43 protein-coding genes are annotated in these 57602 nt (G+C 34.8%); 21 read left to right on the forward strand and 22 right to left on the reverse strand.

Annotated features, from left to right (window positions below; all coding sequences use genetic code 11):
* Window positions 1-210: 210 nt before the first annotated feature.
* On the reverse strand, window positions 211-2967 hold the full coding sequence (locus RT037_RS02790) for a M4 family metallopeptidase (RefSeq protein WP_313028014.1): 2757 nt from the start codon (window positions 2965-2967) through the stop codon (window positions 211-213).
* Between the two features lie 295 nt (window positions 2968-3262).
* Here RT037_RS02790 and RT037_RS02795 point away from each other — a divergent pair, with 295 nt between their 5' ends.
* Window positions 3263-3694 carry a DUF3060 domain-containing protein gene (locus RT037_RS02795; RefSeq protein WP_313028016.1) on the forward strand — a complete coding sequence of 144 codons (432 nt, stop codon included), beginning with the start codon at window positions 3263-3265 and terminating at the stop codon, window positions 3692-3694.
* Between the two features lie 65 nt (window positions 3695-3759).
* On the opposite strand, the gene RT037_RS02800 is transcribed toward RT037_RS02795, so the two are convergent.
* A complete protein-coding gene (locus RT037_RS02800; RefSeq protein WP_312321524.1) occupies window positions 3760-5202 on the reverse strand; it encodes an aminoacyl-histidine dipeptidase in 1443 nt (480 codons plus the stop codon).
* A 207-nt stretch (window positions 5203-5409) separates the two neighbouring features.
* Here RT037_RS02800 and RT037_RS02805 point away from each other — a divergent pair, with 207 nt between their 5' ends.
* Complete coding sequence (locus tag RT037_RS02805; protein WP_313028017.1) at window positions 5410-5841, forward strand: FUSC family protein; 432 nt, start codon at window positions 5410-5412, stop codon at window positions 5839-5841.
* A 376-nt stretch (window positions 5842-6217) separates the two neighbouring features.
* Here RT037_RS02805 and ahcY read toward each other — a convergent pair whose 3' ends face one another.
* From ahcY to RT037_RS02830, 5 genes are all read right to left on the reverse strand, one after another.
* Window positions 6218-7531 carry an adenosylhomocysteinase gene (gene ahcY, locus RT037_RS02810; RefSeq protein WP_313028019.1) on the reverse strand — a complete coding sequence of 438 codons (1314 nt, stop codon included), beginning with the start codon at window positions 7529-7531 and terminating at the stop codon, window positions 6218-6220.
* 165 nt (window positions 7532-7696) lie between these two features.
* Window positions 7697-9148, reverse strand: a complete 1452-nt coding sequence (locus RT037_RS02815) for an efflux transporter outer membrane subunit (RefSeq protein ID WP_312321521.1) — start codon at window positions 9146-9148, stop codon at window positions 7697-7699.
* Entirely contained in the window at window positions 9126-12329 is a 3204-nt protein-coding gene (locus RT037_RS02820; RefSeq protein WP_313028021.1) for an efflux RND transporter permease subunit, read from the reverse strand. Before RT037_RS02820 ends, RT037_RS02815 begins: the two co-directional genes overlap by 23 nt.
* 97 nt (window positions 12330-12426) lie before the next feature.
* On the reverse strand, window positions 12427-13509 hold the full coding sequence (locus RT037_RS02825) for an efflux RND transporter periplasmic adaptor subunit (protein ID WP_313028023.1): 1083 nt from the start codon (window positions 13507-13509) through the stop codon (window positions 12427-12429).
* A gap of 128 nt (window positions 13510-13637) precedes the next feature.
* Complete coding sequence (locus tag RT037_RS02830; RefSeq protein ID WP_313028026.1) at window positions 13638-14015, reverse strand: hypothetical protein; 378 nt, start codon at window positions 14013-14015, stop codon at window positions 13638-13640.
* Window positions 14016-14159: 144 nt separating this feature from the next.
* On the opposite strand from RT037_RS02830, the gene RT037_RS02835 reads away from it, so the two are divergent.
* The 3 genes from RT037_RS02835 to RT037_RS02845 all read left to right on the forward strand — a co-directional run bounded on the left by RT037_RS02835 (window position 14160) and on the right by RT037_RS02845 (window position 15591).
* Entirely contained in the window at window positions 14160-14774 is a 615-nt protein-coding gene (locus RT037_RS02835) for a 4'-phosphopantetheinyl transferase superfamily protein (protein ID WP_313028027.1), read from the forward strand.
* 229 nt (window positions 14775-15003) lie between these two features.
* Window positions 15004-15159, forward strand: a complete 156-nt coding sequence (locus RT037_RS02840; RefSeq protein ID WP_313028028.1) for a hypothetical protein — start codon at window positions 15004-15006, stop codon at window positions 15157-15159.
* Between the two features lie 180 nt (window positions 15160-15339).
* Window positions 15340-15591, forward strand: coding sequence for a T9SS type A sorting domain-containing protein (locus RT037_RS02845; RefSeq protein WP_313028029.1), 252 nt, complete (start codon window positions 15340-15342; stop codon window positions 15589-15591).
* Window positions 15592-15646: 55 nt separating this feature from the next.
* Here RT037_RS02845 and RT037_RS02850 read toward each other — a convergent pair whose 3' ends face one another.
* The 3 genes from RT037_RS02850 to porU all read right to left on the reverse strand — a co-directional run bounded on the left by RT037_RS02850 (window position 15647) and on the right by porU (window position 23107).
* Window positions 15647-17893 carry an FUSC family membrane protein gene (locus RT037_RS02850; protein WP_312321515.1) on the reverse strand — a complete coding sequence of 749 codons (2247 nt, stop codon included), beginning with the start codon at window positions 17891-17893 and terminating at the stop codon, window positions 15647-15649.
* 63 nt (window positions 17894-17956) lie between these two features.
* Window positions 17957-19111: a type IX secretion system outer membrane channel protein PorV gene (gene porV / locus RT037_RS02855; protein ID WP_312321514.1), complete on the reverse strand. Its 1155-nt coding sequence runs from the start codon at window positions 19109-19111 to the stop codon at window positions 17957-17959.
* A gap of 51 nt (window positions 19112-19162) precedes the next feature.
* Window positions 19163-23107, reverse strand: coding sequence for a type IX secretion system sortase PorU (gene porU, locus RT037_RS02860; protein WP_313028030.1), 3945 nt, complete (start codon window positions 23105-23107; stop codon window positions 19163-19165).
* Between the two features lie 156 nt (window positions 23108-23263).
* Here porU and gldJ point away from each other — a divergent pair, with 156 nt between their 5' ends.
* Window positions 23264-24856, forward strand: coding sequence for a gliding motility lipoprotein GldJ (gene gldJ / locus RT037_RS02865; protein ID WP_312321512.1), 1593 nt, complete (start codon window positions 23264-23266; stop codon window positions 24854-24856).
* A gap of 73 nt (window positions 24857-24929) precedes the next feature.
* Window positions 24930-26201, forward strand: coding sequence for a UDP-N-acetylmuramoyl-tripeptide--D-alanyl-D-alanine ligase (gene murF, locus RT037_RS02870; RefSeq protein ID WP_313028032.1), 1272 nt, complete (start codon window positions 24930-24932; stop codon window positions 26199-26201).
* Here murF and RT037_RS02875 read toward each other — a convergent pair.
* Window positions 26196-26807 (reverse strand): NUDIX domain-containing protein, encoded by a 612-nt coding sequence (locus RT037_RS02875; RefSeq protein WP_312321510.1) that lies wholly within the window; start codon window positions 26805-26807, stop codon window positions 26196-26198. The two genes, murF and RT037_RS02875, sit on opposite strands and share 6 nt — an antisense overlap.
* A 35-nt stretch (window positions 26808-26842) precedes the next feature.
* Between RT037_RS02875 and RT037_RS02880 the strand changes: the two genes are divergently transcribed.
* Window positions 26843-27229: an SRPBCC family protein gene (locus RT037_RS02880; RefSeq protein ID WP_312321509.1), complete on the forward strand. Its 387-nt coding sequence runs from the start codon at window positions 26843-26845 to the stop codon at window positions 27227-27229.
* Here RT037_RS02880 and RT037_RS02885 read toward each other — a convergent pair.
* Genes RT037_RS02885 through RT037_RS02895 form a run of 3 tightly spaced genes read right to left on the reverse strand, consistent with a single transcriptional unit; the run spans window position 27226 to window position 30188 of the window.
* A complete protein-coding gene (locus RT037_RS02885) occupies window positions 27226-28290 on the reverse strand; it encodes an anhydro-N-acetylmuramic acid kinase (RefSeq protein ID WP_313028035.1) in 1065 nt (354 codons plus the stop codon). The genes RT037_RS02880 and RT037_RS02885 overlap by 4 nt on opposite strands.
* Window positions 28290-28892 carry an LPS export ABC transporter periplasmic protein LptC gene (lptC, locus tag RT037_RS02890; protein WP_313028036.1) on the reverse strand — a complete coding sequence of 201 codons (603 nt, stop codon included), beginning with the start codon at window positions 28890-28892 and terminating at the stop codon, window positions 28290-28292. The genes RT037_RS02885 and lptC overlap by 1 nt, the downstream gene beginning before the upstream one ends.
* An 18-nt stretch (window positions 28893-28910) precedes the next feature.
* Complete coding sequence (locus tag RT037_RS02895) at window positions 28911-30188, reverse strand: hypothetical protein (RefSeq protein WP_313028037.1); 1278 nt, start codon at window positions 30186-30188, stop codon at window positions 28911-28913.
* A gap of 171 nt (window positions 30189-30359) precedes the next feature.
* On the opposite strand from RT037_RS02895, the gene RT037_RS02900 reads away from it, so the two are divergent.
* From RT037_RS02900 to RT037_RS02920, 5 genes are all read left to right on the forward strand, one after another.
* Window positions 30360-31484 carry a DNA polymerase III subunit delta' gene (locus tag RT037_RS02900; protein WP_313028241.1) on the forward strand — a complete coding sequence of 375 codons (1125 nt, stop codon included), beginning with the start codon at window positions 30360-30362 and terminating at the stop codon, window positions 31482-31484.
* A 101-nt stretch (window positions 31485-31585) separates the two neighbouring features.
* Window positions 31586-32209 carry a TetR/AcrR family transcriptional regulator gene (locus tag RT037_RS02905; protein ID WP_313028039.1) on the forward strand — a complete coding sequence of 208 codons (624 nt, stop codon included), beginning with the start codon at window positions 31586-31588 and terminating at the stop codon, window positions 32207-32209.
* Window positions 32199-33500, forward strand: a complete 1302-nt coding sequence (locus RT037_RS02910) for a TolC family protein (protein WP_313028040.1) — start codon at window positions 32199-32201, stop codon at window positions 33498-33500. Before RT037_RS02905 ends, RT037_RS02910 begins: the two co-directional genes overlap by 11 nt.
* Window positions 33501-33519: 19 nt before the next feature.
* On the forward strand, window positions 33520-34626 hold the full coding sequence (locus tag RT037_RS02915) for an HlyD family secretion protein (RefSeq protein WP_312321502.1): 1107 nt from the start codon (window positions 33520-33522) through the stop codon (window positions 34624-34626).
* An 8-nt stretch (window positions 34627-34634) separates the two neighbouring features.
* On the forward strand, window positions 34635-36215 hold the full coding sequence (locus RT037_RS02920) for a DHA2 family efflux MFS transporter permease subunit (protein ID WP_313028042.1): 1581 nt from the start codon (window positions 34635-34637) through the stop codon (window positions 36213-36215).
* Window positions 36216-36282: 67 nt separating this feature from the next.
* Here the strand turns inward: RT037_RS02920 and RT037_RS02925 are convergent, their stop codons facing one another.
* Entirely contained in the window at window positions 36283-36927 is a 645-nt protein-coding gene (locus tag RT037_RS02925) for an MgtC/SapB family protein (protein WP_312324075.1), read from the reverse strand.
* A 551-nt stretch (window positions 36928-37478) separates the two neighbouring features.
* Between RT037_RS02925 and RT037_RS02930 the strand changes: the two genes are divergently transcribed.
* Window positions 37479-37604: a hypothetical protein gene (locus tag RT037_RS02930; protein WP_312324082.1), complete on the forward strand. Its 126-nt coding sequence runs from the start codon at window positions 37479-37481 to the stop codon at window positions 37602-37604.
* Between the two features lie 71 nt (window positions 37605-37675).
* Here the strand turns inward: RT037_RS02930 and RT037_RS02935 are convergent, their stop codons facing one another.
* Genes RT037_RS02935 through ligA form a run of 3 tightly spaced genes read right to left on the reverse strand, consistent with a single transcriptional unit; the run spans window position 37676 to window position 42156 of the window.
* Window positions 37676-39670: a heavy metal translocating P-type ATPase gene (locus tag RT037_RS02935; RefSeq protein ID WP_312324077.1), complete on the reverse strand. Its 1995-nt coding sequence runs from the start codon at window positions 39668-39670 to the stop codon at window positions 37676-37678.
* A 44-nt stretch (window positions 39671-39714) separates the two neighbouring features.
* Window positions 39715-40140: a Fur family transcriptional regulator gene (locus tag RT037_RS02940; RefSeq protein ID WP_313028044.1), complete on the reverse strand. Its 426-nt coding sequence runs from the start codon at window positions 40138-40140 to the stop codon at window positions 39715-39717.
* A gap of 9 nt (window positions 40141-40149) precedes the next feature.
* Window positions 40150-42156 (reverse strand): NAD-dependent DNA ligase LigA, encoded by a 2007-nt coding sequence (ligA, locus tag RT037_RS02945; protein ID WP_313028045.1) that lies wholly within the window; start codon window positions 42154-42156, stop codon window positions 40150-40152.
* A 435-nt stretch (window positions 42157-42591) separates the two neighbouring features.
* Here ligA and RT037_RS02950 point away from each other — a divergent pair, with 435 nt between their 5' ends.
* Together RT037_RS02950 and RT037_RS02955 are read left to right on the forward strand one after the other, a co-directional pair.
* Window positions 42592-43161 (forward strand): glycerophosphodiester phosphodiesterase, encoded by a 570-nt coding sequence (locus RT037_RS02950; protein ID WP_313028046.1) that lies wholly within the window; start codon window positions 42592-42594, stop codon window positions 43159-43161.
* A 306-nt stretch (window positions 43162-43467) separates the two neighbouring features.
* A complete protein-coding gene (locus RT037_RS02955) occupies window positions 43468-44184 on the forward strand; it encodes a 3-ketoacyl-ACP reductase (protein ID WP_313028048.1) in 717 nt (238 codons plus the stop codon).
* A gap of 84 nt (window positions 44185-44268) precedes the next feature.
* Here RT037_RS02955 and RT037_RS02960 read toward each other — a convergent pair whose 3' ends face one another.
* The 4 genes from RT037_RS02960 to RT037_RS02975 all read right to left on the reverse strand — a co-directional run bounded on the left by RT037_RS02960 (window position 44269) and on the right by RT037_RS02975 (window position 47966).
* Entirely contained in the window at window positions 44269-44553 is a 285-nt protein-coding gene (locus tag RT037_RS02960; protein WP_313028243.1) for a T9SS type A sorting domain-containing protein, read from the reverse strand.
* A gap of 111 nt (window positions 44554-44664) precedes the next feature.
* Window positions 44665-44994: a hypothetical protein gene (locus RT037_RS02965; protein ID WP_313028050.1), complete on the reverse strand. Its 330-nt coding sequence runs from the start codon at window positions 44992-44994 to the stop codon at window positions 44665-44667.
* 612 nt (window positions 44995-45606) lie between these two features.
* The gene (locus RT037_RS02970; RefSeq protein WP_313028052.1) at window positions 45607-46878 is read right to left on the reverse strand and encodes an aminotransferase class I/II-fold pyridoxal phosphate-dependent enzyme; all 1272 of its coding nucleotides are present in this window, start codon (window positions 46876-46878) and stop codon (window positions 45607-45609) included.
* 50 nt (window positions 46879-46928) lie between these two features.
* Window positions 46929-47966: a cysteine synthase family protein gene (locus RT037_RS02975; protein ID WP_313028054.1), complete on the reverse strand. Its 1038-nt coding sequence runs from the start codon at window positions 47964-47966 to the stop codon at window positions 46929-46931.
* Between the two features lie 216 nt (window positions 47967-48182).
* On the opposite strand from RT037_RS02975, the gene RT037_RS02980 reads away from it, so the two are divergent.
* The 5 genes from RT037_RS02980 to RT037_RS03000 all read left to right on the forward strand — a co-directional run bounded on the left by RT037_RS02980 (window position 48183) and on the right by RT037_RS03000 (window position 57342).
* Entirely contained in the window at window positions 48183-51671 is a 3489-nt protein-coding gene (locus RT037_RS02980; RefSeq protein WP_313028055.1) for a DUF2723 domain-containing protein, read from the forward strand.
* A 70-nt stretch (window positions 51672-51741) separates the two neighbouring features.
* Entirely contained in the window at window positions 51742-53217 is a 1476-nt protein-coding gene (locus RT037_RS02985; RefSeq protein WP_313028056.1) for a hypothetical protein, read from the forward strand.
* A gap of 87 nt (window positions 53218-53304) precedes the next feature.
* Window positions 53305-53832, forward strand: a complete 528-nt coding sequence (locus tag RT037_RS02990) for a DUF1697 domain-containing protein (protein WP_313028057.1) — start codon at window positions 53305-53307, stop codon at window positions 53830-53832.
* A gap of 4 nt (window positions 53833-53836) precedes the next feature.
* On the forward strand, window positions 53837-54646 hold the full coding sequence (gene kdsA / locus RT037_RS02995; protein WP_313028059.1) for a 3-deoxy-8-phosphooctulonate synthase: 810 nt from the start codon (window positions 53837-53839) through the stop codon (window positions 54644-54646).
* 281 nt (window positions 54647-54927) lie between these two features.
* The gene (locus tag RT037_RS03000) at window positions 54928-57342 is read left to right on the forward strand and encodes a TonB-dependent receptor plug domain-containing protein (RefSeq protein ID WP_313028245.1); all 2415 of its coding nucleotides are present in this window, start codon (window positions 54928-54930) and stop codon (window positions 57340-57342) included.
* Window positions 57343-57602 lie beyond the last annotated feature (260 nt).

The following is a 57602-nucleotide window of genomic DNA, read 5'->3' on the forward strand; positions in this document are numbered from 1 at the left end:
TTAATATTATCAACTAATTTACTTCCTTAATTATCCTAATGCAAACTTACCATGGTAGCGGCATCCTTTGGGGTGAGGTGAGGGGGCGGGGCGGAGCGTAGCGGAGCCATCCGAGCCTCTCACTAAAGATATAGCGGACAGCGGGATTAGCTTCAAATAAAAAAACCGCTGCAAAAAGCAACGGTTTATTATTTTGGTTATGGAAAACCTCTACTTTTTGATGAATTTTTGAGTAGAAGTTTCTTCGCCATTTGTCATCTGGATGATGTAGTTACCAACTGGTAAAGACTGTACTTGGATGTTTTGTCCTTTAGTCTTGCCAGATAATACTGCTTGTCCAGTTGTGTTAATTACTTGATAGCTGATCTCTCCTGATCTTGTTGTTTGGATGTTAAGCACATCTTTAACAGGGTTAGGGAAGATGCTGAAAGCACTATTTTTGTTGATATCCGACACTGCTAAGTTTTGTCCAACTGTTACTGTGTAATCTTCAACTTGTCCATAAGAGAATGTTTCGCAAGCGGTAGGTATCCCATTCCATTTTAGAGATACTCTCATTCTTGTAGGCTTGTCAAGGACAGCTGTGCTAGGAACTGTTATGTTGCCAACAATAGGAGTTGTGCTAGAAGGTGCACTTGTGAAAGCTTTTTCGTTGGCGTCATTAAAGTCTCCATCATTGTTCCAGTCAATAAATACAGCGTAACCTTCGCTATATGATGTTGATCCCCATTTCGGTGTGATTTTGATTTCGTAAGTTTTTCCAACTTCTAAAGTTGTAGAAACGTCTGTGAAATCTTCGTAACCGGCAGTTCCTGTACTTGTTTTGTCAATCGTGTTAAATTGTACACGGTTGATTTTTTCGTCAGTTGTATTGTTCCCTTGTGATGCACAATAATCTAGTGCGTCAGTTGTTGTTACTTTAGCAATATTACTAGCAGCAGAAATATTTCCGTATCCGTCTAATGCTTTAACTGTAAAGTCGTAAGTCGTAAGTCTTGTTAAGTTTTTAGCATCGTAAGTTAGGGCGGTAGTTGTTCTGCCAATCTCAGTTCCGTCTTTATATATGATGTAGCCTTCCATTGCATTATCATCCGTAGATGCACCCCAAGTTAACTTAGCTGATGTACCTTTGATATTGCTTGCTGCTAAGTTAGTAGGAATAGTTGGTGGCGTAGTATCAGGCGTCGAAAGATATTTAACACCTACACCTACTGCAAAAAATGCATTTTGAACCGCAATCATCTCGGGAGAATTATCTCCATAAAGTACTTTTGCTACTTCGATGGCGTAGTCACGAGTATTTTTATAGTTTGAGTTTGCTGTTAGATATTCACTTTCTAATTTATATACAATTTTTTCAGCTTTTTCCCAGCCGATACCTGTAACATCGTAAGAATTCCCTAAATCGTTAGTGCCAACTTTACCCATAACAAGGATGTAGAACCAATGATTAAGAACGCCACTGTTATAATGCACACCACAGTTATCATTAGTTTGTGAATTAGGAGAGGTACAGCCTTCTTCAACTGTTGCAGGATACCAATGTGTACCTCGGTAAGTGTCAGGTTGTTTATTAAGTCCTGTTTTTGGGGTAATCATCGATCTTAAATAGTTTGGCGATACTTTTACAATATCTTCACCAACTAAGAAAGCTTGTTTTTCTGGCGCATATTTATGTTCGATAATTGCTCCCCATATATCGGAGAAACCTTCGTTAAGTGCGCCTGATTCTCTTTGATATGCTAAATTTGCGGTCTCTTGACAAACACCGTGACCAAGCTCATGGGCAGTTACATCAAATGCTGTAAGAGGTTTGAAGTTACTCGCGCCGTCACCATACACCATTTCAGCGCCAGTCCAGCCCGCATTTTCGTAGTTGCTCCCATAATGAATATAACTACGTAAAGCTGTACCATTATCATCATAACTGTCACGACCAAAGGTATCTTTAAAGTAATCGTAAGTTTTTGCAACACCCCAATGTGCATCCAAAGCTGCATTATCGAATGTTGAATTATCAAATTCTGCAGCCGTCCAGTTATTGTCATTATCAATAAAATCCAATGTCGCAGATACAGTTTGTGATTTTTTAGCATTCTTTGTAATAACACCTCCTCCACGTGAAGAATCTATTAATGCAAATTTGCCACTATTAGTACCAGATGTTAACAAAGATGTGTCAATACTGCGCTCTCCACTATATCGTGTTGCTGCAGTTCCTGCTACGAATAAAGCATCTGGTTTAAAACTTTCTTTAAGAGTGATTGGTTCTGGAGTTGTAACATCTTTTGTTGGGAAATTGTTCATCTTAGCATGCTTCATAATAGCATCATAAGCCAAAACCTTCCCGTCATTAGCATCAATATATACCCAACCTCTACTAATAGGTGCTGCTGCATAAATGTCAAATTTGTAAGCAGAGATAAGTTTGTAATTTCCTTCGCTTACTAAAATCGGAAGTAGCACTTTCTCTCCAACAGGTTTTTTGTAACCAGAGATCTCTGTATAAGAAGCATCTTCCCACATATAAGAAGAAGCGTTTACATATTTTTTAGCTTTTATAAATGCCTGTTCCGCTGAGATTTTTGTCTGAGATTGTACTGCATCAGTTTTGAAAATCTCACCATTCATTGCAGTTAAAGAACCGTTTTTGTAATGAAGATTGTATATGGCATATTCTACTGGTATACCATCAAAATACATTTGATATTTTTCGGTTTTGAATTTTCCTACATTGTCAACTTTTGTTGAAGCAAGCTTCATTGTCGTATTAGAGGAGATGTTAAGATACTGTTCAAAGATATTTTGAGCAGTTAAAGACGATAGATTGTTGCCAGATGCAAAGCTTATTAAGCTAGGTGTACCATTGTCATGTAATATTCTTTTACTTACCTGCGCTTGTGCTGTCAAACTATTTGACAAAAACAAGATTCCTATAAAGCCTAAGCTAAGTAGATTTTTTCTCATTACTAAATTTTAATTGTATGGGATTTAATGTTGCGCCAAATTAATAAAAAATTATGATTAATGTCATTGTTTAATCCTTTTTTTCTAAATTATTTTTTAAGTTTTTGAATTATTTAATGAAAATATTTAATAATTGGTTACTTTAATCTTTGTTTGGTTAATGTTTTTAACTTATTTGATTTTATGTTGAAAAATAATTTCTGTTACAATAAATTATTAATTATTTAATATTTATTAAGGAATTTTATTTTGATTTAATCGTTAAATATGTATAGATAATCTAAATAAAAACCAAATGAAAAAATTAAAATTTGTATTAATGTTAGTTTTAGGCTTTAATTTTAGCAATGTTTATAGTCAAAGTCTTGGCGGTATCCTAAATGATGCAGTCGATATGGCGAGTAAAGCTGGAGGAAAAGCAGGGACAGCGGGCGATATTACAGAAGAAAATGGAAATGTACATGTAGAAGGTGTGGGACACAAAAAGACTATTTCTCTTACAGGTGGGACACTTTTGATTGAAGGGACAAGTAATGTGATTACTATTAATGGTTTTGCATCCAAAATTGTTGTGGAAGGCGCAGGTAACATTGTTTATGGTGACAAAGTGAATAACGTTTCCATTAGTGGTTCGAGTTCTAAAGTCTATTATAAGACGACTGATAATAAGTCAAAACGTCCTGATGTAAAGGTCTCTGGACCTGGCGCTAGCGTTATCAAACTATAAAGAAAATATTAAAAAAAAAACGCCTTTCAAATATTTGAAAGGCGTTTTTTTATGATTAAATGAGATTATTTCTTTTTAGGGATATTTTGTAAAATCTCTTGTAGATATTTCCAGAATTTCTGAACTGAAGAAATGCTCGCTCTTTCGTCTGGAGAGTGTGCACCTTTGATGGTTGGCCCAAAACTTACCATTTCCATCTTAGGATAATTGGTACCGATAATACCGCATTCTAAACCTGCATGACAAGCAACAACCATTGGTTTTGCACCGAAATCCTTTTCGTAAAGATCAGTCATTATTTGGATAATTTCTGCACCAGGATTTGGTTTCCAACCTGGGTAACTTCCTGTTAATTCGGTTTTGATACCGTTGCTTTCAAAAGAAGAAATTAATTGTTGTGCAACTTCAGTTTTAGTGGAGTCAACCGAAGATCGTGTTAAGTTTAAAATCTTAACAGCGCCATCTTTAACCTCAACGCGCGCCACATTATTAGATGCTTCTACAAGACCTTCAACATCTGGACTCATTCGGAAAACACCATTATGAGCAGCATTTATTGAATAAATTACTTTTTTTGAATCTTCAAAACTTAGAGCTTTTTCGCTCGTAGATGATTTTTCAATCGTGATATCAATATCTTTTTCAATCGTAGCAAATTCTTCAAGAATACTTGCTTTAAGATCGGAAGTTACTTTTTCAAAATCTGCAGCATTAGTAACAGAAACGATAGCTTTTGCTTCTCTTGGGATTGCATTTCTAAGTCCACCGCCATCGATATTGATAATTTGAATGTCATTATTTAAACCTTCAAATAAAAATCTGCCAAGGATTTTGTTAGCGTTTCCAAAACCTTTGTGGATGTCCATCCCAGAATGTCCACCTTGCAATCCTTTAATCTGAATTGTATACACATCAGCTTTTACATCAACAGTCCCGAAGGTCGCCGTCGCCGTCACATCGACACCACCAGCACAACCGATGTCGATCTCGTCATCTTCTTCGGTGTCAAGATTTAATAAAATATCGCCGTGCAAAAGTCCACCTTTAAGACCTAAAGCCCCCGTCATACCAGTTTCTTCATCGATCGTGAAAAGCGCTTCCAATGCAGGATGTGGGATGTCATTACTTTCCAAAATAGTCATAATAGTCGCCACACCTAGTCCATTGTCAGCACCTAAAGTTGTACCTTTTGCTTTTACCCAATCGCCATCAACATACATTTGGATACCTTGCGTGTCAAAGTCAAAATCGACATCGCTGTTTTTTTGACAAACCATGTCAAGGTGCGATTGCATAACGATTGGCTGACGATTTTCCATACCAGCAGTTGCAGGTTTACGAATGATAACGTTACCAACTTCGTCTACCAACGTTTCTAAGCCTAAGTCTTCACCAAATTTTTTGATGAATGCAATAACTCGTTCTTCTTTTTTCGAAGGACGTGGCACAGCATTTAGCAACGCAAAATTCTTCCAAATATTTTTAGGTTCTAATTGTGAATATTCCATATTGTATTAAATCTTAATTAATTACTGCAAGTTACTAATAATTGGCGCTTTTTGGAAATTTTTAAGCTTTAAATGTTCTTAAATTAATGATTATTTGCTTAAGGAATTCGTAATTTTATGGGTTCAATATTTAATAACATGATTCGATTATTTCGACAAATAATTTCCTTTATTCGGTTTGATGCAACGCGAGCCGAAAAAATCTATTTGATTAAATGTGTTCTTGGTGCATTAATTTGTTATTCGTTTTATTTCTTATTACCACAGTATCCTTTGTATTGGGCGGTTGTGTCGACGGTTTTGGTTTTTAGTCCAGAAAATAATAACCAATTGGCGTTTGATAGGATTAAGTGTAATCTTCTCGGTGGCGCAATCGGATTACTATTATATTTTGTGCCTTTCCCGAACATGATTTTATTAGGAATGGGCATTGCTTTAACCATTGTGATTGGTCTTGCTTTACGATTTGATAAAACCATACGTACCGCTTTGGCAGCGGTCGTTATTGTGCTGGTGGAAGAGAGTAGTAGTCGCGATTGGCTGGTGGCTATCGAAAGAATTGTCTGCGTGATAATCGGTTGTACTGTCGCATTGGTGATTACTTTTTTGTTTTCGAATGCTAAAAAAATGATGGATTAAATTTTAAGTTTAAAAATAAATCAATAAAAAAAGCCTTTTGTAGTGAGAAGGCTTTTGTTTTATTATTCTTTTTCGGTTAATCGTTTGTCGGGAATATTCCACATTAGTGCTACAATATAGTAGAAAACTAAAGCAATGTGAGGCTCGAAAAACAAAACCGCAATGCCTAAAAGATAAATTGCAATGGACAGTTTTTCTTTGGTTCCGCCACCGATTGCTTTTGCAAAATCGGAATTATTACCTTCGTTTTTTGCATATATAAAAATTAGAGATTTTTGTTTTAAAAATTTTTCTTAAAGTATGGCATTTTATATTAAACAAAAATCCCGTTCCAAATTTTAGAACGGGATTTTGATATTTTAAAAACTAAGAAATCTTAGTATCTGTAATATTCTGGTTTGAAAGGTCCTTCTACTGGAACACCAATGTAATCAGCTTGCGCAGGAGAAAGAGTTTCTAGCTCAACGCTTAATTTCTTAAGGTGTAAAGCTGCTACTTTTTCATCTAAATGTTTAGGTAACATATAAACTTCGTTTCCGTAAGCAGCAGAGTTTGTCCACAATTCAATCTGAGCCAAAGTTTGGTTCGAGAACGAGTTTGACATTACGAAAGAAGGGTGACCAGTCGCACAACCTAAGTTTACTAAACGACCTTCAGCCAAGATGATGATTTCTTTACCATCAACGTTGTAGATGTCTACTTGAGGCTTAACTTCAGTTTTTGTTGAACCGTAGTTTGATTTTAACCAAGCCATATCGATTTCGTTATCGAAGTGACCGATGTTACAAACGATGGTTTTATCTTTCATTTTTTTGAAGTGTTCCGCTCTTACGATGTTGAAGTTACCAGTAGTTGTGATTACGATATCCGCATTATCAACAACAGTATCCAATCTTTTAACTTCGTAACCGTCCATTGCAGCTTGAAGCGCACAAATCGGGTCGATTTCTGTAACCGTAACGATAGAACCAGCTCCTCTGAAAGATGCTGCAGTACCTTTACCAACGTCTCCATAACCACAAACAACCACTCTTTTACCAGCTAACATCACGTCAGTTGCTCTTCTTACCGCATCAACAGCAGATTCTTTACAACCGTATTTGTTATCGAATTTAGACTTAGTAACTGAATCATTAACGTTGATTGCAGGCATTACCAAAGTTCCGTTTTTCATTCTTTCATACAATCTGTGAACACCTGTTGTTGTTTCTTCAGAAAGTCCTTTGATGTCTTTTGTTAATTCTGGATATTTATCAAAAACCATGTTTGTTAAATCTCCACCATCATCCAAAATCATGTTTAATGGTTTTCTATCTTCACCGAAGAATAAAGTTTGCTCAATACACCAATCGAATTCCTCTTCGTTAAGACCTTTCCAAGCGTAAACTTGAATTCCAGCAGCAGCAATTGCAGCAGCAGCATGGTCCTGAGTTGAGAAGATATTACAAGAAGACCAAGTAACTTCTGCACCAAGAGCTACCAAAGTTTCGATAAGAACAGCAGTTTGGATTGTCATGTGAAGACATCCTGCAATTCGAGCACCTTTTAATGGTTGAGATGGTCCGTATTCTTCACGAATCGCCATCAAACCAGGCATTTCAGCTTCAGCCAAAGTGATTTCTTTTCTTCCCCATTCAGCTAGAGAAATATCCTTTACTTTGTAAGGAACGTATTGTGTTGTTGTGTCCATATATGGATTTTATTTTTTTAAGTAAAATTTCGATGCAAAAATACGATTAAAAATTTAGATAATAAAAAAAAGCGGAAACGCTTTCAAGCGTAGAAGTTTTTCTTTGCTAATCGACGTTTCGCGCTAGTTCATCCCGAAAGATGAGGTGAGAGAAATGTGTATCGTTTACTTCCAGCCGCCACCTAGACTTTTGTAAATGTCGATGACAGTGTTCAGTTGTTTTTCTTTGGCTTCGATCAATTCCATTTTGGCATCGAGTGCATCTCTTTGATTCATTAAAACTTCCAAATAATCCGCTCTCATATTTTTGAAAAGTTGATTCGCAATATCATTAGATTGGTCTAAGGCTTGCGCTTGTTGCTTTTTCAAAATATAATATTGGTCAATGTTTTTAATTTTTGACATTTGGTTGGCAACATCTAGATAAGCGCTCAAAATCGTTTTATCATATTCGTACAAAGCCTGAATTTGTTTAGCGTCTGCCGTTTTAAAGTTGGCTTGTATTGCCGATTTGTTGATGAGTGGACCAGCCAGTTCGCCAGCAAGACTGTAAGCAATAGATTCTGGAAGTTTCACCAAATATGAAGGTTTAAAAGCTTCTAAACCCAAAGTCGCAGAAATGCTTAAACTTGGATAAAACTCTTTACGTGCCGCTTCAACGTCAAGTTTTGCCGCTTCTAGCTCTAGTTCTGCTTGTTTGATGTCGGGACGATTCGCCAACAATTGCGACGGAACGCCAGTGTAAATACTCTGCGGAACGATGTTCATAAAGCTTTCCTTATTTCTAAGAATCGGTTGCGGGTAACGTCCCAAAAGCGCATTGATTTGGTTTTCCTTTTCGGTGATTTGTTGTTTTAAATCATATTCTGTTGCGCTAGATTTTGCTAGTTCAGCTTCGAATTTCTTCACCGCTAATTCAGTTGCTGCCATTGCTTGTTTTTGGATTTTCGAAATTTCTAAAGCCTTTTTCTGAATTTCCATGTATTGATGAATCATGTCCAGTTGGTTGTCTAGAGACAGTAATTCGTAATAGCTTTCCGCAACTTCCGAAATCAAGCTTGATAACACAAAGTTTTTACCTTCAACCGTTGATAGATAATGCGCAACAGCTGCTTTTTTTTCGGTTCTTAGTTTATGCCAAATATCGATTTCCCAATCAGCTCTTAGTCCAGCTTCAAAATTCATTAAATTTTCTGGAACTTCTTTTCCGTCAGTAATATCGGTAGAAGCATCGCCAGCACCTGTTGAGGTGTACCGGCCAACTTTCTCTACACCAGCACCAACACCAGCGGAAACTGTAGGTTTCAATTTCCCATTTTTGTAGAGAACATCAGATTTTGCAATTTCAATTTGTTCAAGCGTAATCATTAATTCTTGATTATTTTTTAAAGCTTCTTCTATTAAACTAACCAAATTTGGATCTGTGAAAAACTGTTTCCAAGGCGTTATCCCCGAATTGTTTTCGACACCAGTATTATTCTGGTCACCACCAAAAGTCGTCGGCAAAGTGTCTTTAACACGATCTTGAACTTTGGTTGCCATTGGCGCTTTACAACTTGCAAGAAGTAGCGCTGCGCCAAGACTTAGGACTATTTTATTTTTTATTATGTTCTTCATATTTTTCATCATGTTTGTAAGGTTCGGTCTGCTCTGTCAACGGATTTTCTTCTTCGTAGTAAGACAATTTCGTTTTCTCGGATATTAAACCAAAAATGTAATATAAACCAGGAATTATTATTAAACCGAAAACTGTCCCAATCAACATACCACCTGCAGCGGCTGTACCAATAGTTCGGTTACCAACAGCACCTGGACCAGTCGCCATCACCAACGGGATAAGACCTGCGATAAAGGCGAAAGACGTCATCAAAATTGGTCTAAAACGTATTGTTGCACCTTCAATTGCGGCTTTGGCTACAGGAATATTTTCTTCGGCTTTTTTCTGGACTGCAAATTCTACAATCAAAACGGCATTTTTACCGAGAAGACCTATGAGCATAACCATCGCTACTTGTGCGTAAATATTATTTTCTAAACCTAAAAGTTTTAAACATAAAAAGGCTCCAAAAATTCCTGTTGGTAAGGATAAAATAACAGGCAACGGCAAGATGAAACTTTCGTATTGCGCTGATAAAATGAGATACACGAACCCAAGACAAATTAAGAAGATGTATATCGCTTCGTTTCCTCTAGAAACTTCATCTTTAGAAATCCCAGCCCAATCGATTCCGAAACCACGAGGAAGTGTTTTGTCTGCCACTTCTTGGATCGCTGCAATCGCTTGTCCAGAACTGTATCCTGGTGCAGGCGTTCCACTTACTTCCGCGGCGTTGTACATATTGTGACGTGTAATCTCGGACAAACCATATACTTTTTCTAAATGCATAAAGTCAGAATAAGGTACCATTTGATCTTTATCATTTTTAACATAGAGTTTCAAAATGTCAGATGGTAATGCACGGTATTGTGGTCCAGCTTGTACAATAACTTTGTATGGTCTATCAAATCGGATAAAACTCGTTTCGTAATTCGAACCAATTAAGGTTGAAAGATTATCCATTGCTTTCTCAATAGAAACGCCTTTTTGTTCTGCTAAATCATTGTCAATTTTTAACATATATTGTGGGAAACTCGCCGAATAGAAGGTGAAAGCAGAACCTAGCTCTGGACGTTTTTGTAATTCTTTGACAAAGTCTTTACTAACTTGTTCCATCTTTTGATAATCGCCACTTCCCGCTTTATCCAAAAGTCTTAATTCGAAACCACCAGCTGCACCATAACCCGGAATTGAAGGTGGTTGGAAGAATTCGATATTAGCACCAGGAATTTCTTTCGCTTTTTGTTCGAGTTGTTCGATAATTTCGGCAGCAGATTCTTTACGCTCGTCCCAAGGTTTTAAATTAATTAAACAAGTTCCGGAGTTAGCGCCAGTACCTTCTGTTAAGATTTCGTAACCCGCCAAAGATGAAACCGACTGTACACCGTCGATACCTTCAGATGCTTTTTGCAGTTGTAATGCAATTTGGTTGGTACGTTCCAAAGTTGAGCCTGGAGGCGTCTGTACGATCGCATAAATCATCCCTTGATCTTCTGTTGGTACAAATCCTGACGGCAAACTATTACTTAAAAAATAAGTTCCTAAACAGAATAATAATAAAACAGGCAGTGTAAAGAATTTTCTAGTAACTGTTTTGTTTAATAAACGCTCGTATTTGTTTTGACCTTTGTTGAATAGACTGTTAAACTTGTCTAAGAATCTATTAATAGGTGTTTTCTTTCTGGCGTGTCCGTGGTTGTTTTTAAGAATTAAAGCACATAAAGCTGGTGTTAAAGTCAAGGCTACAGTACCAGAAAGGATAATTGCGGATACCATCGTAATCGAAAACTGACGATAAAAAATCCCTACAGGTCCACTCATAAAAGCAACTGGAATAAACACCGATGCCATAACTAAAGTAATTGCGATAATAGCGCCGCTAATCTCGTGCATCGCTTCTTCGGTGGCTTTAAGAGGTGAAAGTCCTTTTTCTTCCATCTTGGCATGGACGGCTTCTATGACGACAATTGCATCATCGACGACGACTCCAATCGCCATAACGAGGGCAAAGAGCGAAATCATATTTAATGTAATCCCGAAAGCCGACATTACTGCAAATGTCCCAACCAATGAAACAGGTACCGCAATGGTCGGAATTAAAGTCGAACGCCAATCGCCCAAAAATAAAAACACAACAATCGCCACCAAAATAAAGGCTTCAAAAAGTGTATGTACCACTTTTTCGATTGAGGCATCTAAGAATCTCGAAACATCATAACTTAACTCATAATGCATACCTTTTGGGAAGTTGTGCTTCTGTAAATCTTCCATTAAGGTTTTTACATTTTTGATTACTTCCGAAGCGTTGGATCCATAAGATTGTTTTACGGTAATCGCAGCTGACGGTTTACCATTAAGGGTAGAGTAGATGTCGTACATCGAACTTCCGAACTCGATATCAGCAATGTCTTTTAATCTTACAAATTCGCCGTTTGATGATGATTTCAGAATGATGTTACCATAATCTTTTTCGTTGCTATAACGTCCTGGATATTTTAGGATATATTCAAAAGATTGAGATCGTTTACCAGAACTTTCTCCCGTTTTACCAGGGGAAGCTTCGATACTTTGCTCATCTAAAGCTTGCATAACTTCATCTGCAGAGATGTTGTAAGCCGTCATTCGGTCAGGTTTTAACCAAATACGCATAGCATATTCTCTTGTCCCAAGGATGTCAACGTCACCAACACCTTTTATCCTTTTTAATTCTGATAAAATATTAATGTCAGCATAATTAAATAGAAACTTTTGATTAGACTTCGGGTCATCGCTGTAAAGATTGATATACATTAACATATTGGGTTCTTCACGCGTAATTTTTACACCTTCTCTTACAACCAAGGGCGGCAACTTGTTAATAGCGGAAGAAATATGGTTTTGTACGTTAACTGCGGCAACATTGGGATCTGTCCCAAGGTCGAAGACTACTTGGATAGAGGCTTCGCCATCGTTACCTGCATCGGACGCCATGTACTTCATCCCTGGAACACCATTAATAGAACGTTCTAACGGTATTATAACCGATTTAATTAATAATTCGTTGTTGGCGCCAGGATAGGAAGCGGAAATATTAACTTTGGGAGGTGAAATCGCTGGAAACTGTGTTACGGGTAATTTCATCAAGGATAAAGTCCCCATAAAGACGATAATCAAAGAGATGACTATCGACAGAACTGGTCTGCGTATGAATTTCTTAAACATTTTTAAATAGAAATTTAGATTTGAAATTCGATTGAACTTTTCACTTTAATAGGACTTCATCCTATTTTTTGTTAAATCGTTCCTTCGGAACTCTTTTTTAGTTAGCTTGAAGTTTTAATGAACTCAGCACTTTCTTAGGATCTTCGAATTTCACTTTTACTTTTTGGTCATCTTTCACTTTTTGTACACCTTCTAGAAGGATTTTGTCGCCAGTTGTCAATCCTGAAGCCACAACGTAAATATCAGGAAGCTCGTAAGCAACTTTTATATTTCTAGATTTTACCATTCCGTTTTTGTCCACCACGAAAACATAGATTTGATCCTGGATTTCGTAGGTTGCTTTTTGCGGAATAATTAAGGCATCGTGCAAAGGAAGTGTCATTTGCACTTTTCCTGTCTGTCCGTTTCTCAAAATACTTTTTGTGTTAGGGAATTTTGCACGGAAAGCGATGTTTCCTGTTTCGCTGTCAAACTCACCTTCAATGGTTTGGATAATTCCCTTATCAGGAAAAGCTTTACCGTTTGCCATAATCAAAGAAACTATGTCGTTGCCACGTTCAGCAGAATGCATTTGATAATTAAGATATTCAGGTTCTGACACGTTAAAATAAGCGTATATTCCACCATTATCAGAAAGACTTGTCAGCAAATCGCCTTCGTCTACCAAACTTCCCAATTTAAGAGGAAGTCTATTAATGATTCCAGAAAAAGGCGCTTTAATCGTAGTGAATGATAGATGCGTTTGGGCTAATCTAAGTTCAGCATTTGCAGCATCTAGCTTAGCTTTTGCCATTCTTTTTTCGTTAGGCGACACGACGTTGTTATTAGCAAGCGTACTGGAGTTTTGTAGCTCAATTTGGGCTTGTGCAACTTCGGCTTTGGCTTTCATAACGTCAGCCTCGTAGATTTGAGGCATGATACGGAACAAGGTCTGTCCTGCATGCACATATTGACCTTCGTCGACGTAGATATTTTGTAAAAAACCTTTCTCTTGCGCTCGGATTTCGATGTTTTTTTCGGAGCGAATTTGAGAAACGAATTCTTTAGTAATCACTGTATCCATCTTAACAGGCGTAGTTGTGGGGTAGATTGCAGTTTCTTCTTTCTCTTCTTTTTTGTTGTTGCAACTTGCTAACAACAAGATAGCGCTTAGAGCAACGCATGATGCGACTCTCTTCATAACTTGATATTAAAATTGTGGGTAAAAAAGTTTGGTATAGTTAAAGGATTAAATTATTATTTGTCGAGTAATAATTTAATAATGATATTGAAGATTTATTTAAAAATCAACAATTATAAAATGAAATTCTATATTCTTAAAGACTGAATAAGAATAAATGTTTTAACATGATGAAAATGGAAATCTTGTGAAAAGATTTCTTTCTTACGAATCGATTTGAAAAATAAAGCAAGAAGACTTGAAATCCCAAGAATATTAGCGAAAACAAACAGATTGTCAACATCTAATTCTAGATTGAAATCCGTTTCAGTATCAACAATAGAGAAGTTATCTGCAGATTGAGAATGTTTCGCAGACTTGTCTAAGCTTTTGCTGAGATGCTGAGTTTTTGACGTATGTGTATGCGATGTCTGCGCAAAATTGGCAGCATCAACTTTGTAAGATTTGCTTTCTACACAGAAAAGTAGCAGCAAAGCTGTTAATATGAACACAAAAACAGTTTTCATTTCTCTCATTGCAAAATTACTTCACAAAGTGTTAAAAAAATGCTAATAATAAAATTTTAATGATATTTTAAGATTGAGAGTTTTTTAAGCTTTAATTTAGTTTCAGGTTTAAGATTTTGTAATTTTGCAATCTAAATTTTTTCTATGCCTTTGTACAGAGATTTTTCGGATGATAAAGCACAACTTCTTGTTTGGAAATATGATGAACAAGAGGTTTTGGATATGGATACTTTGTTAGAAAAGGAGAATTATAATAAAGTTAAAGAGTATCATCCTAAGAAAATAAAAGAGGTTTTGATGGTTCGTAAAATGCTAAAACAGATTATGCCCAATCATAAAATCCTTTACAGAGACAATGGCGAACCATTTCTAGAACCCCAAGATTTTAATATTTCGATAAGTCATTCTTTCCCTTTGGCGGCGATAGGAATTTCGAAGTGCAAAATCGGTATCGATCTCGAACTTAAAAAAGAAAAAATTAAGCTTATTCGCCATAAATTTATTCTTCATGAGAACGACTTTATTGATAACAATCGGGAGGTCGATTATCTAACAAGCATATGGAGTGTGAAGGAAGCTTTATACAAAATCCATCATTCCAAATATTGGTCTTTAAAGAAACATTACGATATCCAAAGCTTTCGGACGACGGAAGATTTCACAGTTAAAGCACGCGTTTACGATCATAATTTTGAAGATTACTTCCAAGTGAAAGTCCGAAAAATTGATGATTATTATTTTTCGGTGGTTTTGGAGTAATTTTTTTAAAAGTTAATTTATTGATTTCATGGAAATGCTTCTATATTTTTGAAAAGAAAAATAGATGATTTTAATGAAAAGGATTTTCGAATTTTATACTTTCCTGAAGTCTATTTCTAAACTTTTCGAACTCTAAATCCAATATTTATTTATTTATTTATTTATTGATAAGAATGTGATTTATTTTAGAAATTCCTTTTCTTCTAATTCTCTTTTTCGAAGAATAATTATGGAAAAAGAAATTAAACTAAACATCGGTACAGATCCACAAATGTTTATGCCTATTTTGAATTCTGAAACTTTATCGCCAACTATTTATAACAATGATAATGATGTTGAATTCACTTACCTTCATAAATATAAATTCCCAACAGGTACTAAGTAGTATAATGAATACAGTGTAACTAAAGACTATCAAACGCCGATTTTCTCTGCAAAAGGAGATTCTTCTTATGGCGATGTAATCTCTAGTTGTTTTGTGAGAGATGAAACAGAAACTGACATTAAAAAATTAGCTGTTATTTATCGTGCTGACAACTAAGATATTACAACAGAGTTTTACGATTTGCCGCTAGCAACTTTGGCGACGACGGATGTTGCTAAAAATAAAGTGAAAATCTATTATGATGATAAGTCGCAAGTTATTGGAAGTTTAGAAAAAGCTGATAAGTCCGAGGTTTATAACGCTGTTGGTAATTTGGTGAGTGTTGCTTCGAATACAAATAAAATATCTTCCGCTATTTTTGTTAAGGGTCTTTATATTGTTAAACTGACTACTAATTCTGTTGTTATAACATCGAAAGTAATCGTTAAATAGAAAATACTATTATATATTATTTGTCAAAGGCTGGCTCAGAGATGAGTCAGCTTTTTTATTCGGATTTACTTTTGTAGTAATTTTCGACCACTCTTCTTTGGTCTTTAGCAACATCATATATCAGTTCTAACAAATCCTGAATACTTTTTAACTCTGTTAAATGACTAATTTTTGTAGGATCACGATGATCTTTGTATTCGCTTTCGTCAAGTTCGCGTCTGCGTTTTTCGAGTAATTCGTCAACGTGATCGTCGGGTTCTATTTTGCTTTGGTCGATAATATCATGATCGAATTCTTCTTTATGTAAAAGAGAATTACTTCTAATTAATTCTGATGAAATTTTTATTTTCCAACTTTGGCTGTCAATCTCAGGATATTGATCCTCATTTTTTGCATATTGCGAAAGCGAAGCTGTATAGGCGGTCAATAGGTGAGAAGTCGTCACAAATTGATGCACAGTTTCCAATTTTTTTTGTTGATCTTTCGGATCCGAAATCATCCTTTGGAAGTTATCCGATAGGTTGGCAAGATCGATAATAGCATTTTTTCTTCTAAGACGATATTGCTCATCATTTTCTTTTTTATTAATGAAAAGATCCATCACCACACGGAAATATTCCAAATTGCTCTTTGCGGATTTTTTCATCAATTGTAAATTCTGAGTATGTTCCCAAACAGGGAAAACAAAATAAGCGACCAAAAATGTAACAGCGCCTCCAATAGCAGTATCTATAATTCGGTCTTTGAAGATGAGGTTGACATTACCCGGACGTAAAAAATTAAAGGATAAAAAAACATAAATGGTCATGAAAAATACTGCCCAAAAATATTTTGATTTTAAAAGACTGAAACATAGAGTCATTGTCGTCAATAAAATTGCTAACAAAATGCTATGATCCGTAATGTAATACAAAACGATATAAGCTGCGACTCCACCTGCAATAGTGCCGTAAAGTCGAAGAAGATTGCGATGTTTTGTCGTACTATAGGAAGGTTTTAGGATGGCTGTAATAGTGATCATAATCCAATAAGCATGACCAATTCCTAAAAATTCCATTTTAGAAAAAAGATAACCAATAAACAATGCTAAAGTCACACGTACAGCATGACGAAAATGTCCAGAATCTAACGATATATTGCTCAAAAGCACTTTCCGATTAAGACGTTCTTCTTTAGGAACAAATTTGTTGAGATCAAGACCTGTGGAAAGACTTTTCGCCAATTTAACATCCTGATCAAAAACTCGGAAAATCGTTTTCACTTCGTCCGTTACGTCCGTTATACGCATCAAAACTTGGCGGAGAAGCATAAAGTCTTCTAGATTATCCGAATTGATTTGTTTAAGACGATGTTCGTAAAACTCGTGGTAAATTTCTTTTAAAGCTTTATCAAAATTAAATTGCTCTTTTGTTCTAATACTACCTTGCAACGCAATACCGATATTGGTGATTTCGTTGGCCATGTTGTTCAAATAATCGTGCATCATGTTGAGAATTTTGGTTTCTCCAAAAACATGATTTAGTTTTCTATAATCATTCTCCGAGGTGAAAAGTTTCTCGTAAAGGTCAATAGAATTAAGGAACATCAACATCAAAATTCGACTTTGCGTTGTGGATTCGTTGACGATTTTTCTGGTTTTAAAAACCATCTCTCGTGTAGCCTCTTGTTGGTCTTTTATTTTTATCTGTTGCGAAATAAGCTGACTGATAAGTGTATCAACATTTTGGTTTTTACGATAAAATTTAGCTTTTATTCTTAAATAATCGGCGAGTTCTAGATAGTTTTCGCCCACCATTTGACTCGCTAATTTATAAGGTTGTAAAGTCGAGACCACCAAAAATACAATGACAAACCAAATACAACCTCCGAGAAATATGATTAAACTTTTAATAACATCATGTCCCGTCAGATGTCCATCAATAAAGATACTGAGGACGACTAAAGATAATGATCCAACGCCAGCAAGTCGTGTTCCGTAAACGCCAATTAGCGAAAAGAACATCCCAAAAAGAATGATTTCTAAATAAACGATAATTTGGAAATCTTTGACGAGACTGGCTATTAAGGCTACAAAAAAGTAAGAAATGACAGCAAAAGCTAAAGTGTTACGTCGTCTTACAAAGGGTCCAGGTTGGTCGGTAAGCCCTACAAAACTTGTCCCCATCGGGAAAAGAAAATATTCTTGCAATAAGCCAAAATGCGCTAGAATAATACTCGGAATAACAATAGCCAAGGCAATTCTTGTCCCTGCAAAAATATATTGGCTTGTTAAAAATTTTTTGAGTTCCGAAGTATAATTCATATAACAAAAATAAAAGAAAAATGCCTCATAACAGAGGCATTTTTAATAATATTTGGATAAAGATTAATAATCTTGAGAGTTGTAAGTTTCGCCTCCAATATTCCAAGTTAGACCAAATCTAAGAGTGTTGTCCAAAGCACTGTTAACTTTTGACATATTAATTAGATAAGATAAGTCTAATCCAAAAGATTGATACTTAAGACCTACACCAACTGTTGCATACTGTCTTGCACCTTGCTCAGGACTTTCTGTAAAGTAACCCGCACGGATTGCAAATGCATCATCGTAAGAATATTCTGCAGCTCCTGAGAACATAATACTTTTTTTGTTACCGAAAGATTTTCCGATACCTTCCATAACACCCACGTTAGGGATCGTGTAAATTGGTTTTCCATTAGCATCATGATCAGATACTTCTGGACCTGGTACTAATAGTTTTGAAGCTTCACCACTGATGCTAAATCTGTTAAGATCATCAATAAATAAGTCATAACCTACACCTAATCTTGCCATTGTTGGTAGATATGATCTAGAGTTTTCATCACCTGTGTAGTCTAATCTTGGTCCAAGGTTTTGTATAGCCCAACCTCCGTTAACACGTCCTTCGTAATCACCGATACTTTGATGTTTTGGAGATCTGAAGTAACCAGATACATCAACTGCAAAAGTATTAGCTGGTTTTAGTGTGTTATCTGTGTTGAAACTTCCACCTAAATCTGATCTAATGAAACGCCCAGTAACAGCCATAGAGTAGTTGTCAGAAAGCTTAAGACCATAAGCAACGTCTAATGAAAATTCATTAGGTTTAGTTGTTCCTCCAGAGATAACTTCGTTACCCACTAAAGATGTTAAGTCAACTTGTCCCATGTTGAAGTAATAGATACTTGCACTCAACGTTGATCTTTCGTCGTCACCTAAAAACGTGTAGAATGAACCATAAAGTAGGAAAACGTCGTTTGTTAACTTACTCATATAAGGTGTATAGTTAACCCCAACCCCCGAAGTATTTTTAGCAAAAGGATATTTTGCAGCGTTCCAAAATTGTGAGAAAACATCTGTAGATGTCGCAACCCCTTGATCTCCCATACCTCCTGCTCTTGCGTCTGGTGAAATTCTTAAAAAAGGAGCTCCTGTTAGTACTGTGTAGTCAGATTGAGAGTAGGCAGCAATGCTTATTCCTAATCCCAAACCTAAAAAGAGTTTTTTTGTCAAATTCATAATTAGTTAGTTAGTGGTAAATTTTACCGTTTTAATATTTTTATTCTTTAGTTATTTTAATAATACCATTTTTTCGACTGCTGTTGCACTGCCTTTACATTTGTCTTGATTTTGGCTTTTTGCAAATATCTTAAAAATATATGTTCCTTTTGCAACACTATCACCAAAATCGTCTTTACCATCCCATTCGATAGCTTGTTTAGGTGTTCTGTAACCTTCTAAGAATGGTTCTGCAGTGATCGAGTTGGTTAATGTTCTTACTAATTTACCCGTTATAGTAAAAATTTGAACATTAACATCCAATATATCGTCGCAATTATGCTCAAACTGTACATATGTCTTATTGGTAAATGGATTTGGCCAGTTAAGAGGTCGATTAATAACCAATTGTTGTTGACTTTCATCTTTCACTACAAAGTTTAACGTAGAGCTTGTAGAATTATTGTTGATGTCCCAAACTTTAAATGTTAATTGGTGTTGTCCAGGTTTCAAATCACGGAACGGATAAGTTACGCTACCTTTTTGATAGTCTGCTAAACTTGCATTGATACAACCATTACTCTCACCAGAAGTGAAGTAGTCATTAAGAACTTTAGTGTTTATAACTTCGCCATCTAATAAGACCGTGATGTCATGTCCAATACCGGAACCAGTGGAATTAATACCAATATTATCCGTAACACAGGCTAACAGATTAGGATTTTGATCAGTAATACCTCCATCAGCAAAGTTGGTATTATTCATATACAACTGTACTTTTGGTGGTTCTGAGTCGTTTACTCCATTAGGATTAATTCCTCCAATTTTTTGAGCTTGATTTGTAAATACATCATATGCAGTGGTATTACCTTTAACAAAGTTATCTGCATAGGCTAATATACGACCATCTCCATCTGTATAATTGATATCTTTCGGAACATAAAATTCTACAATGTAATTTCCGTTTTCTACTTTACCGGACGCTTTAACAATAGGACTCCCTTCTTCACTAAAGCTAATTGTAGGATTCATTTTTGGTTGATTATCGTTATTTCTTGTTTTTTTTGTTAATTTTTTATCAAAAATATTAATAACAACACGACCATTGAAGTTACTATCTAGACTTCCATCAGCTTTTGTAACACGTCCTTTTATTTTAACAAAATCTAAAGCTCGAATTTTACCATCTTCAGGCGTGTCGATGTTATCAATTTTTAATAAGCGTTTTGGACGCGATAATTTCATTGCTGGATCGCCAAGAAAGTTAACACGTAAGTGATTAATATCTTTTCCTTTTATTTTTTTAGCTTTTAAAAAGGCTTGACCAAGAGTATAGAAATCGTCTTGATTTAAATCAAAAATACTTGCAGTAAAAAGTGATGTTAAATCTTCACCATAAGTCACAGCGATTGCTCGGCTAGAAGTAATCATTGTAGCCGCCCCTCCGGACTTTAATTTAATAATTTGTTCTCCTACAGAATTAGTATTTGGCTCATCCCAAAGCGTGAATTCGCATGTAATTGTTGAAACTAAAGGGAATCTGCTGTAAAGTGAAGTGTAATTATTAAAATTTTGAACTTCAGTAGAGGTTAAAACCCGTTCTTGTGCCCAACCATTAATACCACCATGTCCAAAATAGAATAAATATAAACTATTACCAACATCGTTACTAATAGCTTGATTAATCTGTGGAAAACGTTGACCTCCAGCACTTGTTTCTGGAGGGAAGGCATCAAGATAAAGTTTACGAATATTATATTCTGGCCTTTTGTTTTGGTATAAAATAGGTGGATTAGGGAAACTAGGAGTTGGATTAAGATAGCCATTTTCCATATTTGCACTCTTGAATGCATTTTCCATTGTATTATGGAAAGGTACATTATTGTCAGCATCATCATCAACTATAAAGTCTAGCTTCATTCGCCACTCGCCAAAAGGAGAAGATTGTCCCGGTAGAGCATTATAATATGCTAAAGTTTTGTCAATTAATAGTTTGGCTTCCGATGGGTTAGCCGCAGGTAATCGACCAATAGGGATGTCGGGAAGAATATTTGAAATATCCGAAGCGCTTTGTGGACTTGTCATAACAAAATAATCATCTGTCACGTAACTTTGCGCAAAGTCCTGACTATTCTCACTTTGATAACTTGGGATAATATCTGTATTATTTGCAACTCTGTTTTTAAAGTCATAAGATGTGTCTCCTAAGAGTAAAACGTATTTTAAGCTAGAAGAAGCATTCAACTTTGTAATAAAACTACGAATTGCAGTGATATCTTTACTTCCACTACTAAATTCATTATAGATTTTATTAACATCAACTATTTCAACATTATAAGAATTAGTTGTTCTATGATAACTGGCTAGACGTTGAGCTTCAGACATCATATTTGCAGGAGAAATTATCAAATAGTCTACATTGGATAAAGCCGAAAGATTTTGGTTTTCAATACGACCAACAAAGCTTGGGGCGAAAGCTGCAGATTGATTAAAAGCTACAAATTCATTATTGAAAGTGGGACTATTTGCAAGATAACCAATGTTAAAAACGTTTGAATTCCCACTTTGATTAAGTTTTCTCTTAACATTTGTAGTGTCCGATACGTCCCATACTTGCTCTAATCCATTGGTATTAGAGATCGAAAACCCGTAAGTATTATTACTTTTTTCATTAATACTAAAATCTCTAAATGCTAATTGACCTGCGTTATTATAGGTTAAGTCTTGTTTATATACAATTTCAGCATAATCCCAATAAAATTGACCAAGTGGGTTAGGACTAAGATTAGGTTTGTAGCTAAGAGTTATACTAGATGTTGGCGAATTTGTTATACTGCCATTGAAAGTCAGTAACGATACATCTTTTTGCGCTACTGTACTAGACTTAGTATCTTGTCCATTTATAGAAAATTCGATTTGATTACCTTGGCCGTTGTAACCTGCTACTCTAGTTTTATACAAGATTAGATCTGTTGACTTAAGAGGTGTTCTAAGGTCAAATTTTACTTCTTTATTAGTTGTGAAAGAATCACCAACCCAAAGTCGACCCAATTTGATGATATTAAATTTCTCCTCATTAATATATTGGTAATCGTCGTACCTTGTTATTAAAGTAGAAGGTGGATTTATGTTATCTTCTTGAATTCTTTTACCAGGACCAATGTCAAAATTAATAAAATAATAAGACGAATCTTCATACAGATTTACCAAATTAAGGCTTGTATCCAATCTTGTCTCTGTTCTACCATTTCTAGTCGCACTTTTTGTTTGATTAAAACCGTTAGGACCTTGGGCATAAAATAGTGCATAGTCTTCATCATTCCAAACACCATCGTTTTCTCCAACAACTTCTATCGCATTTTGTTGTAAAGACGAAAATGTAGCATCTTGGTTATATTCAGGCAACATAATACCGCCATTTCCATAAATTCTGAAATTTTTAGGATTAATGCTGGATACATTAATACCATTATCTTGCAAAAACTTTTTAGAAATTTTGAAGATACCAGACTTATCAACTTTTATTTTATAAAATGTACCACTTTGAAGCGGGTTATCTGTTGTGCCAATATCGGCTCCTTTGTGCAAGATTAGCGGTTTTGAGGAAAGATCAACATCAACAGAAACTAATCGATAAATCTCATTGTTAACTTTTTTAAGAACAGGAATATGTGCTACCCCTACATCAGTATTTAGTTTGTCGTTATATTCATAACTGATGTCATAATAGTCTGTATTAACTAAAATATCTTGATTAACATCAAATAAGTTTTCTGGTTTTGCTTTTTCCCAAACAAAGTTTTTAGCAAGGATTTCTTTGCCGTCATTTTTTTTCTCGATAGAAATAACGACGCCACGAGATCCTACGTTGTATCCTTCATTTTTAAAAAAAGGCATACTTTGTTTATAAGAGCCATAATCGAATGTTTTGCTACCTTCCCATTGTATGTTGACCTTTTGACCAAATACACCGATAGAGATTGCAACTAGTAATAGAGAGTAAAATTTCTTTCTCATTTAGAAAATATTCAATTTACAAAATAAACGAAAATTTAGATAAAAAGGTATATAACAATAAAACTTATTTATTTGCGTTAGAAAAAAAGCATATCATTATTTGATTAATTGAAATTTTTATTTTTTCTTTGTACTTTGTAAATGATTATATCAACTATGAAACAAATTAAATTGTTTTCACTTGCCCTTGGCTCAGCTTTAGTTCTTGCGAGTTGTGGTGGAGGTAACACTAAAAAAGGTGGTGGCACAAAGCGTTTTACTAGTAAAACGGGATGGAAACCAAATGAGAAAAACGGATACTTTTTCTCTGGCAAACAGCAAAAGCAGAAAGGTTGGCCAGGGATGGTGTATGTTGACGGTGGTACCTTTACTATGGGATTGGTGCAAGACGATGTAATGCATGACTGGAATAACACGCCACGTCGTATGCAGGTAAGTTCTTACTTTATTGGTGAAACTGAAATTACTAACTATGAATATAGAGAATACGTTACTTGGTTAAAGTATGTATTCCCTCCATCAGATCCGAATTTCAAAAATATCTATTCAGGTGCTTTACCAGATACTGTAGTTTGGAATAATAAGTTATCTCGTAATGCTTACGCAGAAACATATTTCCGTAATCCAGAATTTGACTATTATCCAGTAGTTGGTGTGTCTTGGTTACAAGCTACCAAATATTGTGATTGGTTAACTAACAGAGCTAACGAAAAAGCATTAATGCAAAAAGGTATTTTATCCAAAGATCTATATGCAAATGACTCGAACTTTAACGGTGAAAGTACATTTAGCATGGATAAATACAAAGCAAATGATTCCGAGTTAGATGCAGTTATCAATAAAGATAAATTGCAAAAACAATCTGGTATTAAAACATCTTCTCAAAGAATTGCAGCTGCTAACCGTAGCGCATCTTCTGGTATGGTGGAAAAATTCAGACTTCCAACTGAGGTGGAGTGGGAATTTGCAGCATTAGGCATGCAAAAAAATCGTAAGTATAATAACTATTTAGGCAAGACACCAGAAATTGATAAGCTAAAAGGTACAAAAGGTCGTAATAGAGGGATGTATCTTGAAAACTTCAAAATGTCAAGAGGTGACTATTCTGGAGTTGCTGGTTGGAAGAATGATGGTTCTCCTACAACTTCTGATGTTAGACAATATCAATCTAATGATTTAGGAATTTATGGTATGTATGGTAACGTTGCAGAATGGGTAGCAGATGTATATCGTCCACAAATTGATGAAGACTTCAATGACTTTAACTATTATAGAGGTAATGTTGTTGTTCAAACTGAAAAGAATGCTGACGGTACATATAAAAAAGTTGGTAATATGGATATTAAATATGATACCATGGCTAACGGTCAATTAGTTTATAGAGGTCTTCCTGGAGAATATGAAAGAAAAGTTGTACAAGATGACAGAAACTATAGAGATGGAGATTATCAATCATCTTTAGATATGTCAGGTACAAATTCTGATAGTACATTTAATATGTATAATTCAGTAAGAAAAGGATTTGTAGTTGATAAACATGGTAATGTAATCCTTGAGAAACAGAAAAAACAAGTTACAACCGCTATAACTAACGAAGTTCGTGTTGTTAAAGGAGGTTCTTGGTTAGACTCTTCTTATTGGTTAGATCCAGGACACAGAAGATACAAAGAAGAAGGAAAAACATTCAGTTGGATTGGTTTCCGTGTAGCACAAGATGCTAAAGACTCTGGAAAAAGAAGCAAAAGATAAAACTTCATATAAAGCAGTAGATTTTCTACTGCTTTTTTTATGCGAAATTATTTTTTAATCTTAATTTTGAGACATGAATATCGAATCATTTTATAAACTTTATAAAGAGGCTAACAACTGTATTATTGACAGTAGAAAGCTACAACCAAACGACATCTTTTTTGCATTCTCTGGTGAAAATTACAACGCAGCCGAAAAAGCGGAAGAAGTTATTACCAGTGGCGCTTTAGCGGTTGTTGTCGAAGATCCTAAATACAATAATCCTGGCCGTAATATTTTCTTTGTTGAATCAACTTTACAGTTTTTACAAGACTTATCAATTTATCACAGAAATCAACTTAATATTCCGATTATTGGTTTAACGGGGAGCAATGGTAAAACGACAACCAAGGAAATGATTAGCACGGTTTTGTCAAAAAAGTTTAATCTTCAATACACTTTTGGAAATCTAAATAATCATATAGGTGTACCTCTAACGATTTTGTCCATCAAATCAGAACATGAATTAGCTGTCGTCGAAATGGGAGCAAATCATCAAAAAGAAATCGAAGCGCTTTGTAAAATTGCGCAACCAACCATTGGTTATATCACCAATTTTGGAAAAGCACATCTTGAAGGTTTCGGCGGTTTCGACGGGGTTATTAAAGGAAAATCTGAATTGTACGATTATTTAAAAGCAAATGATAAAACAATTTTAGTTAACGAAGCAGATGCAATTCAATTAGAAAAAACAACGGATTACGTTAACAAAATCTCTTTTGGAAAACCAACTTCTGATTATGTTTTTGAAATTTTTGCAAAAGATCATTTCGTTGGTTTAATCTATCAAAACAAAAAGTTGCTTTCTAATTTAACAGGAAATTACAATTTCACTAATTTATCAGCTGCGGTTAGTTTAGGTTTGCATTTTAATATTCCATTTAATGATATTAAAGAAGCGATAGAAAGCTATTTTCCTAGTAATATGCGTTCGCAAGTTCAGAAAAAAGATGGTAAAACATTAGTCCTAGATACATATAATGCCAACCCAAGTAGTATGTCGGCGTCTTTGGATAATTTTAATGAATTTGAAGGTTCAAAAACAATTATTATCGGTGATATGTTGGAGCTTGGTACAGAAAGTGAGCTTGAGCATCAAATAATTTATGACAAAGCAAAAGCGCTTAGTTTTGATAAAATTATTACTGTCGGAAAAGAATTTAAAAAAGTAAATACGACTGATTTTGCATTCGAAAATACATCAGAATTAATAGAGTTTTTAAAAGAAAACCCTATAACAACAGACAATATTCTGTTAAAAGCATCTCGCGGAATTGCTCTCGAGAGAGCAATCGACCTGTTATGAGATGTCGTGTTTCGATAAAAAATCTGTAAGAATTAAAAGAATATTATTAAAAGTGGAAGTTTCGACATCGCGTTGGATTTCCACTTTGTTTTTCCATTCCACTTTGGTGATGCCTTCTTCAACTTGTGGTTTTGGTTCAGCAATGCCGTCATGTTTCATGTAATACCAATAGGTTTTTTTCAAGACAGGTTTTGACTTGATGTGGTACATATGGTAGGTCGAATTAATAAACTCGTGAAGTTCTAGATTTGTCAGTCCACATTCTTCTTCAACTTCGCGCAAAGCAGCAATATCACTAGATTCTCCAACTTCTATTTTACCTTTTGGAAGATCCCATTTTCCTAATCGATGGATGAAAAGTATTTTCTTTTCAGGGTTTAAAACAATACCGCCAGCAGCTTCAATAACTTGAAAATGTTGTTGATAATTAAGCCAAAGCTCTTCCAGATTGTTGTGATATATGGCAACATCTTTGGTCGAAGTGTTCTGCAAAAGATCCAAAGCGATATCAAATTGAAGATTCTCCTCAAATGCTATGTTACGCTCAACATTTTGAGGCGTTTCACTAAGGATTAATTTTTTTTCATTGATAAAAACTTTATACATTTGCGTAGCTTTAATATTAATACAAAAATAGAAAAATGAATCTAGAAGGACGCAAAATTATCGTAAATAAATCGGTTAAAGATTTGACAGAAATGCTTAAGAATGCTGAAGATTACAAAGCATTGATGCCAGAGAGTCTTCAGAATTTTGAAGCGAGAGAAGGTGGTTTCAAATTTGGATTAAAAGGAATGCCTGAGATTGCGCTTAAGATTCAGGAAGTTACAGAAGAAAAAGTTGTTTTAGTTTCTGCAAGTTCTAGTTTGGATTTCGCGTTGACTGGTAATATGAGCCCAATTAATGAGAATCAAACTGAAGTTCAATTATTATTTGATGGAAAATTCAATCCATTTATCAAAATGATGGTTGAAAAACCCCTGAAAAACTTTATCGATGCTTTGACTGATAAAATCGAGCAACTTTAGAATTTAAGAAAAATCCCTGATGAATGGTCGTTTGAACTTCCTGTAACTGAGGAAAGTATGTTAATGTCGCCGTTTGTTTTTAGGACAGCCATAAAAGCAAAAATCAAAGCCTCCTTGTAATCAATTATTTGTCTATTTGGAATAATGACTTGGGTTTTGGTTTTTGCTTTAATTTTTTCTATTAAAAAAGTGTTGTGAGTTCCACCGCCTGTAAACAAAGCAGTTTTGATGTTATTTTGAATTAAATTAATAGCGATTTGCTCAGCAGCATGTTCTGTAAAAGTTGCTAATATTTCTAAATCCGAAAAGTCTTTTAATAAAGGCATTACGTGAGATTCTACCCATTCGTAACCTAGAGATTTTGGTTCGGATAATTGGTAAAATTCGATGTTATTTAACTTTTTTAAAAGTTCCGAATCAACATTTCCTTGCTTTGCTAATTCGCCATCTTTATCGAAATTTTGACCTTGTTTTTTCGCAAAATAATTTAAAATAATATTGACGGGACAAATGTCGTAACCAATTCTTTTTTCATCTTTTTTAAACGAAATATTAGAAAATCCACCGAGATTAACACAAGCATCAACTTCCGAAAACAAAAGTTCGTCACCTATCGGAACCAACGGAGCGCCGCTTCCGCCCATCAAGACGTCTTGCATTCTGAAATCGTAAACGATATTTTTCTTCGTTAAAATCTGTATGGCGCGACCATCGCCAATCTGAAGTGTAAATTTCTTTTCAGGTTGATGAAAAATCGTGTGACCATGTGAGCCGATAACATCTAAATTTTCAATGTTGTGTTTAGAAATAAAGTTTTGGCTAAGTTTTCCAAGTAGAAATCCATAATCGGAATTTAATTCAAATAACCCCTCAGCATTGAGGTTAACAGCGTTTCGGAGTTTATTTTCCCAAGCTTCTGAATAAGGAATTGTTTCAGTTTCTAAAATCTCAAAACGCCAATTTTCATCACTTTTCCAAAATTTAGAATAACATAAATCTAGTCCGTCGAGACTTGTCCCAGACATTAATCCAAGTGCGAAAAACTCCTGTGAAGTTGCCATTATAAGCCGGTTTTAGGAAGACCTTTGGTGTTGAATTGACCTGAGTTGTTGTAGAATGTATATTCTGTAAAGTCGTCTTTTGCGACCATTCCGTTGGCACCAACCAAAATATTACCATCTTGATCGGACACAAAAACTGTGTCTTTGGTGTACATTTTTCGGTTCTTTTTGTCCCAATTAATACTTTCTGTTACGAAAGTTCGACCTTCATTAGTAACAATTTTTACGCGACCTTTCGCAAAATAGAAGTCTTTTTTCTCATCATATTTTGCATATTTTGCCCAAATTTTCCCAGGAACTTTCGGATTTTTTTTATCAAAATATTCTAGATAGATTCCTTTTTTTGCCTCGACATAAGGCGAGTCTATTAACTCGTATTTTTCTAGCAAAGGCGCATCAAATCGCACTTTTACCTTACCCGAATCTCTCTGTATAATTTTTGCGTTATGGATAACTTGAGACTCAAAATTGGTGTTTTTCTTACGATCGCGTTTTGTGATGTCTTCGTCGCAAGAGTGTAAAACAAAAAGCATTAAGAAACTTAATAGAATTTTGTTTCTTAATGCTGTATGATTTGATATGTTACTAATTTTAAAAATCATTAGTAATAAATCTTAATTCTAGTTGTAAAGTCTTTTTGCAAACCACTTATCGGCAAAGTTAATACCTATGCGTAAGTTGATAAAGTTCTGTTGAATAAGATTGTTGGTAAGTGTACCTGTTTTTCCGATTTCTAAACCAAGATCAACAGAGTTCATTCTTGTTACACTACTTTTTTGGAATGGTAACGTAACACCTCCAGTTACTGCAAATCTATTGATGTTTTGTCCAGCTAGGTTAAGTGCTCCTTTTTGATAATAAGCCCCGTAACGATAGGTAACACGAGAGAAGTAATTTCTAAAGTTGTTGTAGTTAGGAAGAATCCAACCTCCAGCAGAAATTTTATAAGAATTTTGATATGCTAAAGTTTGTCCCAAAAAGTTGAAGTTTTCTCCATTTTTGTAGTCTAACTGCGTCCCAACAAACCATTTTGTCTCATGACCATAACCAAGACCAATTGAAAATTCTTGAGGTAAGAATTTTTTATCTTTAGTTTCTAATTGATCGATAATCGTTTCGTAACCTTTAACATCGCCAACACCTTTGTAATATGTGCTATTGGTGTATGTACTTTCCATTTGACCAGTCGTACCAAAAGTATAAGTTGCACCAACAGTCAACTTGTGATCGTTAATGAATTTCTTTTGGTAGGTTGTACCAAGCGTAAAGTTGAAAGATTTAATCTTGTTGCTATTTTCGTAACCGCTTAACAATTCTGCGTCAGAGAAAGTTACTTCTTCAAGATCGTAAAGTTTTCCGAAATAGAAATTTGTTCTAATACCTAAAGCAAAACTTGGTGTAATCTGATAACCAAGCGCTGCTTGTATCGTGTTAAGAGTACCTTTTCCTGTGTATTTGTGCCCTTCGATAGTTCCGGTGTCTGCGTTAGTCGATGTACGAAGTATTTCGTATTGCTTAGAGCTATAAGGTTGAAAGCCTAATCCGAATTTAACCTTCTTGCTAAGGGGCATTGCAATAGCAATATTTGACAAATAATTAGAGTGTTTTGTTACACTTGTATTATTATAGTCGGTTTTGTAAAAGTTATTTTCGTTGGTTCCTTCAACTTTAATGGTTGCTAATTCTAGGTTGGTATTAGCTGCTGGGTTTCTAAAGTTAAAACTATTATTAAAATCCCAAATATATGCAGTAGAAACGCCTCCCATTGAATTTATTTCCACAGTGTTATCATACTTTACATCACCAATTCCGTAGGCTGCATATGGAGAATTACCCACGCTTTGTGCGTTTAGATAGATTCCCGCTGTAAGTAATGATACGACAAAAGTCTTTTTCATCCGTTATTATTATCAAACCGCAAATATCTTAATTAATAATGAATCTCAAAAATTTATTTGGCGTTAAAGTTTGTTAAGTAGATGAATACTACAATAATTGACGTTCCTTTTAGATTTTTATTAAACTTAAACAATACAAATCCTCAAACTTATTTCTTTATATTTGTTGACATGAAATGGGAAAACATAATCGGGCAACAAAAACTGAAAAATCTTCTTTTATCCAGTATTGACGATAATCGAGTAGGACACGCACAGCTTTTTGTTGGTGAAGAAGGTTACGGTACATTGGCAATGGCTTTGGCTTTTTCTCAAGAGATTTTGTCTCGTGAAAATGCAACTGCAGCTCAAAAAGTAGAACATCTTAACCATCTCGATTTACATTTTAGTTTTCCAATTTTTACTGAGAAAAATATTTCGCTTAGTAAGCGTTATTTTATAGAATGGCGTGAGATGATTCTCAAAAATCCGTATTCTAGTTTTGACGACTGGACCAATTATCTAGATTCAGAAAAGAAACAATTCTTTATTTCGGCACAAGAAGCCGAAGATATGCATGCTAATTTTGCACTAAAAAGTTTTGAAGGCGGTAGCAAAATTCTCATCATTTGGCGTGCTGAAAAAATGAATGAAGAAGCGGCTAACAAAATTCTGAAATTCTTAGAAGAGCCGCCAAAGAAGACTTACATTATATTATGTTCGGAAAAAATTGATAATATTCTGCCGACGATACTTTCTCGTTGTCAAATTGTTGAAGTCCCAAGAATTGATGATACGGACATAAAAACTTATCTTTCTTCAAAATTTCCAGATGCTGATGCATCACAAATTGATGCTGCAGTTGGACAAGCTCGAGGAAATCTAAATGACGCCCAAAAGATATTAGAAACAGGATCATCATCTAACGAGTTCGAAACTTTGTTTATACAATGGGTTCGTAATGCTTTTATGGCGAAAAAGAAACCTGAAGTTTTGCGTGCCATCATCCGTTGGTCACATGAGATTAGCACTTGGAATCGTGATAAACAAATTCGTTTTTTAGAATTCTGTACAGAGACTTTCCGTTTGGCATTGTTGCAAAATTATGCGAGTTCAAATCTTGTATATAGAAAGTTGGATAGCAATGGTTTTGGTTGGGATGCTTTTTCGACTTATATCAGCGGAGCCAATATCGAAGCGATTCTTGATGAGTTGACGGATGCCAGTTATCATATTTCTCGTAATGCTAACGCCAAAGTTGTTTTGACTGATATGGGCATCAAATTGACACGACACATTCATAAAAAGGCTGTTTAAGCTTTTCGCAAAAATTTTAATTTTTATTTAATAAAAATTTATTCAATCAATCGTTTGATTTTATTTAAAAATAATTTACATTTGCAGCAAAATTAATGTGAATGGAAATCTCTAAGGAAGAAAATATTCTTTTTGCCGCCGAAAGGCTTTTTGCTAAAAATGGCTTTGGCAGTACTTCCACACGCGAAATTTGTAAGGAAGCGAATGTAAATATTTCAATGATTTCGTATTATTTTGGTTCTAAAGAAAAACTTTACGAACGCATTTTCGAATACAGAATGAACGAAAGTGTGAGTTTCGGAAAAGATATTATTTCTAAACCCAATCTTAACGAATGGGAAAAATTCGAACTTCTTATTGACCAATTTTGTAATAGAGTGGTTCGTCTACGTGCTTTTTACAGGATTATGCAACGTGAACAATTAAGTAACAAAACCGCTTTCATCATCGATTTTTTAAAAACGTCTAAAATGAATTTTTTAGAGTTTTATTCCAAATTAATAAAGTCTGGTTACGATAATGGCGTTTTCACAAAACTTCCAAAAGTAGAATATGTTCACTCAACAATTGCAGGGACTTTATTTGCTGGCGTTAACGCAACACCTATGTATAAAGAATTTGCTGGTGCTCAAAACGATGCCAACTTCGAAGCTGTATACTACGAAGGACTAAGCGAACATTTAAAAAACGTATTAAAATACCTGTTAGGTTATAATGAAAAATAAAGGAATTAATTTAGGAATATTACTACTCATCAGTAGTAATATTTTTTTTCAAGCACAGACAAAAAAGAATTTAACACTTTCCGAAGCCATCGATCTTGGCATTAAGAATAGTAAAAGTCTTAAAATCGACGAAGCAAAAATTGAAGAAGCGACAGCTAATCTTCTCGAGGCTAAAAATCGACAACTTCCCGATCTTAAAATTTCTGGGACTTATATGTATATGCCGATAAAGCCGAATGTTACTATCAAACTTCCTGGTATGGGCGGTGGTGCAGGTCCAGAGGTTAATCAGGTGATGTTTGGTTCTGCAAATTTGTCGTATCCAATTTTTTCTGGTGGTCGAATTAAATATGGTATTGAGTCCGCAAAATATTTAGTAGAAGCTTCAAAATTAAGTTCGGAAAACGATAAAATTTCGGTGGCTTATAATGTGGCACAAGCTTACAATAACATGTTTAAAGCGTCGCAAGCGATTAAACTTTTGGAAGAAAGTCTTTCGGCATCCGAAAAGCGTGACCAATCTTTTATTAAACTTGAAGACAACGGTGTTATTGCTCGTAATGATCGTTTGAAAGCGCAATTACAAACTTCTAATATCGAAGTTCAGTTATTGGAAGCTCACAACAATTACGACATTGCAAATATCAATATGGATTTGTTGTTAGGTTTGGCAGATAATACAGAAATCGAGATTGATCCTAATTATATCGAAGATCAAAACTTGCAAGACGACAATTATTATTTGACGGAAGCCTTTAAAAATAGAAAAGACAAGCAAGCTTTAGAATATCAACAAAAAGCTGCAATGCTCGGTACCAAAGCTGCAAAAGCCGAGAATCTTCCGACAATTGCTTTAACAGGTGGTTACGTCGCAGCGGACATTCCGAAGGTTTTGACAGTGACCAATGCTGTTAATTTCGGTGTAGGCGTACAATATAATTTAGCAAATATTTGGAAAAAGAATTCGAGTTTGGGTAAATCTTTAGCTTTTGAAAAACAATTGGAGGCTTCTTCTGAATTGTTAAATGACCACATCACTTTGGATGTTAAAAAAGATATTCAGAACGAAAAACTGGCTTACAGAAAAATCGATGTTTATCAAAGAGCGGTCGAACAAGCCAACGAAAATTTTAGAATTACTAAAAATAAATTCGATAATGGTTTAGCAACAATGACCGAATTGCTAGATGCGGATACTGCAAAATTAGCGGCGCAAGTTAACCTTATCAATTCTAAAGCAGATGCGACTTTAGCACACAAAAAATTATTACAAACAACAGGAAACTATTAATAAAACTATACTTAACACAATGTCAGATACAAACAATACAACAATAGAAACGCCTAAAAAGAAAAGTCCCATTAAATTCATCGTTATGGCAGCGGTTATTCTTGGTGGTGGTTATTACGGACTTAAAGAATATCAGTATTCACAAGTGCATGAGGAGACAGACGATGCGCAAATTGCTGCAGATGTAACGCCTGTTATTTCTAAAATTTCTGGTTACGTTGCAGAAATTAAGGTTAAAGATAATCAGTTTGTGAAAAAAGGCGATACGCTTGTCGTTTTGGATAATCGCGACCAAAAAATGATTTTGGAACAAGCACTAGCTGCACTAGGAACTGCATCTAGCAATGTAAGTAGCGCGCAAGCTGGTGCTAATGCGGCATTACAGAATGTTAACACGTCGAGAGCGGCGATTGCAACAGCGAACGCACAAATTGAAGCAGCAAAAGTTAATGTTTGGAAAACCGATCAAGATCTAAAACGTTACACAACGTTGGTTAAAGATCATTCGATTACGCAACAACAATATGAACAAGCTTTAGCAGCGAAACAAACTGCTGATAGACAATTACAAGTTTTAGTTGAACAAAGAAACCAGGCAACGCAACAGACAGGAAGTGTTAACTCTCAATCGATGGCGACGTCTGAGCAAATTGGTATCGCAAATTCTGTTGTTAAACAAAGACAAGTTGATGTAGAAAATGCAAAACTTAATTTGTCATACACCGTGATTCTTGCTCCAGAAGATGGTTTTGTATCAAAAGTACCAACACAAAAAGGACAATTCTTACAAGCTGGATCTCAGATTTTTAGTTTAGTTAATAAAAATGATAAATGGGTAATCGCCAACTTTAAAGAAACACAACTTTCTAAAATGGTGGAAGGTCAAAAAGTTAATATAGAAATCGATGCTTTTCCGGATCAAGAATTCCACGGGGTAATTAGTTCTTTTTCGCCAGCGACAGGTTCGACGTTTTCATTACTTCCTCCTGATAATGCGAGTGGTAACTTTGTGAAAGTGGTTCAACGTCTACCAGTTAAAATCACATTTGATCATGCAGATCCAAAAGTTTTGGAAAAACTACGTGCTGGGATGAATGTTAAAGTTAGCGTTTCATTAAAAAGCTAAACACTACAATGCAAGATGATTCTTTAGTAGAATATGGTTTCCGACGTGCGATTATCACCATTACGGCGATTATCTGTGCACTTTTAGAAATCGTAGATTCAACGATTGTCAACGTTGCACTTAACGAGATGAAAGGAAATCTCGGTGCAACTTTGTCCGAAGTTGGTTGGGTAATTACAGCTTATGCTATTGGTAACGTAATTATTGTACCAATGACGAGCTGGTTGTCTCAACAGTTTGGACGCCGAAATTATTTCGCGGCTTCGATTGTTATTTTTACCATATTTTCATTTTTATGTGGTAACGCGACCAATATTTGGGAATTGGTATTCTTCAGACTTTGTCAAGGAATTGGCGGCGGTGCCTTATTGGTGACTTCGCAAACCATTATCACCGAATCTTATCCCATCGAAAAACGAAGTATGGCACAAGCCATTTATGGACTTGGAGTTATTATTGGCCCAACTTTAGGACCGCCACTTGGAGGCTATATCGTTGATAATTACAGTTGGCCTTATATTTTTTATATTAATATTCCGTTGGGGATTATTGCGACATTACTGACAATTCAGTTTGTTAAAAGTCCAAGATTTGCCGAAAAGCGGAAAGCGTCTGACGTCGACTGGCTTGGGATTGGACTTCTCGCAGCTTTTGTTGGCTCATTGCAATATATTTTGGAAAGAGGACATGAGGACGACTGGTTCGAAAGTAGAGCGATTGTCTATTGTACATTGACAGCTGGTATTGGTTTTATATTGTTTATTTGGAGAGAATTAACTTTTAAATATCCAATTGTAGAGCTTCGAGTCCTTAAAAACGGAAACCTTCGTGTTGGGACCATTATGTCCTTTATTTTAGGATTCGGATTATATGGATCAACTTTTATAGTTCCACTTTATACACAAAGTATTTTGGGTTGGACGGCCTTGCAATCTGGCGCATTGATGATTCCTGCTGCATTGACCACAGCTTTTATGATGCCAATTATTGGACGACTTTTAACGAAAGGAGCCAAGCAACAGATTTTGGTAGCTTTAGGTTTATTTATATTTTTCGTTTATAGTTTTTGGGGTTACAAGATTTTGACGCCAGACACAGGAAAAGACGCATTTTTCTGGATGTTGATTGTTCGTGGTTGTGGTCTAGGATTACTATTTATCCCAATTACATCTTTGTCACTAAGTACTTTGAAAGGTCCCGAAATCGGACAAGGCGCAGCATTTACTGGGATGATGCGACAGCTGGGCGGATCTTTTGGAATTGCAGCAATTACAACTTTTATCGCCAATAGAAGTATGCAATATCGAAGTAATTTAGTAGAAAAACTTGACGTCAACGATTTGGATGTGCAACAAAGAATTGCAGGATTAAATGCCAGTTTTATGGCAAAAGGTATGTCGCCAGATGTGGCCTTACAATCTGCTTATAAAATTCTTGATTTTTCGGTGACCAAACAAGCAACTGTTTTATCTTATATGGACGTGTTCTTGTATTTAGGTCTTGCATTCTTGGTTTGTATTCCGTTTGTGTTATTGGTTAGAAATAAAAAAGGTGGCGAAAAAATCGACCTTAGCGAAGCAATGCATTAAAATTTTGTAAACAATTCTTTTTGATATAAAACCAGCATTTTGATTTCTAAAATGCTGGTTTTTTTATTTAATATTCAAATTCAATTATTCTAGAATTTTCTCTTATTTCTTGAACCAGTTTTTTGTGGTTTTCATTTTTACCAACGATTCGCCATTCAATATCTATATTATTTTCGCGATGATTTTCACCAATTATTTCGTATTTCAAATTATATTTTCCGAATAATTCTTTACAATAGTTTAGCTCACTATAAGAAGAGGTAATAATGTGATAGTTTCTTATTTTATGATGCATATCGATAAGACTTTGTATGTAAGTCAAAGAATTTAGAATCAAAATAACGAGCACCATCCCGAATAACCCCAAATAGATGTAGCCAGTACCAACTGCCATTCCAAGGGAAGCTGTTGCCCAAATGGTGGTTGCAGTTGTAATTCCACTTATTCTGTTTTCATCTTTAAAAATTACTCCACCACCAATAAAGCCTATACCAGTAATGATGTTAGCGGCAATTCTATCGTCCGAATTCATACCCATTTTTGCAGACAGAATAGTAAAAATACAAGACCCAAAACTCACTAGAACAAAAGTTCTAAGACCTGCAGATTTATTGTAATATTCTCGCTCGGCTCCAATTATCATTCCTACAATAAGAGAAATGCTGATTAGAATAATTTCATTTTCGGTTTTTAAATTAATAAACTCTTCCATAAAAATTATTTTAATAAAATTAGTTTCTTTTATCTAATATTCAATGTTTTTTTAATGGATTATTTTTTTTTTAAGTTAATTTAATACCTCCATCAACTCTTGCTAGAAGAAGATGATTTCGATTTAAAAATTAAAAAATCTAATATTATTTATACGTCTGCTTTTAATAAAGCATTCATAAAAGACTGCCTGGATTTGCCTCTACGGTAAATTTTCCTTATATTGAACTACTTTAACAAGTGTACGCTATGATTTCTTTAATATAAGAAGTCTCTCTTTTTTTGGAACGCATAGATATTCTATCAAAAAATTACGCAGAAAAACTACTTCTTTTAAGTAGTATCTAGAATCAATCAGTGATTCATTTTATCGGAAGTTTAATCCTCTTTTCGTTTAATAGCGAAAGGAATAATTTACATATATATGACAAATTTTAAAGTTGGAATTACTGGGGCAGGTCCTAGTGGACTAGCCATGTTAAGAGCATTTGAATCAGAACAGAAAAAAGGTAATCCCATCCCAGAAATTAAATGTTATGAAAAGCAAGACAATTGGGATGTGGGATTACACTTATACATCATACACCTTGGATGAAGGAGATGAATGATAGTTTAGAACGTTATCTTAATGAGGCACCAATTGACGAAAAAGAATTAAGTAAAGTAAATTATTACTAAAATAAAAAGTCGGATAGCAAACTAACCGACTTTTTTTAATATTAAATTTTAACTTTTAAAAATAATTTGGTTTAAACATTAAACTTCATATTCTGAATTCTCACAGCATTCAAAATCGCTAAAAGAGCCACGCCAACATCAGCAAAAACCGCTTCCCACATCGTTGCAATTCCACCTGCGCCAAGAATTAAAACCACAGCTTTAACTGCAAAAGCAAGAATAATATTTTGCCAGACAATTTTCTTAGTTTCTTTTCCAATTCTTACTGCCATAGGAATTTTGGAAGGTTTATCATCCTGAATCACCACATCGGCAGTTTCTATCGTTGCATCACTTCCCAAACCGCCCATAGCAATCCCGACATCACTCAAAGCCACAACTGGAGCGTCATTAACACCATCGCCAACAAATGCTACACTTTCGCCACGTGATTTTATTTCTTTCACTTTATTGACTTTATCTTCGGGCAAAAAATCGCCAAAAGCGTTATCAATAGAGAGTTTTTCGGAAACAGATTTTACAACCGCAGATTTATCGCCACTCAACATCGTTGTTTTGATGCCTAAACTTTTAAGTTCAGAAATCGTTTTTGCAGCATCTTCTTTTATTTTATCTGAAATTGTGATATATCCCGCAAATTTTCCATCCAACGCAATGGCAATCAAGGTTTCTACAAATTGAGAATGATCAACATTGTACTGAATTCCAAATTTGTCCATTAGTTTAAAATTTCCTGCAAGAAAATCTTTTCCATCGATTTTTCCTTTCAAACCGTGACCAGCAATCTCTTCGATGTTTTCCATTTTTAAATTATGGTCGATTTCACCAACATATTCATGAACCGCGGTTGCAATAGGATGCGTAGATTTGCTTTCGATAAAGTTTAAGAATTTTAAAATTTCATCTTTATTAAACTCAGCGGAAATATTAACATCTTTCACTTGGAAAACACCTTCTGTAAGCGTTCCCGTTTTGTCCATCACCATATTTTTAATGTCTGATAAAATATCAATAAAACTACTTCCTTTAAACAAAATTCCGTTTTTACTTCCAGCTCCAATTCCACCAAAATACCCCAACGGAATACTGATAACCAAAGCACACGGACACGAAACTACCAAGAAAATACAAGCTCTGTACAACCAATCTTTGTAATCGTAAGTTTCCACAAAAAAGTAGGGAAGTAGAAAAATTCCCAAAGCCAAAAACGTAACAATCGGCGTATAAATTTTCGCAAATTTTCGGATGAAAAGTTCTGTTTTTGCTTTTTGAGAAGTTGCATTTTGCACCATTTCCAAAATTTTGGAAAGTTTAGAATCTTTAAATTCTGTTTTAATAACAACCTCAGAAACCGAATTCAAATTAATCATTCCAGCATAAACAGCGTCGCCTTTTTGCTTGCCATCGGGTTTACTTTCTCCCGTTAAAGCTGCGGTGTTAAAAGATCCGTTCTCAGACAATAATTCGCCATCCAAAGCTAACTTTTCGCCAGGTTTTAACTGAATAATTTGACCAATTTTTGCTTCTTCAGCTTTAATCACTTTTGGTTTTGAATTTTCTAAAATTGTAACTTCATCAGGTCTTTGGTCGAGTAAAGTTTTGATATTTAATTTCGCTCTAGAAACCGCCATTCCTTGGAAAGCTTCACCAACCGCATAAAACAGCATCACGGCAACACCTTCTGGATATTCACCGATCGCAAAAGCGCCAATTGTCGCAATTGACATCAAGAAAAATTCAGAGAAAAAATCACCATACCTAATGCTTTCTATGGCTTCTTTAATCACAGGAAAACCAACAGGAATATAGGCTATTAAGTAAAAAACCAACCGAATCCAACCCGAAAACCAATCTGGTTTTACAAGAAAATCTAATCCTAAACCCCCAAGCAATAACACCAATGAAATAATCGCAGGCAAAAATAGCTGAAAAGTAGATTTGTCGGAATCGTGGTCATGATCATGCGAATGTCCATGCTCATGATTATCATCGTGATGATGTTCGTGAGAATATTGGTTTTGAGGTTTATTTTTAGGACGATTGTCCGTTGAGCAGCAATGTTCCATAATTTTTTTTTGAGAGCAAATTTAGGAACAAAGAGCGTGCAACACTATTGCATTGTTGACAAACATGTTTTGCAAACACCATTCGCAACAAATTTTAATTCTTTAATTAAATAATCTTTTGGAAAATCTATATTCTGAAAATTGATATTCTCTAAACAAACCGTGTTTTTGCATTCTGTACAGAAAAAATGCAAATGATAATCATGGTGATTATCCTCGTCGCAATGGTCGTGACAAAACAAATATTGCGTGGTATTATTTTCCTGAATGCTGTGAATTAAACCTTTTTTTTCGAAGGTTTTTAAAGTTCTGTAAATCGTGCTTCTGTCGGCAGTTTCCAAGGTTTCTTCCAACTCAGCCAACGAAATAGAATGGTTGGTTTTCAAAAACTCGGACAACACCAATTTTCGCATCGGCGTAATCGGAATGTTTTTATTTTCGAGGATTTTTTCTATTTCTTGAAGTTTCATTTCTTAAAATTACGAATTTATCAAATCCAAAAACTGTTGCTCGTCCAAAATGGTAATCGTTCCGATGTCTTGGGCTTTTTTTAGTTTACTTCCAGCTTTTTCGCCAACTACCAAATAGTTTAGATTTTTAGAAACCGCAGAAATATTTTTTCCGCCATGCTTTTCTACCATTTCTTCGGCTTGTTCTCTTGTAAATAAAGATAATTTCCCAGTGAAAAGGAAGGTTTTATTTTCTAAAACGGTACTCAAAACTTCGTTGGTGCTTTCGCCTTTTTCGAGTTGAACGCCATAGTTTTTTAAACGTTCAATCATTAAAAGATTTTCCTGATTTTGAAAAAATTCTACAATGCTTTCAGCGATTTTTCCACCGATGTCTTCAACCTGAGTTAATTCTTCAGCAGTTGCATTTTTCAAATCTTCTATTGTTGCAAAATTCTTTACCAATTTTTTGGCAACCGTTTCACCAACATGCTTGATGCCAATTCCGTACAAGACTTTTTCAAACGGAATTTGCTTTGATTTTTCAATTCCATCGATGATATTTTGAGCCGATTTTTCCGCCATCCTTTCCAACGGCAACAATTGTTCTTTGGTCAAAGTGTAGAAATCTGCAGGGTTTTCAATTAATTTTTCACGGTACAATTGCTCGATGGTTTCGCTACCGAGATTCTCGATGTTTAAAGCTTTTCGCGAAACATAATGTATCATTCTACCGACAACTTGCGGTGGACAATGCAAATCGTTTGGACAAAAATGAATCGCTTGATCTTCGATTTTCACCAAGTCTGTTCCACATTCTGGGCAATTCGTAATGTATTTTACTTCTTCACTTTCTGCAGTACGTTTTTCGGTGTTAACGCCAACAATTTTCGGGATAATTTCGCCTCCTTTTTCAACATAAACAAAATCGTTTTCATGCAAATCAAGTTTTTTAATAATGTCTTCGTTGTGTAAAGAAGCGCGTTTAACAATGGTTCCAGCGAGCAAAACAGGTTTCAAATTAGCAACTGGCGTTACAGCTCCCGTTCTTCCAACTTGGTAAGAAATGCTTTGCAATTCGGTTTCCACTTTCTCGGCTTTGAATTTATACGCCATCGCCCATCGCGGAGATTTCGCTGTATAACCCAATTGTCGTTGATGTTTTAAAGAATTGACTTTAATTACAATTCCGTCGATTTCAAAAGGTAAATTGTGACGTTCCGTATCCCAATAATTAATGAAATTTTTGACATCTTCCAAAGTCGTACACAATTTCGCTTGATCTTCCGAAACTTTGAAACCCCAATTTTTCGCTTTTGCAAGCAAATCCCAATGCGTTTCCGCAGGAAATTCTTCCGCAATATATTGATATAAAACCGCCGAAAGTCCACGTTTTCTAACTTCCGCTGAATCTTGCATTTTTAAACTTCCACTTGCAGTATTTCTTGGATTCATAAAAGGATCGAGACCTTCTTCCTCACGAATTTTATTGAGTTTATCAAAGTTTTTTCGGGTTAAATAAATTTCACCTCGAATAAAAAATCGGTTCGGGAAATCGCCATTTAATTTCAAAGGAATATCCGAAATCGTTCTCACGTTATTCGTGATTTCATCACCTTGAAATCCGTCGCCACGCGTAACCGCTTGCGAAAGTTGACCATTTTCATATAAAATAGAAATCGAAGCACCGTCATATTTTAGTTCTGCAACAAATTCTACAGGTTCTTCAATGGTTTTGATGATGCGCTTTTCCCAATCTTCCAAATCATCAAAATCATAAGAGTTATCCAAAGAATACATTCTGAATTGATGTTGAACCGTCGGGAAATTCTTAGTTACACCACCGCCAACACGTAAAGTAGGAGAGTTGGCATCCGCAAATTCGGGATATTTTTTTTCTAAATTTTGTAATTCTTTAAGCAAAGCATCGAATTCGAAATCCGAAATACTAGGCTCATCAAGAATGTAATAATTGTAATTGTGCTGGTGAAGCTCTTCGCGCAAAGCCTCTATTTTATTCTGAATATCGTTGGACATCTTTTTGAAATTGTAAAAACAAATATAATAAAACTTGCCCCCAAAATGCGAAAATGCTCGTTGTTGATTTTATAAACAAAAAGACGCTTTGATTTTATTAAACCGCAAAAGTTTCAAAAGTTTTTAGCAATTTAAAAGTGCAAAAAAGCTTTGTGTAAGCGTTTTACAAAACTTTAGCATATTAGTTTTTTACGATTTTATTTTGAAACTTTTGCGGTAAAGAAAAGCGTTATTTTTGTCATTTTCGTTAATGCTTTTGCAGTAAAGAAAAATAAATTAGTTTTGTTTGTTATGAAATTTTAGGACATGAAAAAAACACAAATAATTGCGGATCGTGGATTTTGGAAAACAAATCCAGACACGGCTGAAAACTCGATTCAAGCTTTAAAAAATGCTCACGAATTACAAGTTTACGGTTCTTAGTTTGATGTTCAAATGACGAAAGATGCGGAAATTATTGTTTTTCATGATGAATGGATTAATAATATTGAAATTGCCGAAGCTAATTTTGAGGATTTAAAAGATTTAAAACTTTTAAATGCTGAAAATATTCCGACATTGGAAGATTATTTGATTCAAGGAAAAAAAATACCAAATTGTAAGTTAATAGTAGAATTAAAACCTTGCAAAACCAAAGGATTAGAAGATTTAATGGTGAAAAAAGCTTTGGATTTAATTCAAAAATATGACTTAGAAAATCAATTTGAGTTTATTTCTTTTAGTTTGAATATTTGCAAAGAAATCAAAAAGGAAAAACCAAATTTTGTAGTGTTTTATTTGAATGGTGATTTAAATCCACAAGAATTGAAAGAAGCAGGTTTAGATGGTTTTGAATATGATTTCAAACTACTTTTAGAAAACTTAGATTGGATTTCTAACGCTAAATATTTAGATTTAAAATCCAATTCTTGGACAGTGAATGATGTTGACGTTTTTAGAAAACTTTCCAATGCTGGAATTGATTTTATTACAACTAATACGCCTGATGTTTTTGTAAATGAATGAAATTAAATTTAGTTGTAAATATAAAAAAGTTAAACGCAAAGCTAACCAAAGTTTCTTGCCTACATCTTTTTTATAAACAAAGCCACTTCGTTTATTTTAAGTAAAACGAATTTATATTTCGTAGATAAGTGTAACGCCTTTGTTTATCTAAGAAATAGAAAATTCTTTGTTTTGCATTGCGTTTAAAATGAATAGTGAATTTAGGATATTATAATCTCAACAATTAGTTCACAAACAATCTTTATAAAACGAAATTTTATTTTGTAACTTTGTAAAACGTAAAGTTTAATCATAAAAAATATAAGAATGGCGAGCTTAAAAGGTAAAAATGCAATCGTAACTGGCGGTGGAAGAGGATTAGGAAAGGCGGTTGCCACTGCACTTGCTAATGAAGGTGTAAATATTGGAATTACGGGACGAAACGAAGAAAATCTTAAAAATACTGTCGAAGAACTGAAAAATTTAGGCGTTAATGCGACTTATTCAGTTTTTAATATTGATGATGAAGCAGCAGTAAACAACGGAATAAAAACCTTGGTTGCGGATTTAGGAAGCATCGATATTTTGGTGAATAATGCTGGAATTGGCGACTTTGGGAAAATCAATGATATGTCAACTGATATTTGGGAGCAAGTAATGAAAACGAATTTGTTTGGGGTGCTTTACACTTCGAAAGCTGTTTATCCATTTTTGAAAGAAAAAGGTCAAGGTGATATCGTGAATGTGGCATCTACAGCAGGTTTGAAAGGTGGAGCAGGAATGTCAGCTTATGCGGCGAGTAAAGCAGCGGTGATTTCTCTTTCGCAGTCGATGATGGCAGAATGGAGAAAAGATAACATCCGCGTAATCACTTTAACACCGAGTACCATTGCATCTGATATGAGCATCCAAGGTGGATTAACAGACGGAAATCCGGAAACCGTTCTTCAACCAGAAGATTTTGCAGAATGGGTTAGAGATATTTTAAAAATGAATCGCAGAGCAATGATTGCTAATGGTTCTATTTTCTCAACGAATCCGTAACTCTCATAACAATATAAAACAAAAGCGCAACCAAATCTGGTTGCGCTTTACCGTTTGTAAAATTAAATAATATAATTCGAAATACTACTTTCTAATTATCAATTTTTGAGATTGGCCAATTCCAAATCCCTCTACTTTAACAACATATACACCGTTAGAAAATTTTGAAGTGTTGATACTTTGGTTAGATCCAGATACGATTTTGCTTTCAGAAACAAGGTTACCAACCATGTGATAAATTTTAACAATTAGGTTGCCTTTCGCATTTTTAGTGTTTATAAAAACTTGATCTTTTGCAGGATTAGGATCGATGCTAATGTCTGTTTTAGAAGCAGTTTCGTTAGTCGCTAACTTACATTCTGCAGGAATTTCGAAGTCTTCAACCTGATCTGCTAAATCTTATTTGATGTGCCAATCTTGCTTCGCGACCTTTAATAAAATAAACTACCTCATCGGTTACATCGGCAACCGAATTTATTTTTAAAAGTCCTTTTTATCAGAATTATTTGTTGCGAATTTATAATCTGCCTGATTTTTAATTTTCAAACGATTAACAGCAATAGCGAATGCACTTTCGGCACTTAGGCTAGCTTTATTACTTGCAATCTTAGATGTGCTAGTAACTGAAGTTGCTAATCCGTTATTTGCGGACACTATTTTTTTATCCTTTATTAAAAAAGTTGCAGATTTTGCAAAAACAGGTATTCCGTTTATTGTTTGTTGCACAACTACTACATCTGCATTCATAGATTGAGAGTTGTCGATATTTCTAATTTTAAAATCGTTGATTGCAGTTGGCAATGCAGCCATTTTTTATCAGATTTTAAATATTTTGAAATTTGATCTTCGTAAGATTGTGCGTTTCCAAAAATAAATGCCAAAACAGCAGGAAGAATTAAAAAAGCCTTTAGTTGATTTCTTTTCATAGTAACTCAATTGTTGGTTGAAATTTTCAGTTAACTGAATAATTTCAGAATTAAAATTGTTGTTCGGTTTATTGTATTTTTTAAATATAAAATCCTTAAAATTTTATACGAACAAAAAAAGTAATATTTTATAATATTTATAAAATATTACTTTTTTTGTTCGGTGTTTATATACAAACATTTGTTAATGATGCAAGAAAGATTTAAAATTTTGTAATACACTAATAACCCATATATTAAAAATTGTTGTTGTTGATTTTAGTACAAAGAGTAGATAATTTATCTATCTACAAACTAACTAACGTTAGTTAATTTTTTAAAATGTAGCAGTTTTTTATAATTTCAATTTATGAAGAAAGTGGGTTTTTATTTACTTTATTAAAAAGTAATTATTACATTATTGTTAGAAAATGTATTGATATTTTATTAATTTAGTAAATAAAAAACGTCGACTTCTATAAAGAAACCGACGTTGTAAGGATTGTTTTTTTATAACCTAGATTGGTTTGAATTCTAAATGTTGTTCTGCTAACAGCTTTTCAGCTTGCTCCTTGTAATGGCCGCTAACCAATTTATCATGGATTGCTTCAAAGGCTGCAAGTGTTTCATTAATCTCTGTGTCTGTGTGAGAAGCTGTTGGGATTAATCTTAATAAAATCATCCCTTTTGGAATAACTGGATATACAACAACCGATGTGAAGATTCCGAAGTTTTCGCGAAGATCTTTTACTAGAAGTGTCGCTTCAACTGGTGTACCTTGCATCATAACTGGCGTTACACAAGTGTTGGTGTCACCAAGGTTAAAACCTCTTTCTGTTAATCCGTTTTGTAGTTTATATACATTTTCCCAAAGTTTAGCCTTAATTTCTGGACGTGTTCTTAATAATTCCAATCTTTTAAGACCACCAATAACCATCGGCATTGTCAAAGATTTAGCAAAAATTTGAGATCTTAAGTTGAATTTTAGATATCTAATGATGTCTTTATTACCAGCGATAAATGCTCCAAAACCAGCCATAGACTTAGCAAAAGTTGAGAAATATACATCAATCTGGTCTTGACAACCTTGCTCTTCACCCGCTCCGGCTCCAGTTTTTCCTAAGGTACCAAATCCGTGCGCATCGTCAACCAGTAATCTGAACTGGTATTTATCTTTTAGTGCGCAAATTTCTTTTAACTTACCTTGTTGTCCTCTCATTCCGAAAACACCTTCAGTAATTACTAAAATTCCGCCACCTGTTTCTTCCGCAACTTTAGTAGCTCTTTTTAAGTTTTTTTCTAAACTTTCGATATCGTTATGCTTGTAGGTAAAACGCTTGCCAGAGTGCAATCTTACACCGTCAACGATACAAGCGTGAGAGTCCATATCATAGACAATAACGTCATGACGATCAACTAAAGCATCGATTGTAGAGACCATACCTTGGTAACCAAAGTTAAGTAGATAAGCCGATTCTTTTTGAACGAAATCTGCTAACTCTTTTTCTAATTGTAAATGTTGGTCAGTTTCTCCAGACATTGCACGTGCTCCCATAGGGTAGAACATACCATATTCTGCTGCTGCTTTTGCATCTGCAGCAATAACTTCTGGATGATTACAAAGTCCTAAATAATCGTTGGCACTCCAGAAGATAACTTCTTTACCTTGGAATTGCATTCTTGGGCCGATTGGTCCTTCTAATCTTGGAAATATAAAATAACCTTCGCCATAATCTGCAAATTGTCCTAATGGTCCAGGGTTTTGTTTAATTCTGTCAAAAATATCCATGTACTATTTCTTTATAAAAAATAAGCTCCCGATAAAAACCGGGAGTATTTTTATTTAATTATTTCTGTTTTAAAAACTTCTTCGTAATTGTGAAAGCAATTGTTGACGAAACCTTGTTCTGCCATCCATTTGTCACTATACACTTTAGTAATGTAACGAGAACCGTGGTCTGGGAAAATAACAACAACAACATCGGTCTCTTTAAGAGGGTTGATGTTAGCATATTGTATTAATCCTTGTACCGCAGCACCAGTTGTGTAACCACCCATAATAGCTTCTTTAAGAGCAATTTCTCTTGTACGGTAAGCACTCATCTCATCATTAACTTTGATAAAACGATCTACTTTCTCAAATAAAAGTGCAGAAGGAATTAAGTTTTTCCCCATGCCTTCAATTTGATAAGGATGAATCTGAGTTTTATCTATTTTACCTGTCTCATGATAAGTTTTAAGAATAGAACCATCCGCATCAACACCAATAATTTGAATGTCTGGATTTTGTTCTTTCAAATACTTAGCCGATCCAGTTAATGTTCCGCCAGTACCAGTACAAGCCACAAGATGAGTTATTTTACCTTGTGTTTGTTCCCAAATTTCGGGGCCAGTTGTTTGGTAGTGCGCATCAATATTTAATTCATTAAAATATTGATTGATATAGATAGAATTAGGCGTTTCGCTAGCAAGGCGCTTAGCGACTTCGTAATAAGATCTCGGATCGTCGGCTGCTACGTTAGCTGGACAAACGAAAACCGTTGCTCCTAAAGCTTTTAGGTAGGCGATTTTTTCAGGTTTTGTTTTGTCACTTACGGCCAGGATACATTTGTAACCTTTGATAATACACACCATTGCTAGAGAGAAACCCGTATTGCCCGAAGTAGTTTCTACAACGACAGAGTCAGGCTTCAATAGTCCTTTCTTTTCGGCGCTTTCTATAATATGAAGCGCTATTCTATCTTTGGTAGAATGTCCAGGGTTATAAGATTCCAACTTAGCGTATACAGTCGCAGGAATGTCCTTTGTAACTTGATTTAATTTTATAAGGGGAGTATTCCCAATTAAACCAAGAATGTTATCGTATACATTAGTCATTATTTAACATTTTTCTCACTAAAAAACTGCTTGCAAAAATACAAAAAAAATAATAGCGAAGTTAGTCTTTATCACTAAAAAATATCAGCTATTGCTTTTTCATGGTTTTTTAAAGTATTATCAAACTTTCAAATATTGCGCCAAAAATTAAAATTCTGTTAAAAGGCGAATGAAAATCAGTTAAAAGTCTTATTTTCGCACTAATTTGTGTAAAATATGAAGAATTGGACTTTTAAACAATGGAATACCATCTTGGGTTGGGTTGTTTTTGGCATTGCTTTAATCACGTATTTATCAACGATGGAGCGTCGTCTCAGCTTTTGGGACTGCGGAGAATATATCTCTTCCGCAGTTAAACTGGAAGTAACTCACGCGCCTGGTGCAGCATTATTCCAATTAATTGGAGCTGTGTTTGCGATGTTTGCGTTAGGTAATTCCGAGAACTATGCTTTAGTAATTAATGCTTTGTCGGCGATTTGCAGTGCGTTCACCATCTTATTTTTGTTTTGGACGATTACACATTTCACAAGAAGATTATTTAATAAAGAATATTCTGATCTGTCAGTAACCGAACAAATTGGTGTATTGTTTTCTGGAGCTATTGGTGCTTTGGCTTTCACATTTTCTGATACTTTTTGGTATTCTGCAGTTGAAGGCGAAGTATATGCGATGGCAACGTTGTTTATTGCAGTATTACTTTGGTTAAGTACAAAATGGGAAAACGAATATCACGACCGTGGAAGTGAGCGTTGGATTATCCTAATTTTCTTTATAGTAGGACTTTCTGTTGGCGTACACATGATGTGTATGTTGGCATTGCCAGCGGCATGTTTTGTGTATTATGCTCGTAACTATAAATTCACTTGGAAGAATTTTATCATTGCAAATCTTGTTACGTTATTAATATTAGGTGTTGTTTTTAAAGGTATTTTCCCTTTGATTATGACTTTATTTGGTAAGAGTGAAATCTTCTTCGTTAACGGAATGGGACTGCCTTTCAATAGTGGGACAATTTTCGCTTTTGCAGTTTTGGTATTGATTTGTTATTTCTTAATCAATTATTCAAGAAAAATAGGGAAGTCTTTGTATCAAACGATTGCTTTATCAATTTTATATATGGTGATTGGTTTTTCTTGTTGGATGGTGATTCCTATTCGTGCGAATGCTAATCCACCCATGAACTTGAATGATCCTGATAATGCTATTGGAATGCTTGATTACTACAATCGCGTGCAGTATGGTGATTGGCCGACAATGTATGGTCAAAATTATACCGCATATTTGGATTATAACGGGATTCTTAAAAATGAAGACGGAAGTTTTAAAACTAAGAAAACTGGTGATGTTTACGAAAAAGATGAAAAATCTGGACGTTATCGTGTAGTTGGAGAGCGTTTTAATTATGTCTTTAATCCTGCACACGTTAGTTTCTTGCCAAGAATGTTCAGTGAAGATAAAAGCGTTATTGCTAATTATATCTCGATGTATGGTGCGCCAGATTTTACATTTAATTATGATAACGAAGATGCCGCGAATAGCCAAGAAGCACAACAATATTTTGATGCTCTAAGAAAGAAATTCGAGAACGGAAGTTTAAAATATAGCGATTATAACGAGGCTAAACAGTTTGAATTAATTAATGTTCAACGTCCAAGTTTAGCACAGAATTTAGATTATTTTATCACATTCCAAAACTATTATTATTTTGTTCGATATCTACTTTGGAACTTCTCAGGAAGACAAAATGACCTTGAAGGAAATATGCAAAACACGAATGGTAACTTTATAACAGGGATTTCTTTTATTGATAATAATCTTTGGGGTAATCAAAATGATATGCCTGCGAAATTCCGAAATACAAGTACAGTTTACTTTTTCATGTTGCCATTGTTGTTAGGATTGTTAGGCTTTTTCTTCCAACTTAATAGAGATTTTGGAAGATTTTATGCTATTTTATCCTTATTTATATTGACAAGTGTCGCGATTGTTTTCTACACAGGTGTTAAACCTTTCGAAGTTAGAGAACGTGACTATGCGATGGTTGGTGCTTTCTATGCCTTTGCGATTTGGATTGGTTTGGGAGCAGCGACGGTTTTCCATTTTGTACAACGAAAAGCGGATAGCAAAAATGTAAACTGGGCTCTAGGTGCGGTATTAATTGCAATTCCGTTAATGATGGGCTTCCAGAACTATAATTCGCATGATAGAAGCAAAAGAAGTGCGGCCTACGATTATTCTTATTCTTCTATTAAATCTTTACAGAAAAATGCATTATTGTTTGTATTTGGCGATAATGATACTTATCCAGTTTGGGGATTACAAGAGACGGAAGAGATGCGTCCAGATGTTAAAATTGTAAACTTTACATTGTTAGCAACGCCTTGGTATCTTGACCAAATGAAGCGTAAAACTTATGAGGCAGCGCCTGTTCCGTCAACATTTGTACACGAAGATTATAGAGATGGCGCGAATGATCAAATCTATATGATGACCAAAAAAGATTGGGAGAATATTTTTGCTAATCTACACCAAGCGGGTGCGCCAGAAACGGAGTTTGCTGAATATAGAAAATTCTTAACGCAAGACTCGATGACAGTTAAAGAAGCAGTTAATTTCTTAAAACAAAAATCTGAAAATAAAACCGAAATCTTAAAAATGATCTTCGGTGAAAATAGCAAAACTGAACGTTTTAATTTTATCCCAGTTTCTAAGTTTGTATTGCCAGTTAACATTGATAATGCTGTTAAATCAGGAATCATTACTGCGGCTGAAGCGCCTTTGGCTGAAAAATCAATTACGATTAATTACAAGAAAAATAGCATGTTCAAAAACAATTTGATGTTATTGGATATCCTTGCAAACTTTGATTGGAAACGTCCGCTTAACTTCTCAAATGGTGGCGTATACGATCCTGAAAACTTATTCTTCCTTCAAGATTATCTTCAATTGGATGGTTTCAGTTATCGTTTGGTTCCGATCAAAACGCCAGAATCTGAGTCTGGTGAAATAGGAAGAGTTAATGCAGAGCAAATGTATCATGTTATTAAAAACTATAAATGGGGTAATTTCAAAAATCTGAATGTCCATTTTGATGTTGCAGCATTAGAAAATATTTTGGGTTACAGATTGTCAACAAGCCGTGCGGCTGTTGCTTTGGCACAAACTGGTCAAAAAGCAAAAGCCATCGAATTACTTAATCTAATTAGCAAAGAAATTCCTGAATCGAAATACAATGATCCACGTTCTGTAAGTGCCATTGCTCATGCATATATTGTTGCCGGTGACGAACAAAAAGGTCTTAAAATGGCGGAGGTTATTAAGAAAGATATCTTTAAAGAATACGATTATTATTTAGGTTTAACGCCTCAGTTCCAAGCTTATTCGGCAAGACAAATGGGTGCAAAACCAATGGAATATGCGTATTTGGTTAATTCAATCTCGGATGCTTATAATGTGATAGGTCAAAAAGACAAAGGTTACCAATACACGGTTAATGCAGTGTCAGTTATTGATAAGCGATTTAATGCTTTTGTAAAAGAGTTACAAATGTTAGGGAAAGAGAAAGCTTTTAATAGATTGGACGAATCTCATAACATTACCAATTTTTATCAATACCTATTTGATGTGACCAATAAGTATGACACAACCTACGCCACCGAAAAAGAAGCGCAAGTGACACAAGCTTTGATGAAAGTCGCGCAATAAAATTTATTGAAAATTAAAATAAATACAGGTCTTAAGTTTTCTTGAGGCCTGTTATTATAAAACACAAACAATGAATAAAAAATTACCCATTTATGCTTGTATCGCCATCGTGTTGATCAAGTTTTTGTTTCTTTTGACGCATCATATTCAGGAGGATGCGTTGATCACTTGGCGTGTCGCTCAGAATCTTTTGGACTACGGCGTTATAGGTTTTAATGGCGACGAAAAAATCTCATCTTCTACGACGCATACTTATGTTTTCGTCTCTTATTTTTTCAATTTGATTTTTGGGAAAGCGTATTTTATGTATCCGCTTCTCATTTTTAATTCAGTTTTGTTCACAATAGGAAGTTATTTTCTCATGAAAATGTTGTTAAAAGAATATTGGCAACAAGCGGTTTTCATTGTGCTATTCGGGATTTTGCCACCGTCGATTAAGATTTCAATTCTTGGGATGGAATATGGTATTCTTTTCTTTTTAGAAATGTCTTTGCTGTATTATGGATTTTATCAAAAAAAGAACTGGGCGTTATTGCTTTTTCCACCACTGATTTTGTTTACGAGAATCGATACGGTTATCTTTTTAGGAATCGTTTTTATTGTTGATTTAATTTGGAATAAAAAAATAAATTGGCGTTACATTTTAGGTGGAATAATCGGTGTTGGCGTTGTGTTAGCCTTTAACTGGTTTTATTTTGGAGAAGTTGTCAACAATACGATTACTGCGAAAAAATTGGCTTATCATAAAGAATTTTCAACGAGTCTAAGTTGGAAGTATTTCTTGATTAATTATGGCAACTATTGGGGAATGTTAAAGATGACGGCTAGCTTTAATCCTTATACGATTTTGGTGTTGTTGTTTGAGTTGTGCGCTTTCATTTATTTAGTAACAAAAAAGAATTCTCGTAACATTATTTTATGGATTATTTTTCTTTTTGCTTGGGCTAAACAAATTATATTTATCTCTCAAAAATCTTATTTCGATTGGTATTATTGGGTGCCACAGATTTTGTTATTTGCGGTGATTATTGTATTTATTTTAGAACAAAAAACAAAACCAAATCTTTGGATGGCTTTGTTGCTCTTATTTTACATTATTCCGATGCTTGCTTATCAAACCATACATTCTATCGCAACTGGAAATGGCGAATGGAATTACAGACGAAGCATTGGATTATTTTTGGACAAGTATGAAAAAGATAAAAACCAATGGATTTTCCTAGAGCCAGCAGGTTTTGTTCCTTATTATTCGCATCTTAAAACCATTGATGAAGTTGGTTTGGTTGATCGTGGCGTACAAACTGAAATTGTAAAGGACAAAAAACATTATTGGTTTAATACCATTAAAAACAGACAACCAAAATATATTTTGGCTTACAAAGATATTTATCAAGATCCTGAATCTGAGTATTATAGACAGTATTATAAACTTTTAAAAGAGTTTAGAATTAAAGATCATCTTAAAAGTGATAATCCTATTTTGGAAAAAATTTATAAACTAAAACCTTCTGGTAGAGATTATAATTTGTACGAAAGAATAAAGTAGTAATGCTGAATTACGAATTACGAATTACGAATTAATTTTGTAAAACCTAAAACCTAAAACCTAAAACCTAAAACCTAAAACCTAAAGATGAAATTTTGTGCATTTCTTCGTGGCGTCAATGTCAACGGAACTTCCATGAAGATGAAAGACGTTTGCGATGTTTTTTCAAAAGGGGGAATGCAGAATGTACAAAGCCTTTTAGCAAGTGGTAATATCCTTTTTGAATCTGAAAATGATGCTGAAGCTTTAAAACCAATTTTAGAGAAATCGATGTCTGAGGCTTTTAGTTACGAGGCTTTTTTGTTTGTCAGAAGTTTGGAAGAAATTGAAGCTATTGCTGAAAATATGCCTTTTAAAACTAAAGAAGATTTTCATAATTATGTTTTTATTTCGGATAAAGAAACGTCAGCAGAGCTTTTGACTTTTTTTGAAAACGCTAAAAATAAAGAACAAGAATCTGCCAAAATTGTCAAGGATGTGTTCTATTGGCAGACTCCGAAAGGAAATACTTTGCAATCCGATTTTGGCAAAATTTTGGGAAAGAAAAGTCTAAAGGATAAACTTACAAGTCGTAATTTTAACACCATTGAAAAAATTATAGCAAAACAGAAATAATCTTATGATACAATATTTAGAAAACATAAAGCACAAAGATTCCAAAAACTTCTTTTTAATTGCTGGACCTTGTATTATCGAAGGTGAAGATATGGCGCTGCGTATTGCAGAAAAAGTGATTGAAATCACTGATAAATACAATATTCCTTACATTTTTAAAGGAAGTTTTAAAAAAGCGAATCGTAGTAGAGTAGACTCTTTCACAACAATTGGTGAAGAAAAATCTCTAGAAATTCTAAGAAAAGTTGGCGAAACATTTAATATTCCGATAACAACCGATATCCACGAAAACGAACACGCAGCTTTGGCAGCGCAATATGTTGACGTGTTGCAGATTCCAGCATTTTTGGTTCGTCAGACCGATCTTTTGGTTGCAGCTGCGAAAACTGGGAAATGTGTAAGTCTTAAGAAAGGACAATTTTTGTCACCAGAAGCGATGCAATTTGCGGTACAAAAAATCACAGATTCTAACAACCCAAAAGTGGCGATTATTGAAAGAGGAAATTCTTTTGGATACACAGATTTAATTGTTGATTACCGCGGGATTTCGACCATGCAACAATATGCGCCAGTTATTTTGGATGTGACGCATTCTTTGCAGCAACCTAACCAAAACTCGGGTGTTACAGGTGGACGACCAGAACTCATTGAGACGATCGCGAAAGCTGGTATTGCTGTGGGTGCAGATGGATTGTTTATTGAGACGCATCCAACACCAGAAAGGGCGTTGTCCGACGGCGCAAATATGCTAAGGTTAGACAGATTAGAAGATCTTATGCAAAAATTGACGCGCGTACGAGAAGCGATTATTTAAAAATAAAAAAGGAGTTTGAAAGTATCAAGCTCCTTTTGTTTCAGTGGAAAAAATTTTACAACAATTAAAAATCTGAATGATTTTTTAATATAACAAAGCTAGGCTATTTGTATTTTGTACATAGTTTTTTGTGATTAAAAAATAATTAAAAATTTTAATAACATCTAAACAATCTTTTTAAGGCTTTACACGTTTTTAGATTTTAAATAATCAACATTAATCGTATATTTAACGACCAAAAAAACGAAGCATTGAAAAATTATATTTCCTTATTTCTTTTGATGACGCCTTTGGCTGTTTTCTCGCAAATTAACCTTAAAGTTTTGGATGAAGACGGCAACGCAGTTGGCCAAGCAAAAGTGACTTATAACAATCAAGAATACCAAACCGACAACAAAGGTTTTATTAAAATCCCTTTAGGAACCGAAGTTACGAGCTTATCGGTGGAGAAAGAAGATTTCAAATCTTTTACTAAACAAATTCCTCTAACGCCAAAAACGCAGAACCTTAACGTCTTGTTTATACCAGTTACAAAGGTTAATGAGATTAAAGAAGTTGTTTTTCAAAAGAAAATAAAACCAAAATCTAATGACCTTAGTTCTGTTGAGATTTCGCCAAGAGAAGCACAAATTGTTGCTTCACTTTCTGGTGGTGTAGAAGGTTTGATCAAAACACTTCCACAGTTTAACTCCAATACCGAACTTAGTTCGCAATATATGGTGCGTGGTGGTAATTATGACGAAAACTTGATTTACATTAATGATATAGAAATCTATCGTCCATTCTTAATTAGAAACTCTTTACAAGAAGGGATGAGTATCATTAATCCAGATATGGTTGGCTCGCTTAACGTATCTGCTGGAGGTTTCGAAGCGCGTTATGGTGACAAGATGTCGTCGGTGCTTAACATCTATTATAGACAACCACGAGAATTGGAGCTTTCTGGTGAAGCTTCACTTATCGGTGGTCGATTAACTTTGGGCGGAACAACAAAGGATAAAAAATTGTCAGCTTTAGTAAGTGGAAGATACCGTAATACGAATTTGGTTTTAAATACACTTAATGAAGATACAGACTTTAATCCGCAATACATGGATTTTCAGTCGTATATCAACTACGATTTTAATGATAAACTAAAATTATCGTTTTTAGGATATTTTTCGAAAAACGATTACGAGATGATTCCAAAACAAAAAGAAGTTGAGTTTGGATCATTGTTTCAGCCAATTCGTTTGACTGTTGGTTATAATGGTAAAGAAGACGATCAGTACAAAAACATGATGGGAACTTTAAGCCTTAACTATAAGCCAACCAAACAATGGAATCTTGGTGTTGATGCTTTTGCTTATCAAAACCGTGAGCGCGAATATTACAGTATTGCTTCGGGTTATATGTTACAAGCTTTTAATCCCGAAACTGGCGATCCAGAAGCAACTTACGATGCAGGCGGACAAATCGATCACGCTCGTAATGATCTTAAAGTTCGTACGATGGGGGCGCAGGCGAGAGCACGTTTTTCACCAAATGTAAATACAGACTTCGAAGTTGGTGTTAAAGTCGAAAAAGAAAAACTACAAGACAACACTAACGAATGGCAATTGGTAGATTCTTTAGGCTACAGTACACCAAGAGATTTTGTCCTTCCAGGAAATCTTGATGCTTCTGCTTTAAAGTTAAAATACCACATGGCTGGTGTTAACGATATCGATGCGACGAGATTGTCGGCTTATGCGCAATATTCTCAAAAATTCAATTGGGGAGATAACAAAGTCTTTGTTAATGCAGGTGTGAGAGTACAAAACTGGAGTTTTAATAAGGAAACTTTGGTAAGCCCAAGAGCTCAGTTTGCGATTAAGCCAAATTGGGATATGGATATGTTGTTCAAGTTAACGGGTGGTGTATATTATCAAGCGCCTTTCTATAAAGAGATTAAAGATCTTAGTGGCGATTTTAACCCGAATATCAAAGCGCAACGTTCTTATCAAATTATCTTGAGCAACGATTACGAATTCCGTATCGGAACAGCAAAAGATTCAAAACCGTTTAAGTTAACGACTGAAGCTTACTATAAGAAGTTTGATAACTTAATTCCTTATTATTTGGATAATGTGAGAATTCGTTATTCTGGTAAAAACAATGCTGAAGGTTATGCTTATGGATTAGATACAAGATTATTTGGAGAGTTTGTACCAGGTGTAGATTCTTGGATTTCTGCAAGTTATGCTCGTGTTTACGAAAATATTGAAAACAAAGGTTATATCCCAAGACCAACGGATCAAAGATTTAGATTTTCGTTGTTCTATCAAGATTATATGCCAAAGTTCCCAAGTATGCGTGTTAACTTGACGTTGACTTACGCAAGTGGATTGCCGTCTGGTACGCCAGTTACGTTCGATAGCAATGGACAACCAGATTATACTGCGGCTTATACTTTCCAAAAAACTTTGCCAGCTTATAAGCGTGTAGATATAGGACTTTCTAAAGTATTTATCGACCAAAAAGATAACAAAGTGACTGGCGGATTCTGGGGTAACTTCCGAGAATTGACATTGGGTGTACAAATTTTCAATGCGTTTAATATCAATAACACGGTTGCTAATCAATGGGTGAATGATGTTAACAGCACCGCTTATTATCCAGTTCCGGTTCGATTGACAGGACGATTCTTTAATGTGAAATTAGAGTTTAAATTATAAAAAAATGCTTCGCAATTTTGCGAAGCATTTTTGTTTTAGGCTGTGTCCCTTCGCTCGGTAACTTCCGTCGCTTGCTACGCCGCGCCTGCAGTTCCTCACTTGGGTCGGGCTGTTCGCTATATCTCAACGGGCTCGCTCGGACGGTTCCGCTGCGCTCCGCCGCCACACTCGCCCGCAAGGATGCCGCTGCCATCCCTCACAGAAAGTGATAATAAGAAAATTTCCTCATCCAAATCAGAATCCCGAAATTTGTGTATAAA

Origin of the sequence: Soonwooa sp. (assembly GCF_032062245.1) — a bacterium.
Taxonomy (GTDB): domain Bacteria; phylum Bacteroidota; class Bacteroidia; order Flavobacteriales; family Weeksellaceae; genus Soonwooa.

Coding starts and splice junctions, on each gene's coding strand:
- RT037_RS02825 (WP_313028023.1), bottom strand. CDS start 13,509: ATGAAGAGAGTCGCATCATGCGTTGCTCTAAGCGCTATCTTGTTGTTA.
- RT037_RS02815 (WP_312321521.1), bottom strand. CDS start 9,148: ATGAAGAACATAATAAAAAATAAAATAGTCCTAAGTCTTGGCGCAGCG.
- RT037_RS02980 (WP_313028055.1), top strand. CDS start 48,183: ATGAAGAATTGGACTTTTAAACAATGGAATACCATCTTGGGTTGGGTT.
- RT037_RS02920 (WP_313028042.1), top strand. CDS start 34,635: ATGCAAGATGATTCTTTAGTAGAATATGGTTTCCGACGTGCGATTATC.
- RT037_RS02925 (WP_312324075.1), bottom strand. CDS start 36,927: ATGGAAGAGTTTATTAATTTAAAAACCGAAAATGAAATTATTCTAATC.
- RT037_RS02790 (WP_313028014.1), bottom strand. CDS start 2,967: ATGAGAAAAAATCTACTTAGCTTAGGCTTTATAGGAATCTTGTTTTTG.
- RT037_RS02975 (WP_313028054.1), bottom strand. CDS start 47,966: ATGACTAATGTATACGATAACATTCTTGGTTTAATTGGGAATACTCCC.
- RT037_RS02850 (WP_312321515.1), bottom strand. CDS start 17,893: ATGAATTATACTTCGGAACTCAAAAAATTTTTAACAAGCCAATATATT.
- RT037_RS03000 (WP_313028245.1), top strand. CDS start 54,928: ATGACGCCTTTGGCTGTTTTCTCGCAAATTAACCTTAAAGTTTTGGAT.
- RT037_RS02970 (WP_313028052.1), bottom strand. CDS start 46,878: ATGGATATTTTTGACAGAATTAAACAAAACCCTGGACCATTAGGACAA.
- ligA (WP_313028045.1), bottom strand. CDS start 42,156: ATGTCCAACGATATTCAGAATAAAATAGAGGCTTTGCGCGAAGAGCTT.
- porU (WP_313028030.1), bottom strand. CDS start 23,107: ATGAGAAAGAAATTTTACTCTCTATTACTAGTTGCAATCTCTATCGGT.
- ahcY (WP_313028019.1), bottom strand. CDS start 7,531: ATGGACACAACAACACAATACGTTCCTTACAAAGTAAAGGATATTTCT.
- RT037_RS02820 (WP_313028021.1), bottom strand. CDS start 12,329: ATGTTTAAGAAATTCATACGCAGACCAGTTCTGTCGATAGTCATCTCT.
- RT037_RS02885 (WP_313028035.1), bottom strand. CDS start 28,290: ATGGCAACTTCACAGGAGTTTTTCGCACTTGGATTAATGTCTGGGACA.
- lptC (WP_313028036.1), bottom strand. CDS start 28,892: ATGATTTTTAAAATTAGTAACATATCAAATCATACAGCATTAAGAAAC.
- RT037_RS02840 (WP_313028028.1), top strand. CDS start 15,004: ATGGAAAAAGAAATTAAACTAAACATCGGTACAGATCCACAAATGTTT.
- RT037_RS02910 (WP_313028040.1), top strand. CDS start 32,199: ATGAAAAATAAAGGAATTAATTTAGGAATATTACTACTCATCAGTAGT.
- RT037_RS02985 (WP_313028056.1), top strand. CDS start 51,742: ATGAATAAAAAATTACCCATTTATGCTTGTATCGCCATCGTGTTGATC.
- RT037_RS02835 (WP_313028027.1), top strand. CDS start 14,160: ATGCCTTTGTACAGAGATTTTTCGGATGATAAAGCACAACTTCTTGTT.
- RT037_RS02905 (WP_313028039.1), top strand. CDS start 31,586: ATGGAAATCTCTAAGGAAGAAAATATTCTTTTTGCCGCCGAAAGGCTT.
- RT037_RS02950 (WP_313028046.1), top strand. CDS start 42,592: ATGACGAAAGATGCGGAAATTATTGTTTTTCATGATGAATGGATTAAT.
- kdsA (WP_313028059.1), top strand. CDS start 53,837: ATGATACAATATTTAGAAAACATAAAGCACAAAGATTCCAAAAACTTC.
- RT037_RS02990 (WP_313028057.1), top strand. CDS start 53,305: ATGAAATTTTGTGCATTTCTTCGTGGCGTCAATGTCAACGGAACTTCC.
- RT037_RS02795 (WP_313028016.1), top strand. CDS start 3,263: ATGAAAAAATTAAAATTTGTATTAATGTTAGTTTTAGGCTTTAATTTT.
- RT037_RS02900 (WP_313028241.1), top strand. CDS start 30,360: ATGAAATGGGAAAACATAATCGGGCAACAAAAACTGAAAAATCTTCTT.
- RT037_RS02830 (WP_313028026.1), bottom strand. CDS start 14,015: ATGAAAACTGTTTTTGTGTTCATATTAACAGCTTTGCTGCTACTTTTC.
- porV (WP_312321514.1), bottom strand. CDS start 19,111: ATGAATTTGACAAAAAAACTCTTTTTAGGTTTGGGATTAGGAATAAGC.
- RT037_RS02875 (WP_312321510.1), bottom strand. CDS start 26,807: ATGTATAAAGTTTTTATCAATGAAAAAAAATTAATCCTTAGTGAAACG.
- RT037_RS02955 (WP_313028048.1), top strand. CDS start 43,468: ATGGCGAGCTTAAAAGGTAAAAATGCAATCGTAACTGGCGGTGGAAGA.
- RT037_RS02800 (WP_312321524.1), bottom strand. CDS start 5,202: ATGGAATATTCACAATTAGAACCTAAAAATATTTGGAAGAATTTTGCG.
- RT037_RS02935 (WP_312324077.1), bottom strand. CDS start 39,670: ATGGAACATTGCTGCTCAACGGACAATCGTCCTAAAAATAAACCTCAA.
- RT037_RS02880 (WP_312321509.1), top strand. CDS start 26,843: ATGAATCTAGAAGGACGCAAAATTATCGTAAATAAATCGGTTAAAGAT.
- RT037_RS02940 (WP_313028044.1), bottom strand. CDS start 40,140: ATGAAACTTCAAGAAATAGAAAAAATCCTCGAAAATAAAAACATTCCG.
- murF (WP_313028032.1), top strand. CDS start 24,930: ATGAATATCGAATCATTTTATAAACTTTATAAAGAGGCTAACAACTGT.
- RT037_RS02895 (WP_313028037.1), bottom strand. CDS start 30,188: ATGAAAAAGACTTTTGTCGTATCATTACTTACAGCGGGAATCTATCTA.
- RT037_RS02915 (WP_312321502.1), top strand. CDS start 33,520: ATGTCAGATACAAACAATACAACAATAGAAACGCCTAAAAAGAAAAGT.
- gldJ (WP_312321512.1), top strand. CDS start 23,264: ATGAAACAAATTAAATTGTTTTCACTTGCCCTTGGCTCAGCTTTAGTT.
- RT037_RS02965 (WP_313028050.1), bottom strand. CDS start 44,994: ATGGCTGCATTGCCAACTGCAATCAACGATTTTAAAATTAGAAATATC.